This is a genomic window from Paenibacillus sp. JL3B1040 (assembly GCF_057063165.1).
Map to the genome: position 1 here is coordinate 2,536,005 of NZ_CM169317.1, position 57,671 is coordinate 2,593,675.

Genomic DNA, 57,671 nt, shown 5'->3' on the forward strand with positions numbered 1-57,671 from the left:
GGCGTGGAGCTGGCTAAGAAGTATAAAGAACATCCGGTGGTTATCAACAGCATTGCCTCTCATCACGGCGATTGCGAGGCCACCTCTGTCATCGCCATGCTGGTTGGCGCAGCCGATGCTTTGTCGGCGGCAAGACCAGGCGCGCGTCGGGAAACGCTCGAAACCTACATTCGCCGGTTGGAGAAGCTCGAGGAAATTTCCGAGTCGTTCGAGGGCGTCGAGAAATCGTTTGCCATTCAGGCGGGCCGCGAGGTGCGCGTAATGGTGCAGCCGGATAAAATCGACGACGCGGAAGCATTCCGCTTGGCGCGAGACATTACCAAGACGATTGAGAGTGAACTCGATTATCCGGGTCATATCAAAGTGACCGTCATCCGCGAGACGCGGGCGGTTGAATACGCCAAGTAAAGGTTATGCTGAAAAGTGGCCCCTCGCGGGCCGCTTTTTCATTGCCTGAACGACCCTGGCTCCGCAAAGGGCTTAAGGTCAATAGTCAGAGGAGGGAACCAGCATTAAAGTTCTGTTTATTGGAGATATCGTCGGGAATACGGGCCGCAAAGCGCTGAAAGCCACGCTGCCCCATTTAAAATCGAAATACAATCCGCAGATTATTATCGCCAACGGGGAAAATGCGGCTGCGGGGCGGGGGATCAACGCCAATATCGCCAAAGAGTTTTTCGAGCAAGGCATTCATGGCTTAACGATGGGCAATCATACATGGGACAATAAGGAAATCTTCGACTTCATCGATGACGAGCCGCGGATGGTCCGTCCGGCCAATTTTCCGCCGGGCACGCCGGGACTGGGACATACGGTGATCAAAGCAGGCGGCAAGGAGCTGGCCTTGGTCAATTTGATGGGCCGCACTTTCCTGCCGGCGATCGACGATCCCTTCCGGGCGGCCGATGAGATCATTGGCCAACTGTCCAAGAAGCATAAGTGCATCCTGGTGGACTTCCATGCCGAAGCGACATCCGAGAAAATCGCCATGGGCTGGCACTTGGACGGCCGCGCTTCGATCGTAGTGGGGACGCATACCCATGTACAGAGCAACGACGATACGATTCTGCCGCAGGGTACGGCTTATATTACCGACACCGGCATGGTCGGCTCTCGCGAAGGCGTTCTGGGCATGGAGCGGACGGCGGTGCTCCGCAAGTTTACGACCCAGCTTCCCGTGCGCTTTCAAGTCTGTGAAGGAAAATGGCATTTCCACGCGGTGATCGTCGATGTGGACGAGACGACGGGGAAAGCGAATAAAATTCAAAAAATCCGGTTGCTGGAGGACGAGTGGCTGATGGATTAGGGAACCGCAACCGCTCCCGAGTCGATGTCGCAAAACAATCCGAAAAGTCCGTAGGATCAAGGCCTCCCGAAACTTCTCCTCCGGGAAAAAGAAGGAATATCCCGAATTCTCACGAATATCTTCTAAGTAGTGGAATCCAACGAATATTCCCAGGGAGGTACTAACCATGGAAGTATTAAAGGTTTCAGCAAAATCCAACCCCAACTCCGTTGCCGGCGCGTTGGCCGGCGTACTCAGAGAACGTGGCGCTGCTGAACTTCAGGCCATTGGGGCAGGGGCTCTAAACCAAGCCATTAAAGCCGTAGCGATCGCCCGGGGATTCGTCGCGCCAAGCGGCGTCGACTTGATTTGCATTCCAGCCTTTACCGACATCGTAATCGATGGCGAGGATCGTACCGCGATAAAACTGATCGTAGAACCGAGATAACGTTTCAATAGAAATCACGCCTGTTTACCTCTGTAGACAGGCTTTTTTGTTTTTTCGGCAAACCCCCTATACGAAGGAGGATGGCTCATGAAGTTGCCAATTATCGATTTTCATTGCGACGCATTAAGCAAACTGCAACTGGATCCCAAGCTGGACTTTGCCCGGGATCGCCGTTTGGACGTAAATCTTCGCCGTTTGGAGGAAGGCGGAGTGAAGCTGCAGACGTTCGCGATATTTCTGTCGGAGCGGCTGGGTCCCCCGAAAATGGAACATATCCTGGGACAAATCGATTTGTACCGGGAGCGGGTTCAATCGCTTGGCGTACTTCCCGTTCAATCGACGGAAGATCTGGAAGCCCTGGAGCAAGGGAAGGCTATCGGAGGGCTGTTATCGCTGGAAGGGGCGGACGGGCTGGAAGGCAACCTGCACGATGTTCGCATATGCTATGAGAAAGGCGTCCGATTTCTCGGATTGACCTGGAATTATGCCAACTGGGCCGCCGACGGGATTCTGGAGCCCCGAAACGGCGGGTTCACCCCGGCCGGTCTGGAGCTCCTCAAGTTATGCCATGAGCTCGGGATCATTCTGGATGTCTCGCATTTATCGGTCAAAGGATTTTGGGAGCTGCAGGAGCTTGCGGAGGCAGCCGGCAAGCCGTTTATCGCCTCCCATTCCAACGCCTATCAAGTATGCCCGCATGCGCGGAACCTTCGCGACGATCAGATTCAGGCCATCGTCAAGCTCGGCGGACGAATCGGGCTAACCTTCGTACCGTGGTTTGTCAAAGAAGGGCGAAGCGCCTCCAGCCGCGATTTACTGCCGCATATTGAGCGGATTTGTTCATTGGGGGGAGCGGCAAACCTCATGTTCGGATCCGACTTCGATGGGATCGAAACCCATTTAACCGACCTTCGGCATGCGGGACATTACGCGAAGTGGCAGGAGAGCTTACTGAAATATTACCCGGAAGAGCTTGTCCGCGGATGGTTGTACGGCAATGCCGCCGCGTTCCTGCGCGATTGGTTGCCTTCTCATAAGTAAGCGCTTTAATTCATCCAATTGCGAGAACGAATTGATCGAAAACTACTATATGAAAAAAGGCTAGAAAACGCTTGCTTTTTACCAAGTTGAGACATAAAATTGACATGACTCTGAAACAGAATGTTCACAAACAATGGGTCGAAATGTGACCTCTTGCACGTCGACATTCGAACTGTATTATAATTCTATTTTTCCATTGCGATACGATTAAAGGGGTGGGCGATCTTGATTAGTCAATTGTCTTGGAAGATCGGTGGTCAGCAGGGAGAGGGCGTTGAAAGTACCGACCGGATTTTTTCGACGGCTTTAAACCGGCTGGGATATTATTTGTACGGGTACCGGCATTTCTCCTCCCGTATTAAAGGCGGTCATACGAATAACAAAATCCGGATCAGTACCAAGCCGATTCGCGCGATTTCCGACGACTTGGACATTTTAGTCGCTTTTGACCAAGAAAGTATCGATTTGAATGCGCAGGAGCTGCGCAGCGGCGGAGTGATCGTGGCGGATGCCAAGTTTAATCCGACGGTGCCGGAGGGCGTCGATGCCCGTTTGTTTCCGGTCCCGATTACCAGTATCGCCGAAGAGCTCGGGACTTCGCTGATGAAGAACATGGTGGCTTCCGGCGCATCCTGGGCGCTGCTCGGTCTTCCGCTTGAGGTGTTCAATAAAGCGGTGGAAGAGGAGTTCGGCCGCAAAGGGCCTGCAATTGTAGAGAAGAATATCGAAGCGGTCAAACGGGGCGCGGATTTTGTGCTCGAGCTCGCCGGTGGTCCTCTGGACGAATTCAAGCTGGAGCCGGCCGACGGCAAGGAAAAGCTGTTCATGATCGGCAACGATGCCATTGCCTTGGGGGCCGTGGCTGCAGGCTGTCGAATTATGAGCGCATACCCGATTACGCCAGCTTCCGAAATTATGGAATATTTAATAAAGAAATTGCCGAAGTTTGGCGGTACGGTTGTGCAAACCGAAGACGAGATCGCCGCAATTACGATGGCGATCGGCTCGAGTTATGCGGGGGTACGTACAATGACGGCATCGGCAGGGCCCGGCTTGTCCCTGATGATGGAAGCGATCGGCCTAGCTGGCATGACCGAAACGCCGGTTGTGATCGTCGATACGCAGCGCGGCGGTCCAAGTACGGGGTTGCCGACGAAACAGGAACAGAGCGATATCAATGCGCTGATCTACGGAACACATGGAGAAATTCCGAAAATCGTGATCGCGCCAAGCTCGATTGAGGAATGTTTCTATGATACGGTGGAGGCTTTTAATCTGGCCGATAAATATCAGGTGCCGGTGATCATCGCGACGGATTTGCAGTTATCCCTCGGCAAACAGTCCTGCGAAATGCTCGATTACAGCAAAGTATCGATCGATCGGGGCTATCTCGTGAAGGATATTCCGGATCGCGACGATTCGAGCATGTTCAATCGTTATGCCTTTACGGAGAACGGCATCTCCCCGCGGGTGCTGCCGGGCGAGAAGAACGGCATCCACCATGTGACCGGCGTCGAGCATGACGAATCCGGACGTCCGTCGGAAAGTCCGGTCAACCGGAAGAAGATGATGGATAAACGTCTGCGGAAGCTGGCCCAGCTCGAAGTAACCCATCCGATTCACCTGCAAGCGCCGCATGCCGAACCGGACCTGCTTATCATCGGCATGGGTTCGACGGGCGGTACCATTGATCAAGCCCGTGTGCACCTGTCCGAGGATGGGGTAAAGACGAACCACATGACTGTTCGCTTAATGCATCCGTTTCCAACGGAGCAAGTGCTGCCGCAAATCGCGAAGGCGAAAAAGGTGGTCGTTCTGGAGAACAACGCTACCGGCCAATTGGCGAATTTGATCAAACAAAACGTCGGCTACCACGACAAGATTGTGAACGTGTTGAAATATAACGGCAATCCGTTCCTTCCATCGGAAGTCTACGAAGAGTGCAAAAAGGCAGCCGGGAATAAAGCGCAGGAGGAGTTGGTGAAAAATGGCAACGTTTAAAGAGTTCCGTAACAACGTTAAACCTAACTGGTGTCCGGGCTGCGGCGATTTCTCCATTCAAGCCGCTATCCAACGCGCCGCGGCGAATGTCGGTCTTGAACCGGAGCAGCTTGCCGTCATTTCCGGGATCGGCTGCTCCGGCCGGATTTCCGGATACATCAACGCTTACGGACTGCACGGGATTCATGGCCGCGCGTTGCCGATTGCCCAAGGCGTGAAGCTGGCCAACCGCGATCTGACGGTGATCGCATCCGGCGGGGACGGCGACGGTTTCGCGATCGGGATGGGCCACACGGTGCACGCGATTCGCCGCAATATCAACATCACCTACATTGTCATGGATAATCAGATTTACGGGTTGACCAAAGGGCAAACTTCCCCGCGCAGCGGCGAAGGCTTCAAAACGAAGAGCACGCCGGAAGGTTCGGTGGAGTCGACGTTATCCCCGCTTGAAATCGCTTTGGCGTCCGGCGCCACCTTCGTGGCCCAGTCGTTCTCCAGCGATTTGAAGCAACTCACGTCCCTGATCGAGCAAGGGATCCAGCATGAAGGCTTCTCCTTGATTAACGTGTTCAGTCCATGCGTCACCTTCAACAAGGTGAACACGTACGACTGGTTTAAAGAGAATATCATCAATCTGGAGACCGTTCCGGATTACAATCCGAGCAACCGGGCGATGGCCATGGCCAAGCTGATGGAGACGAACAGCATGATTACCGGGCTGATCTACCAGAACAAAGAGAAGAAGAGTTACGAGGATCTTGTGCACGGTTTTAAGCAGGAACCGCTGGCGTATCAACCGTTGGCGTTGTCCGAAAGCGAGTTTGACAATCTTGTAGCAGAATTTAAATAATGGGATCAAAGGCGTCCATTTCCGGTGGACGTCTTTTCCTTTTTTTCATCATTAGGTGTATAATAAATAACGATGTGAATCGTCATCGATATAGAGAATATTCGAGGAGTGTTTGCAAACATGAGTAAATCAGTACCTGTCGGCGTATCCGCGCGTCATATCCATTTGACGCAGGAGCATATCGAAATTTTGTTCGGACAAGGTTATCAATTGACTGAATTCAAGCCGCTGTCGCAACCGGGGCAATTTGCCGCGAATGAACAGGTGGCCGTCATCGGACCGAAAGGCCAGTTTGACAAAGTCCGTATTTTAGGTCCGGCCCGTCCGGCTTCCCAATTGGAGATTTCCCGTACGGATTCTTTCGCCATCGGCGTCAAAGCACCGGTTCGCGAATCGGGCAACATTGAAGGCACGCCAGGGATCACCGTAAAAGGTCCTGCCGGCGAAATCCAACTGGAACAAGGCGTCATCGTTGCAGCGCGCCATATTCACTTCCACACTTCCGATGCCGAGAAATGGGGCATTAAAGACAAGCAGCTGTTGAAGGTCCGCTTGGGCGGAGAACGCGGTTTGGTGCTTGAGAACGTGATAGCTCGCGTATCCGACAACTTTGCGCTCGATATGCATATCGATACGGACGAAGCGAATGCCGCCGGCGCCAAAACGGGCGATACGGCTGAAATCGTCGAATAATTCGCAGGTAGCGGCAATTCTTAAAACAAATAAAGAGAGGGCTTGACCACGGCTGCAATGCCAAAGGGACAAGCCCTTTTTTGCGTTAGCTACCCGCTTCGATGGACACCGCGTGGGCGATGCAGGGAATGCTCTCTCCTTGCTGATAGGAGAGCGGGGAGAGCAGTGCCCCGGTGGCCACGACGAGGATGCGCTGTAATTCTCCGCGTTTCATCCGGTTCAGCAAATGCCCGTAAGTGACGACGGCGGAACAAGCACAGCCGCTGGCGCCGGCCTGTACCTGCTGCTTCTCGTAATCGTAAATCATCATTCCGCAATCCTGATAGGTCGTTTGCTTGATCGGTATGTTGTGGCGCACGAAGAGATCATTGGCGATGGCGTAGCCGACTTTGGACAAGTCGCCGGTGACGATCAGGTCGTAATGGGACGGTTCGATCTGCAGGTCGCGGAAATGGGCCTGGATCGTATCGACGGCCGCCGGAGCCATCGCAGCCCCCATGTTAAACGGGTCGGTGATGCCCATATCAATGACCTTGCCGATCGTGGCCGACGTGACCGATGGACCGTCCCCTTCGGGAGACAATACGGCCGAACCCGATCCGGTGACGGTGAACTGCGCCGTCGGCGGCTTCTGCGATCCGTATTCCGTCGGGTAGCGGAACTGCTTTTCCGCACTTCCGTTGTGGCTGCACGTTCCGGCAACGGCATAGTTGGCACCGCCCGAATTGACGACATAGGCAGCCATCGCCAGCGTCTCCATCGAGGTCGAGCAGGCACCGAACATTCCGATGTAGGGAATGCTTAAGCTTCGGGCGGCAAAGCTGTTGCTGATAATTTGATTCATCAGGTCGCCGCCGAAATAGAACTGGATTTGCTCCTTGGTCAGCCCGGCGTGCCTGATCGCCAGCATGGCCGATTCTTCGAGCAGCGTTTTTTCGGCTTTTTCCCAGCTGTCCTGCCCTAAGTACAAGTCGGCGTGGATAATGTCGAAATCCTCGGCCAACGGTCCTTGCCCCTCGAACGGTCCGACGACGGTGGCGGTGCTGATGATTTTCGGTTTGTTTTCAAATACCCAGCTTTGATGGCCTTTAAGCATATCAGTGACCTCCTCCAACGTATCCCGGGACAAACACGGCGTAGATGATGCCGACGATAAAAGCGGCAACCGTTCCGAAGACGATGACGGAGCCGGCCAACTGGAACATTCCCGCGGCGACGCCAAGCACCAGACCTTCGGGACGATGCTCAATCGCCGTGGAGGCCATCGAGTTGGCGAAGCCCGTCACGGGCACGGCTGTACCCGCTCCGGCCCATTGGGCGATTTTATCGTATACGCCAAAGCACGTCAGAAGCACGGAGAGGATGACGAGAACGGCTACCATTGGATTGGCGGCTTCTTTTTCGCTCATTCCGGCGAAATGAATAAAGGCCTGACGGATACATTCCCCGAGCAGGCATATCAGTCCGCCGACCAGAAAAGCCCGCAGGCAGTTGACGGCAACCGGGCGCTTCGGTTCATGGGAATTTGCCAGCCGCTGATATTGCTGCTGCGTCGGGGTCAACTGCTTATTTTTTTTCTTGGCCATGCTCCCATCCTCCTATTGGATTAATAACGGCTTGATTTGATCGATGACCCGCTGCAGGTTAACCGAGCAATCCCCATACAGCTTTTTCGCGGTTTCTTCCTCTGTCGAGAGGGCGAACATTTCCAGATCCGCTTCGCATTTTTTCAACTGGGCCAGCAAAACGGCTTTTTCCTGGGGTTGCGGAACGGTCAATTGGTCGTCGTACAGGTCGGCATAAAACTGCCCGTAGGCGTCGACTTGTCCCAAATTGACGTTATCCAGCGAAACGCCCAGCTTCTCCAGCTCGGTATTCAGCCACTTCCGGTTGAGTCCCAGCGTCGCCAGCGGCTCGTCCATGATTTTTCCGTCGATAATGACCGTTTGCGGCTCCGGCTCCGGGGCCACCTTCAAACCAAGATGAGACGGCGTGATCGGCTGGTATTCGTTTTTCAGCATGGCGTTGATTTCTCCGTCTGGTTCCATAACCGCGAATTCCACCTCGGCCACTTTGAAGATGCTTTTTTTCCGCAGCTGCTCCATCAGCTCCTCGTTGGTCAGCCTTTCTTTCTTCAGATTATCCTCGAGAATCTTGCCATCCTTGATCAGCACCGTGCTGCTGCTGTCGATCCAATCTCGGGCTTTTTTGCTTTTGATCTGCAGGTATTCAATCCCGAGCGATACGAGAAACCAGACGGTCACGGCGATGAGCCCGAGGTACCAATCTGTGTTCACGTCCAGGGAAATATACGCGGTGATGCTGCCGATCGTAATACCGGTAATATATTCGAAAAAGGAGAGTTGCGAGATTTGCCTTTTTCCGAGCAGCCGGGTAAGGACGAACAAGACAACGACGGCCACCAACGTTCTGACGATGACTTCCAACCACATCGGCATGGAGACTACTCCTTTCGTTGACAATCCAAGGCGAGATAACCCAATTATGCGCGGGGGTACGAAGTTTTACTAATACAAAATATGGAAAACGGAAGGCCGAATGAATCGGCTTGCGGCAGGTGAAATTATGCTTTGTCCGAAGGAACAAGCTATTAGTGCAAGTTCAAAAAGTCGGCTTTTCAGCACCAAGAAGGTTGGATGAAGCAGGGACTGATTAGCGGGGCGTAGACAGATGTACGTGAGCAACTCAAATGTTTCCGGACGAAACATGCATCGGAACCATAGGCTTGGCGCGGCCGAATTCAAGATTCGATGTCGAATCCACTTCTTGAACTGCTTCGTGATCAAAGGATGACTTTTTGAACAACATCTATAACTAAAGGTGGTGAAATCATGACCGTAGCAGCCCAAGTTAAAACAACGTTGGCTTCATTGAAAAGCGCGCAAGCAAACCTGGAACAATTCGCTTTGAACACCCAAAACCAACAAGCGAAAGACCTGTTTACGCAATGCGCGGAGCAAACGCAGCAAATCGTGACTCAAGTGGAAAGCCGCGTATCGCAGTTGGAAAGCGAAGAACCACAATATAAAGGATTCTGATTCGAAATCAAAAATGAGAAAAATGGCGGTGCAGAGGACCTTGCATCGCCATTTCCCGTTCTCGGTCAAAATCAGTCTTTCATTCGAACCCCTAACCGGTCAGGTGCTCCGTCGCCTATCGTGCCTGTCTGGTTGACCGTCCCGGCCTCCAGGATCGCGCGAACAAATTGTTCCGTTACCGAGTGCGGCCGGGTAATCACCGTTCCGACCACGACGGCGAAAGCCCCTATACGTAAGGCTTCCGCGGCTTCCTCGGGAGTGCGGATCCGGCCTTCGGCGACGACCGGAACCCGTACGGCGTTCACCAATTCTGCCAGCAGCCGGAAGTCCGGCGCTTGGCTCCGCGGGCTGTAGGGAGTATAACCGGACAGTGTGGTCGAGATGAAATCGAAGCCTAACGCTTCGGCCGCGATCCCTTCTTCCAAGGTCGAAACATCGGCCATCAGCAACCGTCCGGGCTGCCGCCTCACCCCGGACACCAGCCCCTCCAACGTTTCCCCGCCAGGGCGTAACCGCCCTGTGGCATCTAAGGCGACGATATCGGCGCCGGCTGCAAAAAGCGTCTCCGCATCGGACAGACAGGGGGTAATGTATATGTCCGAGTCGGTGTGGCTCCTCTTCCAGATCCCGATCACCGGCAGGCCGCAACCCTCCTTAATCGCCGCCACGTCTTGCGGTGAATTGGCCCGAATGGCCGCTGCCCCGCCAGCTTTCGCCGCGTTGGCCATGGCCGTCATCAGATGGCTTCCGTACAGCGCTTCTCCCGGGTAAGCCTGACAAGACACGATCAACTGTCCTTTCAACCGCTCCAGTAGTTTCTCCATTCCTTGGCTCCTTTGTGTGGTTGTCGTTCAAAATAAAACGCATACCTGAATCTATTTCTTAGTATAAAATATATAGCTAACATGTAAAGAAAATAATTTTCTAAATTAACGGATATTAAGAAAAAAATAAACAAAATCATTTACAAATCGATTTGGTTCTGTTACTTTAGAACACATGAAACAGCAAACCGAGTTGATGCTTCCGAAGCGAGTTTTGTTCGAAGCCGATTCAGGAAGCAACGCTCACAAAACTAAGCCTATGCTTCCGAAGTGAGTTTTGTTCGAAACTAATTCGGGAAGCAACGCTCACAAAACTTTTACAAGGAGGAGTTGTACAGTTGGAATCGTTTGATGTCATCGTCATGGGCGGCGGTATTTCCGGCACGATGGCCGCGGTAGCGGCGGCCAAGTCGGGGGCGAAGACGCTGATCGTGGAATCGCAAGGTTACTTGGGCGGCACGTTGACCGCCAATGGCGTAGGTCCGATGATGACCTTTCATGCCGGAGAGAAGCAGGCCATTCAGGGGTTGACCGACGAACTGATCGAAAGATTGAAGGGGATCGGCAAGTCACCGGGCCATATTTTTGATACGACCGGATTTACCTATTCGGTTACCCCGTTCGATGCCGAGGCGATGAAAGTCGAGCTGGAATCCATGGTTTTGGAGAACGGAGGGCAAATCCTGTACCATACGATGCTGGCGGAAGTGCATACGGAAGATCAACGGGTCGTCGGGATCACCCTATGCAACAAGTCCGGCTTAAGCAAGCTGTCAGCCAAAGTCTTCATTGATGCGACCGGGGACGGGGACCTGGCCGTTCGTGCGGGAGCCGCTTTCACCAAAGGCCGCGAAAGGGATGGGGCCATGCAGCCGATGACGTTGAAAATGAAGATGACCCATGTCGATATCGCTAAGGTTAAGGCTTATATTCATGCCCATCCGGAGGATTTTCCGTTATATAAGGGCGATACGTCGATTATTGAGAAGGCGCCGAGGCTGTCGACCTCCGGTTTTGTCAGCTTGTTCAAGCAGGCAAAGGCCAGAGGCGAAATTTCCATCCCACGGGAGGATGTCCTCTTCTTCGAAACGAATACGCCGGGCGAGGTGATCTTGAATACAACGCGGATTCTTGGTCATGACGGCACGGATGCATGGAGCATCAGCCGGGCCGAGACGGAGGGGCGGAAGCAATGCAGGGAATTGGAACGCTTCGTGAAAAAATATATCCCCGGTTTTGAAAACGCTGTCGTCGAATCGACCGGTCCTTCGATCGGTGTCCGCGGTTCCCGGCAGATCATCGGCCTTTACACGCTGACGTCGGAAGATATTCTGTCTCAGACCCGATTTGCGGATACCATCGCGCATTCGGGATATCCGATCGATATTCATAACCCTGACGGCGAAGGCACGAAACACGAAAAACTGGAATGGGGAGGCATGTACAGCATTCCGTACCGTTGTCTCGTTACACCGACACTGAAAAACGTCATCGTCAACGGGCGCTGTCTGTCCGCCACCTTTGAGGCACAGGCCGCTGTCAGAACGACACCGACAACCGGCGCTATCGGACACGCGGGCGGGGTTGCCGCTGCGCAGGCCGCTCTGCAAAATCTGGATGTTCGGCAGGTGGATGTCGGTAAGGTTCAGGAGGTACTGAAGGAGCAGGGAGCCTACCTGGAGGTTTAATAAAGGTTGTTCAAAAAGTCAACTTTTGATCACGAAGCAGGTCAGGAAGTGGATTCGGCGTCGAATCTTGAATTCAGCCGGGCCAAGCGGATGCTTCCGAAGCATGTTTCCTGCGGAAACATTTCAGTTGCTCACGTACCCAAAACGTACGCTGCGCTACTCAGCCCCTAGCTTCATCCAACCTTCTCGGTGCTAAAAACCTGACTTTTTGAACTTTCATTGAAAAGGTTGTTCAATAAGTCATCTTCTGATCGCGCTTACTTATAGATTTATTTATTTGAATGATAAAGGAGACTTGAACGATGAGTTCAATGATTTGGGTACAGGCGATTGGTATATTACTCATTTTTCTCTTATTTGCGGCGCTGATGATGACCCGGAAGCTGCCGACGATTTTGGCGCTGCCGAGCATGGCGATTCTGTTCGCGCTGATTGCGGGGGTGCCTTGGTCCTCGGGAAATCCCGAGACGGCCACGATTAGCGGGACGATTCTTGCCCAGGGTTCCATGCGGCTGTCTACGGCGATCGCGGGTTTGATCTTCGGTGCCTGGTTCGGTCAGATCCTGAATAAAGTAGGCGTGACCAAGGCCATCATCCGCAAAGCGGCGGAGATGGCCGGCGATAAGCCGCTATTGATCTCGCTGCTGTTCTTCGCTACGGCTTCGATCATCTTCTCCGCGGCAAGCGGTCTCGGAATGGTTATCCTCGTCGGTACGATCATTATTCCGATTATGCTGACCGCCGGCATCAGCCAGTTTCTGGCTTCGGTTGTTTTGCTGTCTTCCGTTGGCGTCGGGGTGCTGTTTAACGTTTCAAACTGGGCGGTTTATGTGGATGTGATGGGGCTGCCGGTTTCCACCGTGGCCGATTACACGTTAATCGCTGCTTTACCGCTGATTATCATCAGCATGATCATGATCGTATTTTATGCTCGCCGCGACGGGCGCGGGCGCAAAGCATGGGCGATGCCGTCCAATTCGTCCTCCGCGGATGGCCGTAAAGTGCCGACGATTGCTCTGATTAGCCCGTTGGTCCCCGTTCTTATGGTTTTTGTATTCAAGATGGATATCGTGCCTGCCGTAATTATCGGCGCGGTCGCCACGCTGCTGTTGTCCTGGCCGAAGCGTCCGATTCATGTGCTCTCCAGTTCTCTGGTCGAAGGGATCCAAGATGTGGCCGGGGCATTGGGACTCATGATCGGGATCGGCATGCTGGTCAACGCCGTAATGGCGCCGCAGGTGACGGCGATTATCTCCCCCTTGATCGAATCGGTGCTGCCAAGCAATCCGTTGATGTACATCCTTTTCTTCACCCTCTTGTCGCCGCTGGCGATTTATCGCGGTCCGTTGAACGTGTGGGGGCTCGGAAGCGGAATTGCCGCGCTGTTCGTAGGGGCCGGCATGACGCCGATTGCGGCGATGTTGGCATTGCGGGTGGTCAGCAATGTGCAGGCCGTGTCCGATCCGACCAACTCGCATAACGTTTGGGTGGCCGATTTCACGAAGAGTGACATTAACGATATTTTGAAACGGACTTTGCCTTGGATGATAACGGCCGTGCTCATCTCCATGGTATGGGGGGCGTTCGTTGTCTTTTAGGCCGGCGGGGAAAGCGTGGTTATAGAGAGATAGGAGGGAGCTGTCAAATGGGCAGAAAAGTAAGGGTAGGGATCGACGTCGGCGGTACATTTACGGATGCGGTCGTATTGGATAATGAAACGTTTGAAATTATTGAAAAGATGAAAATCCCGACAACCCATCATGATGAAGATGGCGTAGCCAAAGGGATTGTGCAAATTTTGCAGACGATCTTGCAAAGCAAAGGCATCGCGCCGGAAGATGTTGCGTTTATCGCCCACGGGACGACGCAGGCGACCAACGCCCTGTTGGAAGGGGATGTCGCGAGAGTCGGCATTCTCGGGATGGGGACGGGCATGGACGGATTGACCGCACGCAGCGAATCCAATCCGGGCCAAATTGAGCTTGCACCCGGCAAAAATCTGCAAACCTACCATACCTACCTGGACTCCAAAAATCTAAAGGAGGAGGCCGTGGAGCAAGGATTGCGGGAACTGCTTGACCAAGGGGCGGAGGTCATCGTCGCTTCGGAAGCGTACAGCGTGGATGATCCGACGAATGAGCTGCGCATCGTGGAAGCGGCCGGTCGCCTCGGCGTGTTTGCGACCGGCGGGCACGAAATCTCGCAGCTGTACGGTTTGCGAACGCGGACGAGAACTGCAGTCATTAACGCCAGCCTCATTCCGAAAATGATGGAGACGGCGAATATGACCGAGAAATCGGTTAAGAACGCGAACATCACCTCGCAATTGATGATCATGCGTTGCGACGGAGGGGTCATGAGCATTGACGAGGTTCGGAAGCGCCCGATCCTGACGATGTTGTCCGGGCTGGCTGCCGGCGTGGCGGGAGCGCTGATGTACGAGAAAATTTCCGACGGCATCTTCTTTGAAGTCGGCGGCACGAGCGTGGATATCTCGGTCATCAAGAACGGAAAGGTCATGATCCAGAATGCACAGGTCGGCGGACACCGCACTTACCTGCAATCCCTGGATGTCCGGACTTTAGGCATCGCCGGCGGCAGTATGATCCGAGTGGCGGGCGGCAAGATTGTAGACGTTGGCCCGCGGAGCGCCCATATCGCCGGCAAGGCCTATGAATGTTTCGCCGACCCGGCGCAATTGACGGATGCCGAGGTTCTGTTCATCCGCCCGCGCGAAGGAGACGCTGCGGAATACGCCGTTGTCCGGGGCGGTCTTGGAGAGGAGTTTTCGCTTACGCTGGCGGGTGCGGCGAATTTGCTCGGCTATGTGCCGGAAGGAGATTATGCGTATGCCGGGAAAGACAGCGCCCGATTGGCGTGGGATGCCTTGGGCGCGCATCTCGGCATGTCCGGGGAGTCGGCCGCCCGCCAGGTCATGGATATCGCCATCGAAAAAACCATGACTACGGTGAATGAAATGATCGCGGATTATGAGTTGGACCGCTCCTTCGTTACTCTGGTCGGCGGGGGCGGTAGCGGGGCCGTGCTGATCCCGGCCATGGCCGAGAAGGAAGGGATGAAATGGCAGATTGCCAAGAATGCGCCCTATATCTCGACGATCGGAGTCGCCCTGGCCATGGTCAAGGAGCAGATCGAACGGACGGTCATTAACCCTACCGATGCGGATATCAAGCGGATTCGCAGCGACATTATGGATAAAATTGTCCAATCCGGGGCGAGCGAGGAAACCGTGGAAATCATGATTGAGATCGACAATCAGAAAAATATTTTGCGTGCGATCGCGACCGGTTCAACGGAGCTCCGCTCCAAGGATTTGGGCCAGGCCGCGATGACGGAAGCGGAAATGCGGGCTATTGCCGCAAGCTCCGTGGATGTGCCGGCCGAGACCATGGCTCTGGCCGCCCAAACGGGGCGTTGGCATTTGTTTGCCAGTGAAGAAATACGCAAATCGTTTTTCGGCCTCTTCAAAAAGAAACGCACCTGTGTCAGCGTAGTGGATCGGGAAGGCGTGGTCCGGTTTAAGCAGGCCGGAGTGCACTACGGGCAGTTTGCCAAGAAGCAGCGCCACGATGCTTTCGTCGCCTTCCTGGACGATCACACGATTTATTCGGACGCGAACGCAACGATCCCGAAAGTGTTCCTGTTTTTCCGGGAGAAGATGCTCGATCTGACCGGGATGCAGACGAGGGAGCAGTTGTTGTCCATTGTGGACATGGAGACGGAAATGCTGGGCGAGGAGGAAGTTTGGCTCGCGATCGCTTATCAGTAAGAGGTTGCCTATTAAGTTTTGGAAAGCGGAAGGAGGTTGATTCGCATGATGAGCGTGCGGGAAAAAGAGAAGATACTCGATCTGCGAGGCTTGGAGCTTGGTGATGGGGCGCTGGCCTTGGCCGAACTGGAAAGGGATCCGGTTTTTCATAAAATCGATCCCGGCAAATACGAATATTATCTGACCCGTTCCTTGGCCATGGGACGAGAAGCGGCTGAACGGCTGCGCGGGCAGGATATCCGTGTTCTTCTTGAGCAAGCGGGCGTTCATTTCCAACTGGCGGCGTCCGCGGGAACGGGCACCTTCAAGGTTGCGCTGCGGGCACAGTTGGACTGGGGCGGGAAGGTGCCGCAGATCACCGTATACCGGGAATCGTTGCGGCAGCTGCAGGCTGCAGCCGCCGCGACGGTCGGCGCACTCGGCCCCGTTACTTTCGACGGGATCGTGGATATCCATTTGGCGCATGAGTACTACCATTTTCTGGAGTACCGCAGCGGCCGTTTTACCAATGAACTGCTGGATCCGGTGGAGGCCCTGCGAATCGGCCCTTTCCGCAGAAAGGCTACGGTTTTGCAGACGAGCGAGATTGCGGCGCATGCTTTTTGCAAAGAGCTGCTTGGACTCCCCTTTTTGCCCAGCTTGCTGGATCATATTTACCTGATGCAAACGGGCGAGATAATGATGGAGCAATTCGTGGAAAATGTGAAAAAGTGGAAAGCGATTTTAGGCGGGAATGGACTCCGTATGCTATAATAAGTAAATCGTTATTGGCAGAACCGTTTTCAGAGGAACGGTTTTGCGCATATGCAGGAGGACATGTCATGGCTTCGCAAGTACCCGCGGTGATTGCAAAAATCATTTCGCTTAAGCAAAAGTTTACTTACGGTGAAAACCAAATCGCCCAATTTGTGATCGATCATTCCGAATTTATTACTCAACATACGATTACGGCGCTGGCCAATGAGATTGGCGTATCGGAGACGAGCATCAATCGTTTCTGCAAGAAGATCGGCTTCAAAGGCTTCAACGATTTCAAGATCGCCATCGCCCAGGATACGTTCTACCGGGAGATGCAAACGAGGAAGAAAGAACGCCGAGAAATCACGCCGATTGACGGATTGGCTCTCGATTACAACGAACTGGTGATCAACACGTCCGCGATGGTATCGGAGGAGACGCTGCTTGATGTGGCGGAAACACTGAAACGAGCCAGACGCATTCATATTTTTGGTATCTTTGATTCCTTCCTCTCGGCCATGGCCTTGAAGAACCGTCTGTCTCTGATCGGGATCAGCGCGGAGGCCAGCAGCGACAGCCGCGCGATGAAGATTGCGGCGTCCCAGACCACGCCGGAGGACATGGTCATCGCGTTCACCCGTTCCGGCGCGACGCCGGAAATTATCGACGCGGTGTCTACGGCGCAGATGAATCTGGCCAAAACGGTTGCGATCACCTGCTATGACTCTTCTCCGGTCACCGAGGTCGCGGAAACGAATATCATCGTGCCCGACAAAATGTCGGTCAATAACAGCGCGATGATGTCGAATCACATTACTTTCCTGTTCGTAGTGGATGCCGTGATGAGTCTGCTGATCTCCTCGGACAAGTCTTACCTTAAGAAGAAACTGGACAGCGAAGGCATCATCTCCAGCCGTCCTACGGTAACGGAGTATTATTAAGCAAGGAAGCGGCCCGCCATTGCGGCAAGCCGCTTCTTTTTTTGAAATTGGGGAATTTGAAGCCGGAGTCATAACAGGCCGCTGTCTGGATATAAAGGCTGGCCCATGCTATAATTTAGTGTAATGCATTTTTAGGCATGGTTGATTTTTACCCCTAAGGAATGAAGATAGATTGGTAAAAGGAGTGAACGGGCAGCATGGCTAAGGAAACCAAAGATTACGCCAAGTATTTTGACTTTTCGGACGCCCGGGTCATTTCGGAGGACGAGCGTGGGAAGAAGATCCGAATCCGTGGCCGGGACATTCAAATTTTGTCCGAACCGAACCATCGTATAGAGAAACAGCGCGGGAAAGAGGACGTGCAGGTGCTGTACGAAAACGCCGTTCCCGACGAGCTAAAGGGAATCGGAAACGGCAAATATTATATCGTGTACACGTTCGGCTGCCAAATGAATGAGCATGACACGGAAACGATCAAAGGTTTGCTGGAGCAAATGGGTTACCGTGCGACGGAGGATCGCAAAACGGCGGACCTCATTTTGTTGAATACCTGCGCCATCCGTGAGAACGCGGAGGATAAGGTGTTCGGCGAGTTGGGGCATCTCAAAGGATTGAAGACGGAGAAACCGGATTTGCTGCTGGGCGTTTGCGGCTGCATGTCGCAGGAAGAAGGCGTCGTGAAGCGGATCCTGCAGAAGCACGGTTTCGTGGATATGATCTTTGGGACGCACAATATTCACCGTTTGCCTTATCTGATTCAAGAGGCGCTCTTCAGCAAAGAGATGGTCGTCGAGGTCTGGTCCAAGGAAGGCGACATCATTGAGAACCTGCCGAAGAAGCGCGAAGGCATGCGGGCGTGGGTCAACATTATGTACGGATGCGACAAGTTCTGTACCTATTGCATCGTGCCGTTTACCCGCGGCAAGGAGCGCAGCCGCCGTCCCGAGGACGTCATCGCGGAAGTGCGGGAGCTGGCGCGCCAAGGTTATCAAGAGGTTACGCTGCTCGGACAAAACGTCAATGCTTACGGCAAGGACTTCACCGACATGACCTATACATTCGCAAATCTGATGGACGATATCCGTCAAATCGATATTCCGCGCGTCCGCTTTACGACTTCGCATCCGCGCGATTTTGACGATGCGCTGATCGACGTATTGGCCAAGGGCGGCAATCTGGTCGAGCATATTCACCTGCCGGTGCAGTCGGGCAGCAGTGAAGTGCTGAAGAAGATGAGCCGGAAATATTCCCGTGAGCATTATCTCGATCTGGTGCGAAAAATCAAAGCGAAAATTCCGAACGTCGTCCTGACGACCGACATTATCGTCGGATTCCCGGGCGAAACCGAGGAGCAGTTCGAAGAGACGCTGTCGCTCGTACGTGAAGTGGGTTACGATTCGGCTTACACGTTCGTCTATTCTCCGCGTGAAGGCACGCCGGCCGCGGTAATGGAAGACAACGTGCCGCTGGAAGAGAAGAAAGCCAGGCTGGCGCGGCTCAACGATACGGTGAACGAATTCAGCCGCAGCAGCAACGAGGCGTTGCGCGGACAGATCGTCGAGGTGCTGGTCGAAGGCGAAAGCAAAAACAACGCCAATGTGTTGTCCGGCCGTACCCGCAGCAACAAGCTCGTGCATTTCGAGGGCGGAGCCGAGTTGATCGGAACGTTTGTCCAGGTGGAGATTACCGATCCGATGACCTGGTATATCAAAGGCAGACTCGTGGAGCAAACCGCCAAATTGGCGTAAACGCAGGGGAGGTTATACACGTTGGAACAGCATAATGATCATACCGATTGCGGGATTCCGAAATTCGATTCCCGGGAACTGGTGATTCGCGAGGATATAATGAGTAAGGCGAAGGAATTGGCCGAACTGATCGGCACCAGCGAGGAAGTACAGCAGTTTCAAAAGGCCGAGAAGCTGATCCAACAGCACGAACGCATTCAAACGTTGATCAGCGCGATCAAGAAAAAGCAGAAGGAAATCGTCGCGTTCGAAACGTTCCAGAATCAGGCGATGGTGCAGAAGATCGAACGCGAAATCGAGGAGCTGCAAGACGAATTGGACGGAATTCCGCTCGTAACGGAGTTTCAGCAGAGCCAAAGCGATATTAATTATCTGCTTCAGCTGGTCGTTTCCGTGATCCGCGATACGGTAGCCAGCAAAGTGAACGTCGAGTCGGGCAGCGAGCCGGCCGTTTCATCCGGTTACGGAGAGTAAACCAAATCCGTCGGTGCGGAGGCAACCCCTCCGCTTTTTTTCATCCTGTCTGTGAGCCGGTTGATTGAAGCACCGTCACTTCGGAATATTATAATATAAAGAGATGCAAGGATAGGGGGACAGCACGTGGATTGGAACGAAGAAATACTGCGGCGCGACGAGCAATCGTTCTGGGGTCTCTTGGGTCTGCGCCTCCTTTCGGCCGACAAAGCCCGCGTGGAGCTCGGCCTGACGGCACAGGCCTCCCACTTGAATTCCATGGGCATCGTGCATGGCGGCGTACTGTCGTCCATGATGGATCAAGCGATGGGTACGCTGGTAGCGAAGGTGAAAGGCAAGCTCGGGGTGACGACCCATTTGAACGTCAATTTCCTCAGTCCGATGCGTACGGGAGAACTGGTGGTGTCGGCCTTTCCGCTGCATGAGACCCATCGGACCATGACGCTCCGTTCCGAGGTTCGCAACGAAGAAGGAACGCTCGGCTGTATTTCGACGGCTACCTTCCGTTTGCCGAAGTAAGCGGAGGAACCGTCGGCGGGTCAAGATTGCATGAATTCGTAAATGCCGGAATCCCCTCACTCGGCCGGCGTTATCCTAGACGATGTGGTGATACGTGATGAAGGAAGAACAAAAGCAGGTAGTTAATGAGGTTAAAAAATATCGTACGCCGGACGGAATCCCGGCCGATATCGTCATGTTTACGTTGACAAGACAGGAACGAAAGGCATCGACCAAGTCGCTGCCGCGCTTTGATCTGAAGGTCATGCTGATCCGCCGGCGGAGTTGGCCGTTTGCCGGGGCCTGGGCTTTGCCGGGCGGTTTTTCGCAGGAAGACGAATCCCTGTACGAAACCGCGCGCCGTGAACTAAAGGAAGAAACCGGTGTCGACGGCTCCCATTTGGAATATTTGGGTGTGTACAGCAAACCGGGACGGGATCCGCGCGGTTGGATTATCTCCCACGCCTTTTTCGCATTGGTGGAGGAGTGGGTGCTGGAGAAAAGGCAGTCGGCGGACGACGCGCAGGAGGTTGGCTTATTTACCGTACGCGAGGCGCTGGAGGATTTGCAGTTAGCCTTCGATCACCGCGAAATTTTGCAGGATGCCTACAAACGGATCCAGCAGCAAATGCTGCATACGACGATCGCCAAGCAGTTTCTGCCTCCGCACTTTACGCTGGGCGAATTGTATCAAGTGATCCAAACGGTTGTTCCGGATTTCGCCGAGCTGAATTTTATCCGTAAAATTACATCGACGCGCAGCCGTCAGGGGATACTGGAGGAAGTGCGCGACGAGAACGGCAAGCCGATGTTGTCGAATCAGTACTCGCAGCGTCCGGCCCAGTTGTACCGGTTTACCGATTTCACGCCGCAGCTGTCCATTTATACTTAATAACATTAACTACATAAAAAAGCAGCTGCCGAATAGGATTCGAAAGGAGAGACAAAGACTTGAAAGCTCTGATCGTCATCGATTATACGAATGATTTTGTAGACGGCAACCTTCCGGTCGGTCGGCCGGCGATCGATATCGAGCCGGCCGTTTGCCGCTTGACGGACACTTTTGCGGCGCAAGGCGAATTTGTGGTGATGGCCGTGGATCTCCACGAACGGGAAGACGCATGGCATCCGGAGACGAAGCTGTTTCCGCCCCATAATCTCAGAGGGACGGAAGGCCGCGCGTTATACGGCCGGTTGGGCGAGGTATACGAGCGGAACCGGGACCGAATCTATTGGATGGATAAAACGAGGTATAGCGCGTTTTGCGGTACGGACCTGGAGCTGAAGCTGCGGGAACGCGGGATTACCGAGGTGCACCTGATCGGCGTATGCACGGACATCTGCGTGCTGCATACGGCGGTGGACGCTTACAATAAGGGATTTGCCATTACGGTTTACGAGGATGCGGTGGCGAGCTTCAACCCGGACGGGCATGCCTGGGCATTGGGTCATTTCCGCAGCAGTTTGGGTGCGACCGTAACGAACAGCCAGAGAGGATGAACAGGCGATGCCAACCACGAGTTTAGCCCTGCATACCGATAAATATCAGATTAATATGATCTACGCGCATTGGGTGAACGGGACGCATCTGCGGAAGACGGTGTTTGAGGCGTATTTCCGCAAGCTGCCGTTCGGCAACGGGTATGCAGTGTTTGCAGGCTTAGAGAGGATCGTGGACTACATTCGGCAGCTCCGCTTCACGGAACAGGATTTGGCGTATTTGGCCAAGCAGGAAGAGAACTATAAGCCGGAATTTCTTGACTTGTTGCGCGGGTTCGAATTTAAAGGGACGCTGTTGTCGATGGCGGAAGGGGCGCTTTGCTTCCCGAACGAGCCGTTGATCCGGGTGGAAGGCACGATCATGGAGACGCAGTTGGTTGAGACGGCGCTGCTCAACTTCATGAATTTCCAGACTTTAATCGCGACCAAAGCGTCGAGGGTCAAGCGGGTAGCCGAGAATGACGTGCTGCTGGAGTTTGGCACCCGACGGGCGCAGGAGGCCGATGCGGCCATTTGGGGTGCACGAGCCGCCTACGTAGCCGGCTTCGATGCGACGTCCAATCTGCTAGCCGGCGAAAATTTCGGCATTCCGACCAAAGGGACGCATGCCCACTCATGGGTGCAGATTTTCGATTCGGAGCAGGAAGCCTTCGAATTATACTCCAAGGCGTTGCCGGATCAGGTTTCGCTATTGGTCGATACGTTCGATACGTTGAAAAGCGGCGTTCCTCACGCCATCCGTACCGGCAAAATGCTGGAAGCCGCCGGCAAGCGGCTCGGCAGCATCCGCCTGGACAGCGGCGACTTGGCTTATCTGTCGAGCCAGGCCCGCAAAATGCTGGATGACGCCGGCTTGCCTTACGTCAAAATCGTCGCTTCGAACGACCTGGACGAGAATACGATTTTCAATCTGAAGGCACAAGGCGCGAAAATCGATATTTGGGGTGTGGGGACCCAGTTAATTACTGCGGCGGACCAACCGGCTTTGGGGGGCGTCTACAAGCTGGTCGAACGCGAGAAGGACGGCCGAATGGAGCCGACGATCAAAATCTCCGGGAATCCGGAAAAGGTAACGACCCCCGGCAAAAAAGACGTGCTGCGCATCGTCAGCAAGGACAGCGGCAAAGCGATTGCGGATTACGTATGCTTCCCGCACGAGCAGCAGGCGCGTACGGGCGGCAGCCTCCGGTTGTTCGACCCGGTACACCCGTACCTCAAAAAATCGGTGAAAAACTACGAGGCCGTGTCCATGCTTCAGCCGATTTTCGTGGACGGCCGACTCGTGTACGAGCTGCCGACGCTGGATCAAATCCGCCAGTATCACCGGGAGCAGTTGAACTTGTTCTGGCCGGAGTACCTGCGCAAGCTGAACCCGGAAATTTACCGCATCAGCTTAAGCCAGGAAGCATGGGAGTTAAAGCAAAGGATGATCGAGGAATATATGGGGCAGCAGGAGGAGTAAACCCGTCGCTTCGTCCCGAAAGACGAAAAGATCGCTTCTCGCCGTATTCGGCGGAGCGATCTTTTTATGCGCGGAAATAAAAATATTTCTCGGGAAAGCGCAAAAAGCGCTATAAATCGGCGGATCGGCCGCCGGATTCGACAAGTACACCGGAGGACTCATATTGCGTTAGCTCGTTATCATCGCTCCGCCGTTCACGTGAATCGTCTGTCCGGTCACGAAGCTGGAGTCGTCGGAGGCCAGGAACACGTACACCGGAGCTAACTCGAACGGCTGGCCGGCCCGCTTCATCGGCGTTTCCAGGCCAAACGTGGAGACGTATTCCGCGGAATAGCTGGAAGGGATGAGCGGGGTCCAGATCGGTCCGGGCGCTACGGCATTGACGCGAATACCCCGGTCGACGAGCGACAGCGCCAGAGAGCGGGTAAAAGAGACGATTGCGCCTTTGGTGGAGGAATAATCGATCAGCAGCGGTGCTCCGGCGTAAGCGGTAATCGAAGCGGTGCTGATGATCGTGCTGCCGGGCTTCAAATAAGGCAAGGCCGCCCGGGTCATGTAGAAGTGCGGGAAAATGTTGGTGGCATAGGTTTGATGCAACTGCTCGCTGGAAATGGCTTCGATGCCTTGGGATTGGGGAAATTGAACGGCCTGATTCAATACCAAAACATCGAGTTTTCCGAAATAATGCAGCGTATGCTCCACCACCTGTTTGGAGAATGCCTCCTGCCGCAGATCGCCGGGAATCAGCAGGCAGCGCCGGCCGAGTTCCTCGACCCGCCGCTTTGTCGCTTGCGCGTCCTGATGTTCATCGAAATAAACGATGGCCAGATCCGCGCCTTCCTTGGCGAAGGCGATGGCCGCAGCCCGGCCGATACCGCTGTCGCCGCCGGTGATGATCGCGACTTTGTCTTTCAGCTTGCCGCTGCCGACGTAGCCGGGATTTTCCGAGATCGGGGGCGGTACCATCAGCGTCTCCAAACCGGGCTGCCTTGGTTGGTGCTGGGGCGGAAACGTCAGCGGCTGCTCGCGGCATACCGTTTTCGAGCCGTAATAAGGGTACATGGGAATCATGGTTTTTGATCCTCCTGGTTTCTTGTTTTCAAGATATAGTATTCTTTTCCAATCCGGCAGGTGCATTCGCCCAAATCAAGAATGTCTATATGACTTTTGTTACATAAGTCACATCGCATCTATGATAAATTTTAAAATTAAGAAAGATATGCTTTTGTGTGATGTTTTGCACTCATTTACGTCGTGATGAACTCGCATTTGCGAAGAAGGGAGTCAAGCGCGTGGTACAATTACCGAAATTAAACGAGCTGGGATTTTTTGAAATTCGATTGGAATCCATCGGGGGGCTGGGGGCGAACCTGGCGGGAAAAATGCTGGCCGAGGCCGGGGTTGAAGGAGCCGGACTGAATGGGGTCAGCTTTTCTTCTTACGGTTCGGAGAAAAAAGGATCGCCGGTCAAGGCGCATATCCGCTTCTGCGATCTGAACACGCCGATCCGCGATACGTCGCCGGTGGAACGCCCGCATATCGTGGGGATTTTTCAGGAGGCGCTGGCCAAGACGGTCAACGTGATCAGCGGCATTTATGAAGACAGCACCGTGCTGGTCAATTCGCGCAAAACTCCGCAGGAGCTCAAGGAGAAAATGAAGCTGATCGGCGGCACGATTGCGGTTATCGATGCGACCGGCATTGCGCTCGATGAGAAAAACCGGGTGAATATGGCAATGCTCGGTGCGTTGTTCCGGCTATGCCCGTTCCTCGATCCGGAAACGATGAAGGACGTCATCCGCAAATCGCTGGAGAAGAAGTATCCGCAAACCGTGGCCCCGGCCTTGGCGACGTTCGAACGGGGCTACAATGAAGTCGCATTTGAAACGTTTGCGTTGCCGGAGGGCGTCAGCATGCCGGCTTTCGTCCGGGCTGATACGCCGGTGCTTGGCTATGAAACCCAGCCGATCGGCGGGCTCATCGTCAATCCGGGCAACAGCATTCTGAAGGACCTCAGCATTTCCCGTTCCGGGATGATGCCGCATTTCAAGGAAGAATCTTGCATTCACTGCGCTCAGTGCGACAATGTCTGCCCGGACAATTGCTTCGTTTGGGAAGAACGTCCCGACAAGAAGGGCCGGCCGCAAATGTTCCTGACCGGTATCGATTACCAATATTGCAAAGGTTGTTTGAAATGCATCCACGCTTGCCCGACCGACGCGTTGTCCGGGGAGCGGGAAGAAGAAGGGTATGCGGAGGAACATCGCGTGCCGCATCTGTTCGATTTGGCGATTCGCTAATGAAGCGGGAAAGGTGGTATTAAGAACAATGGCGATCGATTTGGAAAAAGAACGCCGCTCGGGCACGGTCGAGCAGCGTGTCGTCTATGAATCAGGGAATGAAATGGCGGCCTACGCGGCCAGCCAGATCAATTATCATATTATGGGGTATTTTCCGATCTCCCCCTCCACCGAGGTGGCGCAATTCCTCGATTTGATGAAAGCGAACGGCCAGCATGACATCAAGCTGATTCCGTCGGACGGCGAGCATAGCTCGGCCGGTATTTGCTACGGCGCATCCACCGCCGGCGGCCGGGTGTTCAACGCGACCAGCGCTCAAGGGTACTTGTACATGCTGGAGCAGATGCCGGTGCAATCGGGGACGCGGTTCCCGATGGTCATGAACCTCGTTTGCCGCTCCATCTCCGGGCCGCTGGACATTCACGGCGATCATTCGGACTTGTATTTTGCGCTCAATACCGGCTGGCCGATCCTGATGTGCCGCGATCCGCAAGCGGTTTACGATATGAACCTGATGGCGATCAAGCTGGCCGAGGACCCGGAAGTCCGGCTTCCCGTCCTGGTGGCCTCCGACGGGTATTTTACGTCCCACCAGAAACGGCGCGTGCACACCTTTGCCAACCAGGAAGACGTCCTGAAGTTTGTCGGCGAACGGCCACCGGGCAATTTCCCGCATACGCTCGACCGCAACCATCCGATTACGGTCGGCCCTTACATGAACGAGCCGGACTACATCAACAACTGCTACCAGCAGTCCGTGGCGATGTATAATGCGGAACGTGTATTTGCACGCATTGCCGGCGAATATGCGGAGTTGACCGGCCGAGAATATCCGATGCTCGACCTCTATCGGATGGAAGACGCCGAGGTCGCGGTCTTCCTGATGAACTCGGCCTCCGAAATCATCAAGGATGTCGTCGACGATCTGCGCCGCCAAGGCATCAAAGCCGGCTCGATCGCGCCGAACATGATCCGCCCGTTCCCGCAGAAGCAAATCGCCGAGGCGTTGAAGAACGTCAAGGCGATTACGGTCGGTGACCGCGGCGATTCCTACGGCGCTTATGGCGGCAACATGGTTAACGAGATTAAGGCTGCGCTGTTTACGCACGGCAACCATACCACGCAGGTGATCAGCCGGATTTATGGGCTCGGCGGCAAGGAGTTTTATGCCGAGGACGGGCATCATTTGTTCCAATTGGCGATCGACGCGGCAAAGGCGGGCCGGGTGGAAGTGCCGTTCGATTACTACGGCCACACGCCGGGCGATCCGGAGAAAACACCGAAGCGGGTTTTGAATCCGCTCAAATTCGAAGATTTGAAGACCGGCTTGATTACGGTCACCAAGAATGAAGAAACCGGGAAGCTGGGCGTGCGCATTCCGCCGCTGCGCGCCTTGACCAAGAAGCCGAAGCGGATTGCACCGGGACACGGCGCTTGTCCGGGCTGCGGGATTTTCTCCGGTCTGGAGCTGTTTTTCAAAGGGATTGAAGGCGATATCGTCGCCCTGTTCCATACAGGCTGCGCAATGGTCGTGACGACCGGTTATCCGTATTCGTCCCATAAAGCGACGTACATCCATAATCTGTTCCAGAACGGAGCGGCTACCTTGTCCGGCGTCGTGGAAATGTTCTGGGAAAGAAAACGCCGCGGCGAGCTTGACGAGCTTGGCCTCCAGGACGATTTCACGTTCGTGATGGTGACCGGCGACGGCGGGATGGACATCGGCATGGGGCCGGCGATTGGCGCCGCGCTGCGGGGTCATAAAATGATCATTATCGAGTACGATAATGAGGGATACATGAACACCGGGGCGCAGTTGTCGTATTCGACCCCTCTGGGTCACCGTACGTCCACGTCGAACATCGGCAAGGTGCAAAAAGGCAAAGCGTTCCAGCACAAAGACACGCCGCAAATCATGGCAGCGACGAACATCCCTTACGTTTTCACGGGCAGTGAGGCTTATCCGCAGGATTTGGTGAAAAAAGCGGCCAAAGCCCAGTGGTACGCGCAAAACGAAGGCCTGGTTTATGGTAAAATATTGATCGCTTGTCCGCTTAACTGGATTTCGCCGGACGATCAGGGCACCAACATCATCGACGCGGCCGTCAACTCCTGCTTCTTCCCGCTGTACGAGGTGGAGCATGGACAAACGACGATTACCTATAATCCGGAAGAGAAGGGCAACCGCATTCCGCTGACGGATTGGCTGAAGACGATGGGCAAGACCCGCCATTTGACGAAGCCGGAAAACGCAGAGGCTTTGGCGGAATTCGAGCAGGAGGTCGAGCGCCGCTGGAAGGTGCTGCAGGCCAAGCATGAAAATCCCTACTTGTAAGGAAGTTCGGTGCTGAAAAGCCGACTTTTTGAACCTTTATTTGAAGCTTTTAATAAAACCGAAGGAAGCGGCATATGGCCGCTTTTTTCGTTAAGTAGAAAATAAGCAAGTGAAGGAGAGTTAGCAGTATGGATCAGTTAATTCGCGCGTTCCGCGTGCATCAGGACGAGTCCGGATTCCGGTCGGGGGTCGAGCGCCTGGACGTTTCGGCGCTTCCTGACGCGGACGTCACCGTCAAGGTGCATTATTCCAGCGTCAATTATAAAGACGGATTGGCGAGCATTCCGGAGGGAAAAATCGTTAAGACCTACCCGTTTATCCCAGGCATTGATTTGGCCGGAGAGGTCACGGCTTCCCGCGACGAACGGTTCCGGCCCGGAGACCGGGTACTGTGCACCGGCTACGGCTTGGGTGTAACGCATGAGGGCGGGTTCGCCGAGGTCGCTCGCGTGCCGGGCGATTGGTTGGTAGCGCTGCCGGAAGGTCTCACGCCCCGGGAAGCGATGGCGATCGGGACGGCCGGGTTTACGGCAGCGCTGTCGGTGCGTCGTCTGCTGGATAACGGACTGGTGCCCGGGCAAGGTCCCGTGCTCGTCCTCGGCGCCACCGGCGGCGTCGGCAGCATGGCTGTCGCGATTCTCAGCCAGCTCGGCTTTGAGGTCACCGCCGTTACCGGGAAGCCGGAGGCGCGGGAGAAGCTGATGGCGTTTGGTGCCGCTGAAGTCCTCTCCCGCGAGGAAGCGGCTTCAGGAGCCAAAGGCGCGCTTGGCATGGAGCGGTGGGCGGCGATCGTCGACCCGGTGGGCGGCGCGATGACCGCCGATCTGCTCAAATCGGTACGGTACGGCGGGTCCGTTGCTTTGTCGGGGTTGACCGGCGGCGGCGGGATCGAGACTTCCGTATATCCGTTTATTTTGCGTGGTGTCAATCTGTTGGGCATCGATTCCGTATTTTGTCCAGGACCGCTTCGGGAGCGGCTTTGGCAGCTTCTGGCCGGCGAATGGAAGCCGGAGCGGGCGCTGAATGCGGGAGTAACCGAGTATCCGCTGGAGCGGCTACCGGAAGCCTTGAATACCGTATTGGCCGGGAAAGCCGTCGGGCGCCAGGTCATCTCGTTGCTCAACTGATCCGTCTGGTATAAATTGGCGAATCTTGAGACAACCTAACACCATCGGCCACATCGGGCTTACAAGCTTAGGTAAAGGATGGGATGCCAATGAAATGGTGGAAGGTTGGATTGGGCGCGGCATTGGCGCTGTCGTTAACAACAGGTTGCGGTAATCTGCAGCGGGTAGCCAAGGATGAGATGAGCAAATACAATATGCAAAGCTACCGGCAGGGGAACGAACGCCAATTGACGAGCGGGACGACGTTGAACACGGCGATGCTGCAAGCGCTGAAAGCGGAATGCGCGCAGCGGGGGATCCGATTGACTCATGAAACCTATGCCGAAGGGCTGGACGGGAATATTAGCTACAGTTATTTTATTAACGGGGATGCGAGACATTTCATTATCGTACACGTGTTTCCCAGCGAGCAGGATCGAGTTCGCGAAATCGCCGAGATTTACGGAACCGGGGACGGCAAACAAGAGATTGCGGCCAACTCGACCGCCGGTCAAGCTTCCGTGATCTCGGTCAAGGACAACACCGCTTTGGTCTATGCTTCGAACGCACAGAAGGACAGCCAATACCGAGAGGAAATGCAGGCGGTATTTGGCCGGTTGCTGGAACAAATGAACGATCGTCCGGAGTAAGGCGCGACCTAGCTTGCCGATAAAAAACCAACCGCTCCCTTTGTTCAAGGACGGGAGCGGTTGGTTTTTTCGCGTTGTTATTTCTTGTAGATTTCGCGCATGACATGACGCAGTTCGGGAAGGATGATCCGCTCCATCGCCAGTTTGACGGCGCCCTGCGAGCCGGGCATGGAGAAAACGGCCATGTTGCTGATCGTCCCGGCGATCGCGCGGCTGAGGATGGCGGCCGAGCCGATATCCTCGGTAAAGCTCAGGTAACGGAAAATTTCCCCGAAACCCGGCATCTCCTTATTGAGCAAGCTTCGGACCGCTTCATAAGTGGTGTCACGCGGTGCGATACCGGTGCCGCCGCTTAACAGGACGACTTCGATCGTACGGTCCGAGGCCGCCTCCCGCAGCAGTTGGCGGATGCCGTCATAATCGTCTTTTACAATAGTATAGCGTGCAACGTGATACCCGTTCTGCCGAAGCAGCTCTTGAATCAGCCGGCCGCTGGTATCGTTCTCTTCCGTTCGGGTATCGGAGACGGTGATTACGAGGCAGGATACCTCGTCCGGCGCTTCCATCCGGTGTTCATCGACGGATCTCATCAGGTTCGCTCCCTTTCTTTGGATGTATATCCATTGTATCATGTTTGACCGACCCGGGCGGTGCGGGAAAATGGGGTTGCATGTGTTGTAAGGTTGGTGTAAACTCGCATTCGTATGCATTATGTTTTAGATCTGTAGGAGATGAGGTGGAAATCGGGATGACGCCTGTTTATATATTGTCCGGTTTTTTGGGAAGCGGGAAAACGACGCTGCTCCAGCGGCTGATTCGTCACTGGCGGGAGCAGGGGCTTCGTCCGGCCGTGATCATGAACGAGATCGGGGAAGTGAACCTCGATGGCTTGCTCGTATCTAGCGAGGTGCCGATGGCCGAAATGCTGGGCGGCTGCATTTGCTGCACGATTCGCGGCGACCTAAGCGTGCAGATGGCAGAACTGATCGAAGGGGAGAAGCCGGATTTGATTGTGATCGAAGCGACGGGCGCGGGCAATCCGATGGAAATTTTCGATGCGGTAACCGAGGTGTCGCTGTATCTCGAATTGGACATCAAGCCGATGGTGACGGTCGTCGATGCCGCCCATCTGGCCGATTTGCACGCGTCGCAGCGGGGAAAGACGTACCGGCTTATGATGGAGCAAATCCGCTGCGGCTCCGTGCTGATCTTGAATAAAATCGACCTGCTCGAACCCGATCGTCAGCGGGAAATGGCGGAGTTCCTACACCGTACGAACCCTTACGCGCGGATGATCCCGGCGGTGAAGTGCGATGTGGATGTATCGGTTCTATGGAAGCCGGCAGCGGAACAATACAGCGAAGCTGTTCATAAGCAAGCTCATGATTCTGATGAGTATAGACATGATCATGAACATCATCACCGTGATATTGGTGATGATCACCACCAGGATCACGGTCACGTTCATGCATTGCATGAGCATGTCACCGTGTACACGCACTATTTCGGCGGGCCGGTAGACAGCGGAGACTTCGAGCGCTTTATCGCTGAATTGCCTCGGGAAGTCTACCGCGGCAAAGGCGTTTTGCGGTTTGCCGATACGGCCAGCCGTTTCCTGTTCCAATACGCCTACCGGGAAGCCGATTATCTGAAAATCACGCCGCAGGGGGACGTTCCTGACGTAGCTGTGTTTATCGGCGAGCATTTCGATAAACGGGAGATCTCCCGGCGACTCGAGGCGCTGGAGAGTAAACAACCGATGTAGAGAAAAAAGATCCACCCCCGGGAAATGTACGTCACCGGCCAGTATCGGGTGGAAATCAAGCGTCTGCCTTAATGCAAAAAAACAACCGTCCTTAACTTAAAGGAACGGTTGTTTTTCTTATCCGGCATTAGCTTGGATTGGCTACCGGCGACACGGCCGGCCCGGCGCCGGGAGCGGCCGGAACGTCAGCGGCCCCCAACTGCAGCCGGTACATCTGATAGTATCGGCCGCCCAGCGCCAGCAGCTCGTCGTGCGTGCCGCGTTCGACGATTTCGCCGCGATGCAGCACGAGGATCTGATCAGCGCTGCGGATCGTAGACAGCCGGTGGGCGATGATAAACGTCGTCCGGCCGCGTTTCAGCACTTCCAGCGCGGACTGAATCAACGCTTCGGTTTCCGTGTCGATGTTGGCTGTCGCCTCATCGAGGATCAGAATCGCCGGGTCGAATGCCAACGCCCGAGCGAAGGAAATCAGCTGACGTTCGCCGGCAGACAACGTGCTGCCCTTTTCCACGACCGGTTCGTCCATGCCTTTCGGCAAATGGGCCAAGATCCGGTCCGCGCCGACGTCGATCAGCGCTTTCTCCGCCGTCTCTCGGGAGATGCGCTCGTCGCCGAGCGTCACGTTCGACAGGATCGTCCCGGTGAACAGGTACGGATCCTGCAGCACGATTCCCATATGCCGGCGGATCCACTGCTTGGGCAGCTCCGTCACCGGTTGGCCGTCGATCGTGATCGTGCCTTTTTGCGGATCGTAGAACCGGAACAGCAGGTTGATGATCGAGCTTTTGCCGGAGCCCGTATGTCCGACCAGCGCAACCGTCTGGCCTTGCTTCGCCTCGAAGGAGATATTTTTCAGCACGTAATCCTTCTTGTAGGCGAACGAGACGTCCTTAAATTCCACATTCCCTTTGTAGCGCGGCATCGAACCGTCAACGACGTCCTCGCCCGGTTCGTCCATGAGCGCGAACACCCGTCCGGCGGATACCATCGAGGAATCGAGGGCCGCCAACTGATTGACCATCCCCGTAATCGGCTGGAACAGCCGGCCAAGCACGTCGACGAAAGCGTATAGCACGCCAAGCGAAATCGCGCTTGTGCCGTCAAGCTGCGCCGAGCCGAAATACCAGAGCACGGCGGCAAACGCCAGATTGCGGATCACATTGACCAGATTGTGCGAGGTGAAAGCGTTCAGGTTCAGCATTTTGTTCTGGTGCTTCATGTAGTCGTTGTTCAGATTCTCGAACTCTTCCTTGGTTTGCGACTCGCGGCGGAAAATCCGGATGATCGACATCCCCTGGATCGATTCGTTGATGATAGCGTTAATCTCGCTTAACCGCGAGCGGATGATCGTGTTGTATTTCGTTGCGAACTTGCGGTAGAGCACGACCCACAGGTAAATGATCGGGACGACGAACAAGCAGATGAGCCCGAGCCGCATGTCAAGGATAAACAAGGCGACGTATACGCCCAGCATATTGATGATCCCGGAGAAGAAGTTCGCCAGCACGGCGATAAACAGCTCCTTGACCGCCTCCGTGTCGTTGGTGACGCGGGAGACGACTTTCCCGGCCGGCAGATTATCGAAAAAATGCACCGGCAGCCGCTGAATATGGGCGTAAACGTCCATGCGCAGCTTGCGGATGACCTGGTTGGCCGAAGACTGCAGCCAATAGGTTTTGCCGAATTCCATCACGATGGACACGGCCAGGAACACGAGATACCAGATGATGAGCGACATAATGCCAGGTACTTCAGGTTTGTAAAAAGCGAACAGATCCGCTGCGCTAAGTTTCTGTGCCGGATATTCGCGGCTTGCGCCGTCCTTTCCGGTGAGGGTCAGGACGCCGTCCGCGAAGCTGCGGTCGCCGGAGACATCCGGGACGGCCGCCTCCACGAATACGAAGCTTTTGCCGACTTGCAGCACGCGGACTTCGGCGCCTTTGGCTTCGCCTTCCGCGAAGCGGTCGCCTCGTTTAAAGTTGCGCCCGTCGTAGGAGGCGGTATATTTGTCTTTCACCGTCGTTTCGTTAAACGGCTGCTCGATCGCGAGCATATGATCGTCGATCATCGAGCGGGCGATAAACGGGCCGGCCAGCTCGGCGGCCACGCCGATCGCCAGCATGACGAGCGCGAGGATAAACGTTTTTTTCGCCGTTAAGGCGTATTTGAAAAGTGCTTTTCCCGTATGGGTGTGCATCGTATTAAGACACCTCCCCGTCGGTCAGGTTCGATTCCACCTGCTGACGTTCGTATTGTTCACGGTACCAGCCGCCTAGCTGCAGCAGCGTTTCATGGGTACCTTCTTCGATGATCCTGCCTTTTTCCAGTACAACGATCCAATCCGCATGTTCAATGGCGGACAGGCGGTGCGTGGAAATCAGCGTCGTTTTGCCGGAGCGCTGGCTGCGGATGTTTTCGATGATCCGCGCCTCGGTCCGGGCGTCGACGGCAGACAAGGCGTCGTCGAGAATCAAGAGTTCCGGGTCGGCGATAAACGCCCGGGCCAGCGAAACCCGCTGCTTCTGGCCGCCGGAAAGGGCGACGCCTCTCTCGCCGACGAGCGTATCCAGTCCGTCGGATAACGTGCCGAGGTCCTGGTCGAAGGCCGCCGTTCGGATCGCCTCGAGAATTTTCTCGTCGGATGCGCCGGGGCAGCCGAATTGAATGTTTTGCCGCACCGTCTTGGAGAACAGGATTTGCTCCTGCGGCACATATCCGATCCAGCCGTGCAGCCGGTCCAGCGCAATTTGCTGAATCGGCACGCCGGAGATGGTCAGCTCGCCGCTTCCCACCGGATATTCGTGCAGCAGCTGCTTTAGCAGGGTGGATTTGCCGCTGCCGGTGCGCCCGACGATCCCCAGCGTTTCGCCGCGTTTAATCGTCAAGTCGATATGCTCGAGATTATGGATGGTCGAAGTCGGATAACGGAACGTAACGTCCTTGAACTCGATCGTCTCCGGCGTTTCGACCGGGATCGGGTTCGGAACGTCTTCGACGTCCGGCTTCTCGTTGAGCGTTTCGTTCACACGGTCCAGCGAAGCGCCGCCGCGCTGCATGATGTTGATCAGCTCGCCGATCGCAAACATCGGCCAAATCATCATCCCCAGGTACATATTGAAAGATACGAGATCGCCCAGGGTAAGTTCATTATGAAAGACGAGATAAATGCCGTAGGTGAGCCCTATCGCATAACTAAGTCCAACGCATAAGCGGATCGTCGGCTCGAAATAAGCGTCGACTTTGGCAACGGCCAGATTTTTCTTATAAACGTCCTCCGTTATATCCGCAAAACGTTGTTCGTCATGGCGTTCTTGGACATAGGCGCGAATGACGCGGATTCCGGCAACCGACTCCAGCACCTGGTCGTTCATATCCCCGAAGGCATCCTGCGCCAGCGTGTAGCGTTCATGAATGATCTTTCCGTATATTTTCATCGCCAGAGCGATAAAAGGGAGCGGGATGATCGCAGCCAGCGTCAGCTTCCAACTGATCAGCGTGCTCATCGCCAGGAAAATCACCGTGAGGTACGCCGTCGAATCGGTCAGCGTCAGCATCCCGAAGCCGGCGGTCTGGGCGACCGACCGCAAATCGTTCGTCGCCCGGGCCATCAGGTCGCCGGTACGGCTCCGCTCGAAGAACGGCGGCGTCATCCGCAGCAGATGACTCATGAACCGGGTCCGCAGCAGCCGCTCGACGAGGTTCGAACCTCCGAACAGGGAATGCATCCATATGTACGTAATGAGGTAGATGAAGATCAATACGCCAATGATCAGCAATATATATTGAGTTAATGAAGCCCAAGTGACCGTGCCGGCCACGATTTCATCGATCGCGCTGCCGAGCAGCCGCGGCGGAGCCAGCTCCACGATACCCACGAAAATGAGCAGGAACAAACCGATGATATAGCGCCTTTTCTCGCGCTTGAAAAACCAGCCCAAATTTTTTAAAACCGAAAACATGATGGGGTTTCCTCCTTTGAATTCCGATTGCGTGGCTTGCCGGAAAACCTCTACAAGTGTGCTAAACCTGCAAAAAACCGCAAAAAAAGCATACCGTCCGAAAACGATATGCCTTGAAACCATAACATATGTCGCGTTCGTTACTTATATAGCAAGCAACCTTCGCGTGTATGATATCGCTTATACCCTTTATAAAGCTAAGGGGGCGGTCAGCGCATAGATTCATCCAAGCCTGCAGGGGTTGCTCCGGTATTCAATTGTTTGATGCGATGCGCATCGTAATGCGTAACCATAAATTTGATTTCCAACACCGTGCTCACCCTTTCTTATGATTTGGTAATTACTTGAAAAGCGATCTCGTATGTTCCCGATTTTAGCACCGCTTTAAAGAGGATGTCAAACGTTATTTTTTTCAGTAGCTATCTAATCCCCCCTTGTCGTATCGAACAAAGGTTTGGCTTTTGGGCCGGTTTCGTCTACAATAAAACTAAAAGTTTAGGCGTAACGGAACGGAAAAACCTTATTTGTCGATTTCCCGCTTATTTCCCATTCTAACGGATTCCAGAGGCCTTAATGAGTCATATGGCAGCGAAATAGCCGCATAAGTTCGATATAAAGTCTTCTAGTTCCGTTAGCGGCTAAAACACCGGAATTGCGGATAAATAAGGTCTCTACGTTCCGTTAGCTCAAGGTTCGCGTAATAAGAGGAGGGAATCCATGATGATTCACGTAAGTAACGAGGCTGCGGATTGGTTCAAGCAGGAGCTCGGACTTGAAGCGGGGCAGGCGGTGCGCTTCTTTGCGCGCTACAGCGCGGGGGGCAAGCTGCATCCGGGATTTTCGCTCGGAATCGATATCGATCAACCCGTGTCGCCGGGCATCAAAGCGGAAGTGGGGGGCATCACGTTCTACATGGAAGACCAAGATATGTGGTATCTTGACGGGTACCACCTCAATGTGTCTTATGATCAGCAACGGGGTGACATCGAATACGAATATGAGGCTGAGGCTCCCAATTGAGCCTAGGCGAGAGGCGTACCGCGACATCGTTACATCGATAGAATCCAAAAAGGCCCGTCATCCTATACGGGCCTTTTCCTTTGTTGGATGGGACGGACGGGCGTGGGCCCGACAACCGTCAAAGGGTCAAATGATGCTGTCTTCCATCGCAAATTCAAAATCGCCGATATCGTAGACCTGCACCGGCACCTCCGCCTCAATGATCCGCCGGATCAGTTCAAGCTGATCGGTCAGGATCGGCACGTTCTCCCGCTGGGCGGTCAGGGCGATTTCCGTTTCGATCGGATCGAGAAACTCGCCGTATTGTTCGTTGTCCACCGCGTTGACCACGGTCCAGGTCACATGATCGCCGAACAGGATCGAAGGGCTCTTGGACCAAGGTACGGTCAACGCCCGTTCCAGTTTTTTGCGGTTCAGCGGTTCTTCGAGATAAGCGATCAATTCGCTGATTTTCTGCTTCACGTGCATATCGTCGACGGGGTCGTTCATGAGCGGCTCCGGACTGTTCTGAAATTCATAAAGCTCCATGACGGTGGTGTAAGGTACAATATATTCTACGGGCGCACCCGGCACCAGCAATTCACCATATATCGCCACCATCACGGCTTCGATCACAAATCGGCGTGACATGGTCATCCTCCTAAAACGGCCAGTTACTCGTAGCTGTCCCAAAGCATATGACAACTCAATTTATTAAGGAGTATACCACAACCGATGGATAAATTCAGCTTTACCGCACGAAAATCGGCGTTTATCTACGGAAAGGGGGACGGACGGGAAATGAATAATAGGCGCATGGAGAACAATTATGCCGGACTCTCGCATGAAACGCTGCGCTGGGTCGAAACACGGGAGGAACAAGACGCCGAGGTTGTCTCGGCGGTGTCCCTGAAAGGCGGCATCTCATCGGCGGTTTACGGGTTAAAAATAAAACAGGGGGATACCTGCCACGAAGCGGTGCTCAGACAATTTACCAATACGGAGTGGCTGCGGGAAGAGCCGGAGCTCGCTTGGCACGAGACGGCGGCGCTGCAGGCGGCCGGCGCGGCGGGACTGCCGTCGCCGCGCTGGCTCGCCTGCGATCCGGACGGCAGCGCCTGCGGCTTGCCGTCCGTGCTGATGTCCCGGCTTCCCGGCCGGGTCGTGCTGGATCCGGCGGATCTGCCGGGTTGGCTGAACGGGCTCGCCCGGACGCTGGCGGAGCTTCACGCGGCTGAAGTTCCGCCGATCGGGTGGAGCTATTTTACCTATAACGAGGTATCCCGATTGACCGTGCCGGAGTGGACCTGCGTTCCCGAAGCGTGGCGGAGAATCATCGACCGCGTTCAAGGACCGCCTCCCCCCTTCCGGCCGCAGTTCATTCACCGCGATTATCATCCGACGAACGTGCTATGGCGGGACGGGCAAGTCAGCGGCGTAGTGGATTGGGTGAACGCCTGCATGGGCCCGGCCGGAATCGATACCGGCCATTGCCGGTTGAATCTCGCGCAGATGTACGGCGTGGCGGCGGCGGATGCCTTTTTGGACGGCTATCTGTCTGTTGCCCGGCAGGGCGGAAGCGATGCGAACGCTCCTTATTGGGATATGCTATGCCTGATCGAAATGCTGCCGGGGCCGCCGGAAGTGTACCAGGGGTGGCCGGATTTGGGGCTTGACGCTCTAACGCCGGAGTTGATCGCCCGCCGCTTGGACGAATATGCCGAGAGTTTGGCCCGAAAGCTGGACTGATCCGAGCGGACGGGGAAGAAACAATTAGAGGATGTGCTCGCGACTTGAAACATTGGAAAGCCTATTTGACGTTCGTTCGGCCTTATACGAAATGGATTCTGCTTACTTTATTGATCGGGATGCTGAAATTCGGCATACCGTCTCTGCTGCCGCTGGTGCAGAAATACGTGGTGGACGATATCTTGCTGAACGGCGGGATGGAGCTGGAACAAAAGGTTTCGCAGCTCATGATCGTACTCGGGGCCACGTTGTTTCTGTTCGTGATCGTTCGGGGGCCCGTGGAATATGCGCGGCAGTATTTCGCCCAACGGATCACAGCGCGGATTTTGTTCGATTTGCGCAACAAGCTGTATGGCCACCTGCAGCGGTTGTCGCTACGGTATTACCAAAACACGAAGGTGGGGGAGATCATTTCCCGCTTCATTAATGATGCCGAACAAACGAAGAACATCGTCGAGGTCGGCATGATGAACGTCTGGCTGGACATGTTTACACTGGTGTTTGTGCTGGGCTTTATGTTTTATTTGAATCCTTGGTTGACGCTCGTGTCGATCGCGATTTTCCCTTTGTATGCGATCGCGGTGAAAGTGCTGTACAAGCGCTTGAAGAAGCTGACCAAAGACCGCTCGGCGGCGCTCGCCGGCATTCAGGCTTATTTGCATGAACGCATTCAGGGCATCTCGGTCATCCGCAGCTTTGCCTTGGAGCGGCACGACCGGAAGAAGTTCGAAGGCACCAACGGCCGATTTTTGCAAAAAGCGCTGGCCCACAGCCGCTGGAACGCGTGGACGTTTGCGATCATCAACACGCTGACTGACATTGCGCCGCTGCTCGTGATCGGGTACGGCGGTTACCAGGTGATTTACGGGGATTTGACCCTGGGGACGTTTGTAGCCTTCTTCGGCTATCTCGACCGGTTATACGCCCCGTTGCGCCGGTTGATTAACTCATCGACGACGTTGACGCAGGCTTCGGCTTCCTGGGAGCGGGTGCTGGAGCTGCTGGAGGAGCCGTACGACATGACCGATAAGCCGGATGCGGCCGTGCTGCCGCAGGGTAGCCACGGGGTGGCGTTCCGGGACGTGTGGTTCAAGTATCGGGAAGACGGCGACTGGGTGCTCAGAAACATCTCGCTCGAGGTAAATCCCGGCCAAACGGTCGCGTTCGTCGGTATGAGCGGCGGCGGGAAGTCATCGCTGGTCGGGCTGATTCCGCGGTTCTACGACGTTCAGCGGGGAACGTTGACGGTGGGCGGCCGGGACGTCCGCGAGTGGACGATGGAAAGCTTGCGCAGCCGGATCGGTATGGTGCTGCAGGACAATTTCCTGTTTAGCGGCAGCGTGCGCGACAACATTCTGTTCGGCCGGCCGGACGCGGACGAGGCGGCGGTGATCGAGGCGGCCCGCGCGGCGAATGCGCATGATTTCATCATGCGGCTGCCGCAGGGCTACGACACCGAGGTCGGGGAGCGCGGCGTCAAGCTGTCCGGCGGGCAGAAGCAGCGGATCGCCATCGCCCGCGTCTTCTTGAAGGACCCGCCGATCCTCGTGCTCGACGAGGCGACGTCCGCGCTCGACCTGGAGTCGGAGCACCTGATCCAGCAGTCGCTGCAGCAACTGGCGCGCGCCCGCACGACGCTGATCGTGGCGCACCGCCTGTCGACGATCACCCACGCCGACCAGATCATCGTTCTGAAGAACGGCGAAATCGCCGAGCGCGGCACGCACGATGAGCTGATGGCGATCCCGGACGGCGTGTACGCGCAGCTGTACAGCATCCAGCACTTAGGCCCGGCGGAGAGCGGGGAGCCGAGAGAGGTCGAATGATCCATGCCAATGATCCCGCAGCCAGCCTAAATAACGTGATTAAATCACCTTATTTTGCTGATTTCAGCCCTCTAGGGGGCTAATTAAGGTAAACAAGTAACGCTATTGCTCGGAGGTGGAGGGAAATGCGGGCAGTTGGAGTAACATAAGGTGATAAATTCACTCTATTTCGCTCAAATCCGGCGATGGAGAGGAAATAAGGTGAAAAAGTAACGCTATTGCTCGGAGATTGGGCGAAATGCGGGTAGTTGGAGTAACATAAGGTGATAGAATCACTCTACTTCGCTCAAATTCGGCGAAGGTGAGGGAATAAGGTGAAAAAGTAACGCTATTGCTCGGTGATTGGGCGAAATGCGGGCATTTGGAGTAACATAAGGTGATAGAATCACTCTATTTCGCTCAAATTCGGCGAAGGAGAGGAAATAAGGTGAAAAAGTAACGCTATTGCTCGGAGAATGGGCGAAATGCGGGCATTTGGAGTAACATAAGGTGATAGAATCACTCTATTTCGCTCAAATTCGGCGAAGGAGAGGAAATAAGGTGAAAAAGTAACGCTATTGCTCGGAGAATGGGCGAAATGCGGGCAGTTAGAGTAACATAAGGTGATGGATTCACTCTATTTCGCTCAAATCCGGCGAAGGAGAGGAAATAAGGTGAAAAAGTAACGCTATTGCTCGGAGAATGGGCGAAATGCGGGCAGTTAGAGTAACATAAGGTGATGGATTCACTCTATTTCGCTCAAATCCGGCGATGGAGAGGAAATAAGGTGAAAAAGTAACACTATTGCTCGGAGAATGGGCGAAATGCGGGTAGTTGGAGTAACATAAGGTGATGGATTCACTCTATTTCGCTCAAATCCGGCGATGGAGAGGAAATAAGGTGAAAAAGTAACACTATTGCTCGGAGAATGGGCGAAATGCGGGTAGTTAGAGTAACATAAGGTGATAAATTCACTCTATTTCGCTCAAATCCGGCGATGGAGAGGAAATAAGGTGAAAAAGTAACGCTATTGAGCAGGGCAGGACAGAGCAGGGCAGAGCAGGGAAAAGTGAAGGCTGCGTCCGGGACCAGCTCACCATCAAAAAGGTTGTTCTCCCCGGCAAACCTTGTCGGCAGATCAAAAAAAGGTTGTTCACACCGGCAAACTTTTGCCGGCAGAACAACCTTTTTTTGCCGCTACAGCTTCCCGATCACCAGCGACAAAATGCCGGCGGCGATCAGCGGGCCGACGGGGACGCCGCGGAAGAAGGCGACGCCCAGCACCGTCCCGATCAAAAGACCGGCGACGATGGTCGGCTGGTTGCCCATCAGGGTCGCGCCGCGGCCGCCCAGCCAGGCAACGAGCATACCGACGCCGATGGCGAGCAGGGACTTCCAGTGGAAAAAGGAAGCCCATAACGTCTGGATGGAGATTTTTCCGCTGGCGACGGGCGTCATCACCCCGATGGTGAGAATGATGATGCCAAGTGTCAGGCCGTATTTCTCCAGCCAGGGGAAGGTCGTGTGCAGATGCAGCACGCGAAGCAGCAGCAACACGATCATCGCCACCGTAATCGGCATGTTATTGCTAAAGATGCCAAGCGCAGCCAGCAGCAGAAGCAGCAGGGCCGTCACGTCAATTTGATTCATGATCCACCTCCTGCGGTGAAATCCGTTAGCGTTAGATTGTTATTCTTTGCGAGTAGCCCTCGAGCCTAGAATATGCTCGGCAATCAGCTTGCCGTGGCCGCGCCCGGTTTCGATGAAAACCTCGTTGGCGTTGCGTCCGGACGCGATCACCCCCGCGACATACAGCCCGGGCACGTTCGTCTCCATCGTCTCCGGATTGAACACCGGCTTCTCCATATCGCCGGCCATTTCGACCCCGGCGGAGAACAGCAGCTTGCGGTCGGGACGGAACCCGGTCAACGCCAGGACGAAATCGTTGGCCAGCTCCGACGTTTCTCCGCCAGCCGCTTCAATCACCACGCGGGCGGGCAGGATTTCGACCACCCGCGAGTTTAGGCGCAGGGCAATTTTGCCTTTGCTCACCGCGCTTTCGAACAACGGCCGCACCCATGGCTTGATGTTCCCGGACAGATCCTCGCCGCGATACACGACGGTGACCTCGGCGTTCACGCGCACCAGTTCCAGCGCCGCATCCACCGCGGAGTTGCTGCCCCCGATGATCGCGACCTTCGTTCCGGTATACGGATGGGCCTCCTGAAAATAATGCGTCACCTTGTCGGTATTTTCTCCCGGAATTCCTAAAATATTGGGGTGATCGAAATACCCCGTCGAGATGATGACATGTCTGGCCTGGTATGACGCCGGCTCGCCGCCGCGCTTCACCGAGCGAACGACAAACGTGCCGTCCGGCTGCGGCGCAACTTCGTTCGCTTCCTCATAGGCCGACACGGGGACGCCATAATGATCGCTGACTTTGCGGTAATAGGCCAGTGCCTCATGGCGGTAAGGCTTATCGTTTGCCGACGCAAACGGCACATCCCCGATTTCCAGCAGCTCTGCCGTACTGAAAAACTGCATATAAGTCGGGTAGGAATAGATGGAATGAACAAGGCAATGTTTCTCCAGAACGAGCACCTGCAGTCCGCGACGCTGGCATTCGATGGCTGCCGACAGACCGCATGGCCCTGCTCCGATGATGATGACATCCAGCATGGGAACCTCCTAAATGACATAGAATTCAAACGATTTTTCAAAACACTTCCATCCTACCGCAAATGACCGGGAATTGCCAACCATCCGCTAACGTAAGCCGGGGACGAAGGTTGTGGCAATCCTATGACAACTTCGTTTTCGAAGGTTCAAACCCGGATTTTTAGAGTACACTAGTAGTGTAAGCGGTTACCTAAAATTTGAAGGAAATAGGGGAGGTGCCGAACATGCTATCTTGGTTTAAAAAACGCAAGCCTGCCCGTGCCTTTGTCCCCGCTGCCATCCAGGTTACATTGGACGAAGTTCGACGCGCCGTGCTGCGTTACGAGGCCGACATGCCCGACGGCATTAACCGGCTATCGCTGCTTCTGCCGGACGGAAGCCTGGATATGAAACGCCTGTCGCGGTATTTGGGCGGGATTACCGATCAACGCTTTTTCTTGTCGAGGGAGACCTATGAAATATTTGCGGAAGAAGAACGCGAAATCCCGTACTATCTGGATCTGGTGCAAGCCGCCGTGGATAACTATGTCGAGGAGCAAGGCAAGCTTCCGGTGCTGAATGACTCGCGCCAGATGGAGGTCGATTGCCGCTTGTTGATGCGGGAGCATTATTTGAAGGAGCTGCCGCCGTTTCCGCTGTACATGACCGATCAAGAGATGATGCTGACCCATCGTCCCAAACAAGTGATCTAATGCATAATCTGACGCAAGAAGCGCATTTCCGGGGAGCCGGGGGTGCGTTTTTCATTTGACAGGTTGTTTTACAATAGAGAGAGACAACTGGGGAAAGTGGGGAAACCGGATTGCAACTGAAAGCCGTATTGTTTGACCTGGATAACACATTGATGGATCGCGACCACACGTTTCGCAGTTTCGCATCGCAATTGGTGCGGGAGTGCCTGGTGCCGATGGAAGAGACGCGCCGGGAAGCGCTGGTTGCCGAAATGATCGAACGCGATCGGGATGGGTACCGGCCGAAGGAAGGCTTCTTTCAGGAGCTGATCGATTGGCTGCCTTGGGAGAAGGAGACGACGCTGGAGGAACTGAAGGCATATTATGACCGACATTATATGACTCATGCGAAAGCGATGGATTATGCGGAGGATACCCTGCAGGCCTGCCGTGAGAAGGGACTTCGGCTCGGGATCATCACGAACGGGTACAGCCGTTTGCAGCATGCCAAAATCGATTTGCTGGGCCTGCGCCGGTTTTTCGATGCGATCGTCGTGTCCGGAGACGTGGAGATCCGCAAGCCGGATCCGCGGATTTACGATCTGGCGCTGGATCGGCTCGGCGCCTTGCCGGAAGAGGCGTTAATCGTCGGCGATCATCCCCGCAACGATATCTGGGGAGCGGCGCAGTCCGGGATGCGCGGCATTTGGCTGCGGCGCAAGCATGACTGGGACGAAACGCTGGAAGGCGGCAGACCCTGGCGGACGATTTCCGAGCTGAATGAAATCCCGGCGCTGCTGGAACAATACGAATTGGAGCCGTGCGGGACAGGAAAGGATTGACAAAGTCCGCCGTCATCCATTATGATGTGTACAAATTCTTATGAAGGAGGCTGTTATTTATGGTGAAGGTATTTGAAGTGCGCGTAAATACGGTCTCCTTGGCGGGAAAATAAAGCGCTGCATCTCACTCGAATCGCGGAAGTGGATTCGATTCATGAGCAAGCAGCGCGAAGCCGTGGGACCGTTATCACGCCCCGCGGCTTTTTTTGCGTCCGCCGTTCCCTTGAGGGGACGGCGGGAATCCGGGCACGGGTATGAAACGGCAGGGCGTCTTTAGACAAGGAGACGCCGGATTAAAGCCGATTCATACCCGATGCCCTGCTTTGAAGCCGTGGGACCGTCATCACGTCCCGCGGCTTTTTTGCGGCTGCGTGCAAGGCGCAGCAGCCGCAAGCCCAAAGACCGCCAAGGAGACGGAAGTCAAAATGTCGGAAGGTCACGTACCCATTTATTTAAGGGCATCACGCCCAAGGAGGAAACTGGCATTGAATTTACAGGAATTAGGATGGAACCCGGAGCGGGAGAAGGCGTTTCGCGAATCGGGTTTGGAGCAAGTCCGGCCGGGGCGAATTATCGCCGATCACGGTCACAAGTATCGGGTCGCCACGGAGCGGGGAGAAGGTTGGGCGGAAATGAGCGGCCGCTTGCAGTTTGACCTGGGCGAACGAAGCGAGTTCCCGGCGGTTGGAGACTGGGTCGCGCTGCGCTTCCTTGGCGAAACCGGCGGGGATGCCGTCATTCACGGTTTGCTTCCGCGCAGCAGTCGAATATCGCGGCGTGCAGCCGGCTCGGTGCCGACCGAACAAGTCGTAGCGGCCAATGTCGATCTGCTGTTTCTCGTCGCCGCGCTGAACCTGGATTTTAATCTTCGCCGGTTGGAGCGTTATCTGATCATGGCCTGGAACAGCGGAGCTTCGCCGGTTATCGTGCTGAGCAAGGCCGACCTGTGCGACGAGCCGGAGCGTTACGTCGCCGAAGCGGAATCGGTCGCCCCCGGCGTACCCGTGATTGCGGTCAGCGCTCTGGAGGATCTCGGCCGGGAGCAAGTGGACGCCTTGTTGAAGCCGGGGGTTACCGTCGCGCTGACCGGCTCCTCGGGGGCCGGAAAGTCGACGATTCTAAACTGGATGGCCGGGGAAGACGTGCAGAAGACCCAGGCTATCCGCGAGGACGACAGCCGGGGGCGGCATACGACGACGCACCGCGAGCTGTTCGTGTTGCCGCAAGGCGCGGTCATGATCGATACGCCGGGGATGCGCGAGCTGCAATTGTGGGATGACGACGGCGGCTGGTCCGAGGCGTTTGGCGACATCGAGGAGCTGGCGAAGGGATGCCGCTTCGGCGATTGCCGGCACCAGCGCGAGGCGGGCTGCGCCGTGAGGGAGGCGCTCCAAAACGGCCAGCTTGAGCGCAGGCGGTTCGAGAACTATCTGAAAACGCAGCGGGAGCTGAAGTTTCAGGCGGCCAAAGAGCAAACCCGCCAGCGCTCCGCGCGCGCCGCAACGTCGGGCAAAGCCGGTCGTCACGAGCCGCGGGGCAAAGGCGAACAGCGCAGGCGGTATGCCAGCGACTGGGAATAACGCCCGCCCCCACAAAAATAGCCGGTCAGGAGTTTCTCCTGGCCGGCTATTTTCACTGCTTTACTTCGGCTGCAGCGGCAGCCACTTCAACACATCTTGGATTTTTGCATCCCAGTAGCCCCACTCGTGCGAGCCCGGACCTTCTTCATAGGTGAGGGACAGGCCGGCACGGGCGCACGCTTTGCGGAACGTCTGATTGTCCTCGTACAGGAAATCCTCCGTGCCGCAGCATTGGTACAACCGGGGAACCGGCTTGCCTTCCTGCATGTCCTTGGCGAGCGGATCCAGCAGCGTCAGCAGATCGTTATCCGTGCCCTGCGGTCCGGATTCGCCGAAAATGCGCTGGAACAGCGGCAACAACTCTTGCTGTCTGCTCGCGATGTCGAGCGCGCCCGACAAGCTGGCGGCGGCGGCGAACATTTCCGGCTTGCGCAGCGCCAGCTTGAAGGCGCCGTAACCGCCCATCGACAACCCGGCGACGAACGTGTCCTCACGCCGCTCGGATAACGGGAAGAACGAGCGGCAAAGCAGCGGCAGCTCCTCGCTGACGAACGTCCAGTACCGGTTGCCGTGAGCCATATCCGCATAGAAGCTTAGATCGACCTGCGGCATCACCACGGCCAGTCCCATGCCCGAGACATACCGTTCGATGGAGGTGCGGCGCAGCCAGATGGAGTCGTCGTCCGACATGCCGTGCAGCAGATAGAGGGTTGGATACGGCCCGGCCACCCCAGGGGCGGACATGCCGATTTGCGATTGCGCGGGTTCCGGCAAAATGACGGTCATCGAGGTGCTCAGCCCCAACACTTCAGAGAAAAAACGACATTGAAACAGTGCCATAATGCTCATGCTCCTTTACTTCATGACGCTTCAGTCGAGCTTAAATGAAAGCGTTTGCCGAAGCGTTCACAGGAATGGATAAACAAAGCTTTTTACACTGACCATTATATCGCGAAAACCCGGAAATTAGGAATTCCCTGCAAACGCTTGACAAGAAATCGTGCTAAAATAGAAAGAACGGGTTAGTTCCAGGGCTGGAAAGTAACAACGCTGGGGGTGGATCAAGTGAATTTCCCCTGGAAAAGAAATCTGTACGTGCTGTGGCTTGGCGTGTTTTTTTGCAGCACCGCGTATTCCATGGTCATCCCGTTCATGTCCTTGTTTATCGCTCATGATCTCGGTGTGACCGAGCACTTGACCCTTTGGTCGGGGATTGCATTTGGCATCACTTTTTTGGCCGGCGCCTTAATCTCTCCCTACTGGGGATCGCTGTCGGACAAGTATGGCCGGAAGCCGATGCTGCTTCGTTCCGGGTTCGCCTTAAGCGCGGTGTATCTCCTTTACTTCTTCGTCAAAGATCCTTATCAGCTGATCGCCGTCCGTATTTTATCCGGTCTCTTGGCCGGTTATGTGCCTTCGGCCATCGCGCTGGTCGCGACCAATACGCCGGAGAAGCATGTCGGCTACTCGCTCGGGATCATGTCGACGGCCGGAGCGGCTGGAGGCATCATCGGGCCGCTGGTCGGCGGCTCGCTCAGCAAGTTTATCGGCTACCGCGAGTCGTTTTTGGCGTCGGGTTGCGTTGTGCTGATCTCGGCGCTGATCGCCTTGATCTTCGTGAAGGAGCAGAACTTCGACCGCAATCGCGAGCGTTCGCATGTGCTGGACGATCTCAAAGAAGCGTCGGCCAACCGGCCGCTGATGGGCAAGCTGTATGTCGTGCTTATCGTAACGGCATCGGTGATGGTGCTGGAACCGCTGCTGTCGCTGTATGTGCTCGACCTCGGCGCTTCGGCTTCCGACGCATCGTTCAGCTCGGGTATTATTTTCTCGGCGGTCGGGATCTCCACAGTGATCGCCGCGCCGTTCTGGGGCAAGATCGGAGAGCGGATCGGCTACCGCAATACGCTGATGATCGGGTTGATCGGCGGCGGGGTTGGCAATATTCTGCAGCATTTCTTTCATTCCCTGGTTGGCTTCGGGATGCTGCGCTTCGTTTACGGCTTGTTCTTCGCCGCCGTGTTCCCGGCTTTGAACGCCCTGATCGTGCAGTCCACCAAGCCGGAGTTTCGCGGGCGCGCGTTCAGCTTGAACCAGTCCGCCAGCCAGCTCGGCAATATGGTCGGACCAATCGCCGGCGGGGCGCTGGGCGGCTGGATATCCATCCCGGTGGTGTTTGTCCTCAACGGGGTGCTGCTGGCTTTAACGGCGGCGACGCTCCGGTTCAAACCGCTGTTCGGAAACGGCCGTTCGAAGGAACACGAACTTTCCGATTCGAAATGACAGATGAAATGAAAAAAGCTCCGTGCTTTCAGCGATAAGCTGGAGCACGGAGCTTTTTCTATTAACAGACGCGAGTAAATTAGTAGAGAGAAAGCGCAAGGGAGTCAAACTCGCTTTTGCTGTGCAAGATCGCTTCGGAACCCTCGATTTCAATGCTAATCAGGGAGTCAAGGCACTTCTTCAAGGCTTGCTTGCCGTTATAGAATTTGTACTCGAGCGCGCTCGTCAGCAATTTCAAAGTGCGCTGTACAGGCTGTTTGCTATCGACGTTGAAATAAACCGGGACCAGATTATCTTGGAAGTTGATCAAGATTTTCATAGGAATCACCTCTATACAGTGGTTTCATAGTACACATTGTAGAATAGAAAACTTAAAAAAAGATTAAGAAAACATTATGTTTAGATAAATGTTTGATGACATTGGGCAAAAACGGGACGGAAGTCGCGTTTGCCCATCTTTTACAACTAATACGGACCTCCGGATTAAAAAGTTTCATCCTCTATGAAAAATTGTGCTTCACCTCCTATTTTTATGGGTACAATGTAATAGATTGGCAAAAATTTCCGAGCATCGAGGAAACGAATAGTGGTATGATTACTGCATCGGAAGCGGGATATGGAATCGCCGGAACTAGTACAGGCCGTTAGGTCAAACTGCGGAAGCAAGACCCAATCTGAGGAGGTGGACGGATGTTGATATCGGATTCCCCCCGCAAGGAAAAAGTGGTGCTTCAAGCGAGCGAATGGCTGTATTTGGCGGAGCGGCTGGGTATAAATCGATGGCTGGATCCTCGCCATCCCTTTCATGTTTTTCTGCGGGAGATGCCGAACCCGGAAACCGGAGATGCAAGAGAGACGTTGAGAAGCAAGGGGTATATGGCGGAGACGGGACTAGGGGATCGGCTAAGCCTGCCGCTGCACGTCATGGACGATCTAGCTGCGGCATCCGCTGCAGGCAAAGCTTGCCGGTTGACCTATGCTTGCGGGAAGCGGACCTTCGAGGAGTATCTGCATATCACCGGCAATCAGATCATCCGCTTGGAGCGGTTGCCCGGGAAGGCGCACGGGTTGTCGATTGAACGGACAACCGGAGGAAGACTGCTAAGCGGGGCGCTGGCCGGCCGGATGAAATGGAACTCACGGACGCCTGGAGATCTCCCTGCTTTGATGATGTCCAAGAAGCAGTTTGACGCGGTCAAGAACCGATCGCGCGACTTGGATCCGCATCGTCTGGCCGCTCTTCTCGCCGGCATGACGGACGATGAGGAAGGCGGCATCGCCTTGGCCAGATGTATGAAGTCCCCGCTCGCGCAAGGGGAAATCCGGTTTTATGCGAACCGGGAAAAACGCTGGGAAATGCAGCAGATGGAGTTCATGAACAACACGCACATGAATTGGCTGATCCGATTTAGCGCAAAGGACGAGGAGGACTGGATGATCGCAACCCCCACGCCCCGTCAGCAATTTCAAGAGATCCTGCTGAAATGGTTCCGGCAACCGGCCGAAACCGAGTGAAACCAAAATTTAAATTTAAGGTGAACAGCTGTCTTATTAGGGGCAGCTGTTTTTGGTTTTGATGGATTGATTTTACCGTTAATAATGTGTATATTGTATATATACATTGATTACAAAACAATCAAGAAGGTGGAGCATGGATATTTTGCTTTCCCATTCCTCGGGCGAACCGATTTATTTGCAGATCGTTAGGCAAATCCGCGATGCGATCCTGCAAGGAAGACTGGCGCCGGGGACGGCGTTGCCTTCCATCCGCCAGTTGGCCAAGGATTTGCAGATCAGCGTCATCACGACGAAACGGGCTTACAACGAATTGGAGCAGGAAGGCTTGATCGATTCGGTCGTCGGCAAGGGTTCGTTCGTTTCCGGAGGGAATCAGGAGTTTATCCGGGAGCAGCGGCTCAGGGCGCTGGAAAGCAAGCTTCGGGAAATCCTGGAGGAATCCCGCAGCATCCCGTTGTCAACCGATGAGTTGATCGAGTGGATCAAACTGTTGGATCACGAAGAAGGAGGAGCATGAGGATGAATGCTTTGGAAGTGGAAGGTCTCGTTAAGCGTTACGGGGACTTTGCTTTGTCGGGATTAAGTTTTGCCGTGCCGCAAGGGTACATTACCGGGCTGATCGGTCCAAACGGAGCCGGAAAAAGTACGGTGATCAAGGCGATCATGGGCATGGTTTTGCCGGAGGAGGGGCGGATGACCGTACTGGGTCAGGCCGTCACGGGGAACGAAGGCGGCTACAAGCAGCAGATCGGGTACATTTCCGACGAGAATTTTTATTATGAGTATCTGACGATGGAACAAATGAAGCGGATCGTCGCTCCTTTTTACGATCGTTGGGACGAAGCTTTGTTCACCAAATACATGGAATTGTTCGAGCTGCCGAGACGCAAAAAAATCAAGGATTGCTCCAAAGGGATGAAGATGAAGTTTGCCATCGCCATGGCGCTGGCGCATCATCCGAAGCTGCTGATTATGGACGAGCCGACGGCGGGATTGGATCCGGTGTTTCGCCGCGAACTCCTCGATTTGCTGGCCGATTATATTTTGGATGAAAATAATACGATCCTGTTCTCCACCCATTTGACCACGGATCTCGATCGGGTCGCGGACTACGTGACGTTTCTGAACAAGGGGAAGCTGGTTTTTTCGGACGGGAAGGACGAGGTGCTGGAGCGTTATGTCCTCGTTAAGGGGAGCGGCGAACTCCTGGATCCGGACGTGCGCAGGGAACTGATCGGCGTTAGGGAAACGGCGGTCGGATTCGAAGCGCTGGCGAAGGACCGGGAGCGGGTTCGCGCCTTGTTTGGCGACAACGTGCTGCTGGAACGTCCTTCCCTGGAAGAGATCATGTATTATACGGCAAAAGGAGGAAGGGTCGCTCATGTCTAGTCTGATTCATTTGGTGCGCAAGGATATGTTGCTGATGCAGCGATATATTTGGTTGTTGGTCATTTATTCGATCGTGTTCTCCGGATTCGTGCAAACGGACAGTTCCCCTTTATACGGCATGCTGCCGGGCATGGTGCTGATTCTGGCACTGAATGCCGACATGCGGTTGTCCAGCCAACAATTTCTGGTTAACTTGCCGGTACGCCGCAGCTTCCTTGTTCTGTCCAAATACGCCTCCGCCTTGATGATGATGCTGCTCGCTTTCGTATTCTGCATGCTGGTAAACGCCGGAGCCAGCGCGTTTCATGGCCAGCCGGTCGCGATCAACCCGGGGCAAATGCTCGGCATCTTCTTCGCGCAGATTTTGTTTATGGCGATTTATATTCCGATCTACTACTGGCTTGGTTTGAACGGCGCGCAATATCTGAACGTGGCGATGATCATCGTCATCATGATCGGCAGCCAACTGGCCTCCGGTCTGCTGAGCGGGGAAGATACGCTGCTGCTGTCGTCGGCCGTCAAGGCGCATCCGGCAGCGGCCGGTTTTCTGGGCGTCGGGGTCGTCGGCTTGGCCGTCGTCGTTTCGTTTGCGGTGTCGCGAACGATCTTTGCCCGCCGGGATTTATAAACCGTGTTTGACTAAAAAGCACTCCAAAATGGGTAATCTGGATAGAGGCAGGATGAGATTTCGCCCAAGAACCCATTTTCATCTCAGGAGTGTGAAGCCATGACAAGCAATCAGACGACGAACCGCGAACGGTTCCGGGGGAAAACGGCGATCATCACCGGAGCCGGCTCCGGCATCGGCAAGGCGGCGGCGGTGAAACTGGCCGGCGAGGGGGCGCAAGTTGCGCTGTTCGATCTGCTGGACGAGCGCACGGAGCAGGCGGCGCGGGAAATCAACGCCATCCGTGAGGGTGCAGCCCGGGCGTTTGACGTCGATGTGGCGAACCCGGAGCGGGTCGAGCAGGCGGTTCGCGAAGCGGCCGAGCATTTCGGCGGCATCGACGTCGTGTTCGCCAATGCGGGCATCAACGGCAAGCTGGCGCCGGTCGAGGACTTAAGCTTCGAGGATTGGGAGAAGACGCTGAGCATCAATCTGACGGGGACGTTCCTGACCGTAAAATATACGGTTCCCTATCTAAAACAACGGGGCGGCGGGAGCATCATCATTACCAGCTCCATCAATGGCAACGATAAGTTTTCCGGCTTCGGGATGTCGGCTTACAGCACGACCAAAGCGGGGCAGGTGGCTTTTGCCAAAATGCTGGCCTTAGAGCTCGCTCAATTCAAAATCCGCGTAAACGCCATTAGTCCGGGCGCAATCTCCACCAACATCGACGCGTCGACGGAGAAATCCAAGGAGCTGCAGGAAATCGTCATTCCGGTCAAATATCCGGAGGGCTCGCAGCCTTTGGCGGACGGACCGGGGCAGCCGCAGAACGTCGCGGATCTCGTCGCATTTCTGGCCTCGGAGGAAGCGATCCACATCACCGGCGCCCGAATTGTCATCGACGGGGCAGAGTCGCTGTTATAACGGTTTTTTGCCTCGGGAGGAAGCATGATAAGACTATGAACGCTTTCGCAATTTGCGGAGGCGTTTTGTTTCTTTTGGCGGGTTTGGATTTGCGAATGCCGAGGAGGAATAAGCTGGCGGCTGTGGTATGATAGAGACAGAAAAAGGAGTGGAGGAGGGAGCCGGATGCTGTCATGGCTGGCGGAACAAAAAATTGCGGAAGCGATGGCGCGCGGGGAGTTCGATCATTTGCCCGGGAAGGGCAAGCCGCTGCACATAGAGGATTTGTCCGGGGTTCCCGAGGATTTGCGGATGGCTTATAAGCTGATGAAAAACGCCGGATACGTCCCGGAAGAAATCCAACTGCAGCAAGAGATGGTCCGGCTTAGCGACCTGCTTGCCGCCTGCGAGGACGGCCCGGAGAAGCAGGCTTTGAAGAAGCAACTGTCGGAGCAGCAGCTGCGGCTGAACCTGTTGGCCGACGAGCGCGGCCTGCGGACGAATCCGGCATTCTGTCAGTATGAAGAGGCGATCCGCCGGAAGCTGGAGTAGGGGCGATTCCGCCCGCCGGATGATTGCGACCGTCAGGTGTCGGGGAGGAGCCGCCGCACCATCGCTTCGGTCAAAATAAACGGCTCCCGCGAAATCCGGTCCAGCCGGAAGCCGGGGATCAGCGCTTTGGCCGACAGGGCTTCCGGACGGTCCAGCAGGCCGCTGATATAGGCGAGCCAGCCGATGACCGTCTCCGGCTTCGTGCCGGCGGCGCGCAGCGCGGAGATGCCGAGGTCGCCGTGGCGTTTGGCGAGCCGCCGCCCGTCCTCGCCGAGGATCAGCGGGGCATGGGCGAATGCCGGCGGCGTCAAGCCTAGCGCGGCGTAAAGGTGGAGCTGGCGGGGCGTGGAGTCGAGCAGATCGTCGCCGCGCAGCACATCGGTGATGCCCATCAGCGCATCGTCAACGGTGACCGCCAGTTGATACGAGTACATCCGGTCGGCCCGGCGCACCACAAAATCGCCGCCGCTTCCCGGCGGGAATGCCTGCGGCCCGGCGATGCCGTCGACGAAGCGGACGGCATCCGGCCCGATCGCAAACCGGAGCGACGGCTCTTTGTGCCGGGCTCGGCGCTCCCGCTCCTCCGGGCTTAAGCTGCGGCAGGTACCGGGATAAGCCGCCCCTTCCGAGGACAAGCCGTGCGGCGCACCGGCCACGGCCAACAGCTCCGCCCGGCTGCAGAAGCACGGGTACAGCCGTCCGTCCGCAGCAAGCTTCGCCAGCGCTTCTTCGTAGAATCCGGTACGCCGGCTCTGCAGATACGGCCCGGAAGCTTCCGAGGCGCCCGGCCCTTCGTCCCAATCCAGCCCCAACCAGCGAAGATCGGCGAGGATGCGTTCCGCGATCTCCGGCTTGGAGCGCTGGGTGTCGATATCTTCGATGCGCAGCACGAAGACCCCTCCGGCCGCGCGCATTTGCAGCCAGGACAGCAGCGCGATTTTGGCGTTGCCCAAATGCATGTCACCGGATGGCGTAGGCGCAAAACGTCCGCGTTTCATGAGGCTTCACTTCCTTGGATGATCGATTTCTTTTCTGCTGCAAAATGCGTGTTTATTTCAGGGATAGCTTACGGTTAACTTAAGCTTCTCATGACGCTTCGGACCGCGATCCTCTCTTTACAAGCGGGTTTCTTCGGGCTCTGAGGGGGCATTGCCGTCGTCTGTTGGGAGGGCACTGCCGATAGAGGGCGGCTGCCGCTTTTCGATTTCGATTTTGCGGATGCGGCTGTCTTCACGCTCCAGTACGGTAAACCGCAAATCCCCATGCCACAGCCGCGTTCCTTCTTGAATATCTAGGTCCTGCCCGTAAATCCAGCCGCCGATCGTATCCGCGTCCGCTTCCTCCAAATCGGCACCCAGCAAGTCGTTGATTAGCGAAATCGAAACTTTGCCGTCGACTATGAGGTGATTCGCCGCGATCTCCGTAATTTCCTGCTCTTCCTCGCTATCAAATTCATCCCGGATGTCCCCGACGATTTCCTCCAGAATGTCCTCGATCGTAACCATCCCGCTCGTTCCACCGTATTCGTCGATCAGTACGGCAATATGCGAACGTTCCGCCTGCATCTTGGTCAGCAGAGCCGGCAGGGGGATATTCTCCGAGACGGTCATTACGGGCCGGACCAGCGAAGTCAAAGGAACGTCCGCTTGATGCCCGGGGGCGAGAAATAACGACTTCGTATTGATGACGCCGATAATGTCGTCTTTATTTTGGCGGATGACAGGGAATCTCGTATATTGCTCCCGGCGAATGATCCGCAAATTTTCCTCGTACGACTTGGCCGCATCCAAACAGACCATATCGGTCCTCGGGACCATGATGTCTTTGGCCAACAGCTCATCGAAGGCGAAGATCCGGTTGACGAAGCTGTATTCGTTTTTGTTGATCTGGCCGCTTTCCAGGCTTTCGCTCAGCAGAAGCCGCAATTCCTCTTCGCTGCGCGCATCGCTCCAGTCCGCCGCAGGTTGAAGGCCAAGCAGCGAGACGATTCGCCGGGTGGAACGGTTGAGCAGCCAGAGGATCGGGGACAGCAAGACGGTAAATCCCAACAGCGGCCGGGCAACGGCCAAAACGACGGCTTCGCCGCGTTGGGCGGCCAGCACTTGCGGAACCAATCCGGCGAGCACGACATGCAGATAGGTAATTGACACGAAGGCGATCAGAAAGGAGAAGAAGGTTTCCACGGATGCGGATAAGGGCAGCCGGACGAACAGGGGCGCAAGCAGGCTGCGTACGGCCGGTTGGCCCAGCCAGCCGAGCATCAGCGAGTTGGCCGTAATCGCCAACTGGCAGGCCGACAACGCCGGATCGATCCGTTCCGACAAGGCGGCGAGGGCGGACGCGCCGCGGCGGCCTTCCCGCTGCCAAACTTGGATAGTCCACGGGTGCAGGGTTCGCAGCGAAGCTTCGATGACCACGAACAACGCGGTCAAGGCGATAAGCAGCAAAATGACGAACAGTTTGATCATAGCGTTTTTCCTCCAATCCCTTGCGTCTAGGTAACCGCTCCAACAGCCGTCATTGTCGACGATGAAAGGCCCACGCGCTCCACCCAGCTCATGTTGGCCGTCCTATCGACTGGGCTCGCGGGACTTGCTCCCTATGGTAAAATGTTTTCATAGTGTAACCCGTAAGGAGAGAATCATGACAAAGCTTCCTTTACCTATCGATGAAGTCATACCTGAACTGAAAACCGTGCTCGGCAGGGCGGGAACCGCCGTACTGCTGGCGGAGCCCGGGGCGGGCAAAACGACGCGGGTTCCGCTGTCGCTGCTCGGTGAGCGTTGGCTGGAGGGCCAGCGGATTTTGCTGCTGGAGCCGCGTCGTTTAGCGGCTCGCGCCGCCGCCGCGTATATGGCCTCCCAGCTTGGGGAACCGGTCGGCGAGACGGTCGGTTATCGAATGCGGGGCGACAGCCGGGTGTCGGCGAAGACGCGGATCACGGTGGTGACCGAAGGGATCTTAACGCGGATGCTGCAGCAGGACCCGGCGCTGCTCGGAACGGGTCTGGTCATTTTCGACGAATTTCATGAGCGCAGCCTGCATGCCGATCTTGGACTAGCTTTGGCTTGGCAAAGCCGCCAGCTGCTCCGCGACGATTTGCGGCTGCTGGTGATGTCGGCGACGCTGGATGCCGGACCGATCGCCGATTTGCTGGACGGTGCGCCGGTTGTCCAAAGCCGGGGAAGGATGTTCCCGGTGGAGACGGTGTATGCGCCGGGAGCGCCGAAGGAGCTGTTGGAGCGTACGGTCGAACGTGCGGTGTTCCGCGCACTTTCGGCGCACGAGGGCAGCGTGCTCGTGTTCTTGCCCGGCGCGCGGGAAATCCGCCGGGTCGAATCGCTGCTGGCGGGCGCGCTGCCGGCCGGCGTCATGTTGGCGCCGCTGTACGGCGCGCTGCCGCAAGCGGAGCAGCGGCGGGCGATCGAACCCGCGCCGGCGGGGCGGCGCAAAGTCGTGCTGGCGACGTCGATCGCCGAGTCGAGCCTGACCGTGGACGGCGTGGCGGTGGTGATCGACAGCGGCCTCCGCCGCACGTCGTTGTTTTCGCCGCGCACCGGCATGAGCCGGCTCGTGACGGTGCACGCGGCCCGCGACTCCGCCGACCAGCGGCGGGGGCGCGCCGGGCGGACGGCGCCCGGCGTGTGCTACCGTCTCTGGAGCGAGGCGGAGGACCGCCATCTTGCGGCGCGGACGCCGCCGGAGATGCTCGAGGCGGACCTCGCGCCGCTCGCGCTGGAGCTGGCGGCGTGGGGCGCCGCCGCGCCGGAAGAGCTGGCGTGGCTCGATGCGCCGCCACCGGCGCCGTACGCGCGCGCTGTCCAGCTGCTGCGCCAGCTGGACGCGCTGGATGCGGCCGGGCGCATCACCGCCCACGGCCGCCGCATGGCCGCGCTCGGGCTGCACCCGCGCCTGGCGCATATGCTCCTGCGGGCGCGCGAGCTTGGGCTCGGCGCGCCGGCCTGCGCGCTGGCCGCGCTGCTCGAAGAGCGCGACCTGCTGCGCTGGCCGGCCGGCCGCGACGCGGACCTGCGCGGCCGGCTGGCGCTGGTGCTGGCCGCGTCCGGCCGCGCGGCCGGGGCCCCGGGCTCCCGTGGCGGGAGCGGCCTGGCGGCCGCCGCGGCGCAGGAGCCCGGGGCCGACGGGCTGCGGCGCGTCGCCGCGCTCGCCCGCCAGTGGGAGCAGCGGCTCGCCGAGCTGGAGCGGCTCGCATCGGCGGAGCCGGCCAGCGATGCCTCGCCCGGCTCGCCCGATTCGTCCGCCGCGCTCGGCGGACCGGTCGTCCCCGGGGCCGAGGACGACCCCGATTTCGAGCCGCCGGCCAGCGAAGAGGAGGCCGGCGACGGGCTCGCCGATCAGGCGCCGCCTTCCGCGGCGATTCGTACCAACTCAACTCCATCCATCCGCGCGGCCTCCGCCTCCGTTCAGCCGGAACTTGACCGCTGCTGCGGTTTGCTCGTTTCGTTCGCCTATCCCGATCGGATCGCCATTCGCCGCCCGGACGGTCGGTATCTAATGCGGAACGGTCGGGGCGCCCAACTGCTCCTTAAGGACTCGCTGGGCTTCTCGCCGTTCCTGGCGATCGCCGAGGTCGACGACGAGGGGACGGAAGGGCGCATTCTGCTGGCGGCGCCGCTCGACGAAGAGGAGGTATACCGCCATCACGGGGCGGACATCGCCGAGGAGCGAAGCGCGGAATGGGATGACGCTTCCGGTACGGTGCGGGCGAGAATCCGCCGGACACTCGGCGCGATCGTGTTGCGGGAGCAGCCGGATCCCTCCCCCGGACCCGAGCAGATGACGCAGGCGCTGCTCAATGCGGTCGCCGCCAAAGGCGTTGCCATCCTGCCGTGGACGGAGAAGGCCCGCAAGCTGCAGGAGCGGCTGATGTTCTTGCACCGCCTGAACCGGGAGTGGCCGGATG

53 protein-coding genes (2 of these 53 cut by a window edge) are annotated in these 57,671 nt (G+C 56.0%); 38 read left to right on the plus strand and 15 right to left on the minus strand.

All coding sequences use genetic code 11. From position 1 onward, the window contains the following. From rny to pduL, 7 genes are all read left to right on the plus strand, one after another. A protein-coding gene (rny, locus tag ACZF99_RS11330; RefSeq protein ID WP_483611808.1) for a ribonuclease Y crosses the window boundary here: on the plus strand, positions 1–408 show its 3' end. 1,134 nt of this gene lie to the left of the window's left edge; only the last 408 of its 1,542 coding nucleotides appear in the window; its start codon lies beyond the left edge, outside the window; it ends in the stop codon at positions 406–408. Between the two features lie 103 nt (positions 409–511). Further along, positions 512–1,306 carry a TIGR00282 family metallophosphoesterase gene (locus ACZF99_RS11335; RefSeq protein ID WP_483612665.1) on the plus strand — a complete coding sequence of 265 codons (795 nt, stop codon included), beginning with the start codon at positions 512–514 and terminating at the stop codon, positions 1,304–1,306. A gap of 166 nt (positions 1,307–1,472) precedes the next feature. Next, positions 1,473–1,733, plus strand: a complete 261-nt coding sequence (locus ACZF99_RS11340) for a stage V sporulation protein S (RefSeq protein ID WP_006286829.1) — start codon at positions 1,473–1,475, stop codon at positions 1,731–1,733. Positions 1,734–1,820: 87 nt separating this feature from the next. Beyond that, complete coding sequence (locus ACZF99_RS11345) at positions 1,821–2,774, plus strand: dipeptidase (protein WP_483611814.1); 954 nt, start codon at positions 1,821–1,823, stop codon at positions 2,772–2,774. A 225-nt stretch (positions 2,775–2,999) separates the two neighbouring features. After that, on the plus strand, positions 3,000–4,775 hold the full coding sequence (locus ACZF99_RS11350) for a 2-oxoacid:acceptor oxidoreductase subunit alpha (protein WP_483611816.1): 1,776 nt from the start codon (positions 3,000–3,002) through the stop codon (positions 4,773–4,775). Next, complete coding sequence (locus ACZF99_RS11355; protein ID WP_483611818.1) at positions 4,762–5,628, plus strand: 2-oxoacid:ferredoxin oxidoreductase subunit beta; 867 nt, start codon at positions 4,762–4,764, stop codon at positions 5,626–5,628. The genes ACZF99_RS11350 and ACZF99_RS11355 overlap by 14 nt, the downstream gene beginning before the upstream one ends. 120 nt (positions 5,629–5,748) lie before the next feature. Next, entirely contained in the window at positions 5,749–6,321 is a 573-nt protein-coding gene (pduL, locus tag ACZF99_RS11360; protein WP_483611820.1) for a phosphate propanoyltransferase, read from the plus strand. Between the two features lie 85 nt (positions 6,322–6,406). Here the strand turns inward: pduL and spoVAD are convergent, their stop codons facing one another. From spoVAD to ACZF99_RS11375, 3 genes are read right to left on the minus strand one after another with little or no spacing between them, the layout of a single operon-like run. After that, entirely contained in the window at positions 6,407–7,417 is a 1,011-nt protein-coding gene (gene spoVAD, locus ACZF99_RS11365; RefSeq protein WP_483611822.1) for a stage V sporulation protein AD, read from the minus strand. Position 7,418: 1 nt separating this feature from the next. Beyond that, complete coding sequence (spoVAC, locus tag ACZF99_RS11370) at positions 7,419–7,907, minus strand: stage V sporulation protein AC (RefSeq protein WP_483611824.1); 489 nt, start codon at positions 7,905–7,907, stop codon at positions 7,419–7,421. A gap of 12 nt (positions 7,908–7,919) precedes the next feature. Further along, a complete protein-coding gene (locus tag ACZF99_RS11375; RefSeq protein ID WP_483611826.1) occupies positions 7,920–8,780 on the minus strand; it encodes a DUF421 domain-containing protein in 861 nt (286 codons plus the stop codon). Positions 8,781–9,173: 393 nt separating this feature from the next. Here ACZF99_RS11375 and ACZF99_RS11380 point away from each other — a divergent pair, with 393 nt between their 5' ends. Next, positions 9,174–9,380 (plus strand): DUF1657 domain-containing protein, encoded by a 207-nt coding sequence (locus tag ACZF99_RS11380; RefSeq protein ID WP_155607982.1) that lies wholly within the window; start codon positions 9,174–9,176, stop codon positions 9,378–9,380. Between the two features lie 71 nt (positions 9,381–9,451). Here ACZF99_RS11380 and ACZF99_RS11385 read toward each other — a convergent pair whose 3' ends face one another. Next, positions 9,452–10,204 carry an N-acetylmannosamine-6-phosphate 2-epimerase gene (locus ACZF99_RS11385; RefSeq protein WP_483611828.1) on the minus strand — a complete coding sequence of 251 codons (753 nt, stop codon included), beginning with the start codon at positions 10,202–10,204 and terminating at the stop codon, positions 9,452–9,454. A 338-nt stretch (positions 10,205–10,542) separates the two neighbouring features. Between ACZF99_RS11385 and ACZF99_RS11390 the strand changes: the two genes are divergently transcribed. The 11 genes from ACZF99_RS11390 to ACZF99_RS11440 all read left to right on the plus strand — a co-directional run bounded on the left by ACZF99_RS11390 (position 10,543) and on the right by ACZF99_RS11440 (position 23,043). Next, entirely contained in the window at positions 10,543–11,892 is a 1,350-nt protein-coding gene (locus ACZF99_RS11390) for an FAD-dependent oxidoreductase (protein ID WP_483611830.1), read from the plus strand. Positions 11,893–12,194: 302 nt separating this feature from the next. Then, on the plus strand, positions 12,195–13,490 hold the full coding sequence (locus ACZF99_RS11395) for a transporter permease (RefSeq protein WP_483611832.1): 1,296 nt from the start codon (positions 12,195–12,197) through the stop codon (positions 13,488–13,490). A 47-nt stretch (positions 13,491–13,537) separates the two neighbouring features. Continuing rightward, positions 13,538–15,682, plus strand: a complete 2,145-nt coding sequence (locus ACZF99_RS11400; RefSeq protein ID WP_483611834.1) for a hydantoinase/oxoprolinase family protein — start codon at positions 13,538–13,540, stop codon at positions 15,680–15,682. Positions 15,683–15,727: 45 nt separating this feature from the next. Then, positions 15,728–16,435 (plus strand): hypothetical protein, encoded by a 708-nt coding sequence (locus tag ACZF99_RS11405; RefSeq protein ID WP_483611836.1) that lies wholly within the window; start codon positions 15,728–15,730, stop codon positions 16,433–16,435. A gap of 68 nt (positions 16,436–16,503) precedes the next feature. Continuing rightward, positions 16,504–17,361: a MurR/RpiR family transcriptional regulator gene (locus tag ACZF99_RS11410; RefSeq protein ID WP_483611837.1), complete on the plus strand. Its 858-nt coding sequence runs from the start codon at positions 16,504–16,506 to the stop codon at positions 17,359–17,361. 197 nt (positions 17,362–17,558) lie between these two features. Then, positions 17,559–19,109: a tRNA (N6-isopentenyl adenosine(37)-C2)-methylthiotransferase MiaB gene (miaB, locus tag ACZF99_RS11415; RefSeq protein ID WP_483611839.1), complete on the plus strand. Its 1,551-nt coding sequence runs from the start codon at positions 17,559–17,561 to the stop codon at positions 19,107–19,109. Positions 19,110–19,130: 21 nt separating this feature from the next. Next, positions 19,131–19,583, plus strand: coding sequence for a YlbF/YmcA family competence regulator (locus ACZF99_RS11420; protein WP_483611841.1), 453 nt, complete (start codon positions 19,131–19,133; stop codon positions 19,581–19,583). A gap of 126 nt (positions 19,584–19,709) precedes the next feature. Continuing rightward, positions 19,710–20,102 (plus strand): PaaI family thioesterase, encoded by a 393-nt coding sequence (locus ACZF99_RS11425; RefSeq protein WP_483611843.1) that lies wholly within the window; start codon positions 19,710–19,712, stop codon positions 20,100–20,102. Positions 20,103–20,199: 97 nt separating this feature from the next. After that, on the plus strand, positions 20,200–20,973 hold the full coding sequence (locus ACZF99_RS11430) for an NUDIX domain-containing protein (RefSeq protein WP_483611845.1): 774 nt from the start codon (positions 20,200–20,202) through the stop codon (positions 20,971–20,973). 59 nt (positions 20,974–21,032) lie between these two features. Further along, positions 21,033–21,581 carry a cysteine hydrolase family protein gene (locus tag ACZF99_RS11435; RefSeq protein ID WP_483611847.1) on the plus strand — a complete coding sequence of 183 codons (549 nt, stop codon included), beginning with the start codon at positions 21,033–21,035 and terminating at the stop codon, positions 21,579–21,581. Positions 21,582–21,588: 7 nt separating this feature from the next. Further along, complete coding sequence (locus tag ACZF99_RS11440; protein ID WP_483611849.1) at positions 21,589–23,043, plus strand: nicotinate phosphoribosyltransferase; 1,455 nt, start codon at positions 21,589–21,591, stop codon at positions 23,041–23,043. A gap of 168 nt (positions 23,044–23,211) precedes the next feature. On the opposite strand, the gene ACZF99_RS11445 is transcribed toward ACZF99_RS11440, so the two are convergent. Next, entirely contained in the window at positions 23,212–24,114 is a 903-nt protein-coding gene (locus ACZF99_RS11445; protein WP_483611851.1) for an SDR family oxidoreductase, read from the minus strand. Between the two features lie 221 nt (positions 24,115–24,335). Here ACZF99_RS11445 and ACZF99_RS11450 point away from each other — a divergent pair, with 221 nt between their 5' ends. The 4 genes from ACZF99_RS11450 (at position 24,336) to ACZF99_RS11465 (ending at position 29,434) form a co-directional block, all read left to right on the plus strand. Then, positions 24,336–25,343 carry a 2-oxoacid:acceptor oxidoreductase family protein gene (locus ACZF99_RS11450; RefSeq protein ID WP_483611853.1) on the plus strand — a complete coding sequence of 336 codons (1,008 nt, stop codon included), beginning with the start codon at positions 24,336–24,338 and terminating at the stop codon, positions 25,341–25,343. Between the two features lie 28 nt (positions 25,344–25,371). Next, positions 25,372–27,678: a thiamine pyrophosphate-dependent enzyme gene (locus tag ACZF99_RS11455; RefSeq protein ID WP_483611855.1), complete on the plus strand. Its 2,307-nt coding sequence runs from the start codon at positions 25,372–25,374 to the stop codon at positions 27,676–27,678. A gap of 128 nt (positions 27,679–27,806) precedes the next feature. Then, complete coding sequence (locus ACZF99_RS11460; protein ID WP_483611857.1) at positions 27,807–28,805, plus strand: acrylyl-CoA reductase family protein; 999 nt, start codon at positions 27,807–27,809, stop codon at positions 28,803–28,805. Positions 28,806–28,894: 89 nt separating this feature from the next. Further along, on the plus strand, positions 28,895–29,434 hold the full coding sequence (locus ACZF99_RS11465; protein WP_483611859.1) for a hypothetical protein: 540 nt from the start codon (positions 28,895–28,897) through the stop codon (positions 29,432–29,434). A 77-nt stretch (positions 29,435–29,511) separates the two neighbouring features. On the opposite strand, the gene ACZF99_RS11470 is transcribed toward ACZF99_RS11465, so the two are convergent. Further along, the gene (locus ACZF99_RS11470; protein WP_483611861.1) at positions 29,512–30,024 is read right to left on the minus strand and encodes a MogA/MoaB family molybdenum cofactor biosynthesis protein; all 513 of its coding nucleotides are present in this window, start codon (positions 30,022–30,024) and stop codon (positions 29,512–29,514) included. A 158-nt stretch (positions 30,025–30,182) separates the two neighbouring features. On the opposite strand from ACZF99_RS11470, the gene ACZF99_RS11475 reads away from it, so the two are divergent. Next, positions 30,183–31,199, plus strand: coding sequence for a CobW family GTP-binding protein (locus ACZF99_RS11475; RefSeq protein WP_483611863.1), 1,017 nt, complete (start codon positions 30,183–30,185; stop codon positions 31,197–31,199). A gap of 127 nt (positions 31,200–31,326) precedes the next feature. On the opposite strand, the gene ACZF99_RS11480 is transcribed toward ACZF99_RS11475, so the two are convergent. After that, positions 31,327–33,399 carry an ABC transporter ATP-binding protein gene (locus tag ACZF99_RS11480; RefSeq protein ID WP_483611865.1) on the minus strand — a complete coding sequence of 691 codons (2,073 nt, stop codon included), beginning with the start codon at positions 33,397–33,399 and terminating at the stop codon, positions 31,327–31,329. Between the two features lie 4 nt (positions 33,400–33,403). Continuing rightward, a complete protein-coding gene (locus ACZF99_RS11485; RefSeq protein WP_483611867.1) occupies positions 33,404–35,161 on the minus strand; it encodes an ABC transporter ATP-binding protein in 1,758 nt (585 codons plus the stop codon). A gap of 717 nt (positions 35,162–35,878) precedes the next feature. Here ACZF99_RS11485 and ACZF99_RS11490 point away from each other — a divergent pair. Continuing rightward, complete coding sequence (locus ACZF99_RS11490; RefSeq protein WP_483611869.1) at positions 35,879–36,181, plus strand: HesB/YadR/YfhF family protein; 303 nt, start codon at positions 35,879–35,881, stop codon at positions 36,179–36,181. A 126-nt stretch (positions 36,182–36,307) separates the two neighbouring features. Here ACZF99_RS11490 and ACZF99_RS11495 read toward each other — a convergent pair whose 3' ends face one another. Next, complete coding sequence (locus ACZF99_RS11495) at positions 36,308–36,811, minus strand: ADP-heptose synthase (RefSeq protein WP_483611871.1); 504 nt, start codon at positions 36,809–36,811, stop codon at positions 36,308–36,310. Between the two features lie 84 nt (positions 36,812–36,895). Between ACZF99_RS11495 and ACZF99_RS11500 the strand changes: the two genes are divergently transcribed. Together ACZF99_RS11500 and ACZF99_RS11505 are read left to right on the plus strand one after the other, a co-directional pair. Continuing rightward, complete coding sequence (locus ACZF99_RS11500) at positions 36,896–37,909, plus strand: phosphotransferase family protein (RefSeq protein WP_483611873.1); 1,014 nt, start codon at positions 36,896–36,898, stop codon at positions 37,907–37,909. Between the two features lie 44 nt (positions 37,910–37,953). Beyond that, positions 37,954–39,735, plus strand: coding sequence for an ABC transporter ATP-binding protein (locus tag ACZF99_RS11505; RefSeq protein ID WP_483611875.1), 1,782 nt, complete (start codon positions 37,954–37,956; stop codon positions 39,733–39,735). 1,176 nt (positions 39,736–40,911) lie between these two features. Here ACZF99_RS11505 and ACZF99_RS11510 read toward each other — a convergent pair. Together ACZF99_RS11510 and ACZF99_RS11515 are read right to left on the minus strand one after the other, a co-directional pair. Next, positions 40,912–41,364 (minus strand): DUF441 domain-containing protein, encoded by a 453-nt coding sequence (locus ACZF99_RS11510; RefSeq protein ID WP_483611877.1) that lies wholly within the window; start codon positions 41,362–41,364, stop codon positions 40,912–40,914. 39 nt (positions 41,365–41,403) lie between these two features. Continuing rightward, positions 41,404–42,396, minus strand: coding sequence for a YpdA family putative bacillithiol disulfide reductase (locus ACZF99_RS11515; protein ID WP_483611879.1), 993 nt, complete (start codon positions 42,394–42,396; stop codon positions 41,404–41,406). A gap of 224 nt (positions 42,397–42,620) precedes the next feature. Between ACZF99_RS11515 and ACZF99_RS11520 the strand changes: the two genes are divergently transcribed. The 3 genes from ACZF99_RS11520 to rsgA all read left to right on the plus strand — a co-directional run bounded on the left by ACZF99_RS11520 (position 42,621) and on the right by rsgA (position 45,489). Beyond that, entirely contained in the window at positions 42,621–43,088 is a 468-nt protein-coding gene (locus ACZF99_RS11520) for a DUF3939 domain-containing protein (RefSeq protein ID WP_483611880.1), read from the plus strand. Positions 43,089–43,198: 110 nt separating this feature from the next. Further along, positions 43,199–43,909, plus strand: coding sequence for an HAD family hydrolase (locus tag ACZF99_RS11525; protein ID WP_483611882.1), 711 nt, complete (start codon positions 43,199–43,201; stop codon positions 43,907–43,909). A gap of 485 nt (positions 43,910–44,394) precedes the next feature. Beyond that, positions 44,395–45,489: a ribosome small subunit-dependent GTPase A gene (gene rsgA, locus ACZF99_RS11530; protein ID WP_483611884.1), complete on the plus strand. Its 1,095-nt coding sequence runs from the start codon at positions 44,395–44,397 to the stop codon at positions 45,487–45,489. Between the two features lie 60 nt (positions 45,490–45,549). Here rsgA and ACZF99_RS11535 read toward each other — a convergent pair whose 3' ends face one another. Then, the gene (locus ACZF99_RS11535; RefSeq protein WP_483611886.1) at positions 45,550–46,329 is read right to left on the minus strand and encodes an alpha/beta hydrolase; all 780 of its coding nucleotides are present in this window, start codon (positions 46,327–46,329) and stop codon (positions 45,550–45,552) included. Positions 46,330–46,554: 225 nt separating this feature from the next. Here ACZF99_RS11535 and ACZF99_RS11540 point away from each other — a divergent pair, with 225 nt between their 5' ends. Continuing rightward, the gene (locus ACZF99_RS11540; protein ID WP_483611888.1) at positions 46,555–47,772 is read left to right on the plus strand and encodes an MFS transporter; all 1,218 of its coding nucleotides are present in this window, start codon (positions 46,555–46,557) and stop codon (positions 47,770–47,772) included. Between the two features lie 79 nt (positions 47,773–47,851). Here ACZF99_RS11540 and ACZF99_RS11545 read toward each other — a convergent pair whose 3' ends face one another. Further along, complete coding sequence (locus ACZF99_RS11545; protein WP_483611890.1) at positions 47,852–48,091, minus strand: hypothetical protein; 240 nt, start codon at positions 48,089–48,091, stop codon at positions 47,852–47,854. A gap of 371 nt (positions 48,092–48,462) precedes the next feature. Between ACZF99_RS11545 and ACZF99_RS11550 the strand changes: the two genes are divergently transcribed. The 6 genes from ACZF99_RS11550 to ACZF99_RS11575 all read left to right on the plus strand — a co-directional run bounded on the left by ACZF99_RS11550 (position 48,463) and on the right by ACZF99_RS11575 (position 52,747). Continuing rightward, entirely contained in the window at positions 48,463–49,287 is an 825-nt protein-coding gene (locus ACZF99_RS11550) for a hypothetical protein (protein WP_483611892.1), read from the plus strand. Positions 49,288–49,423: 136 nt separating this feature from the next. Then, positions 49,424–49,807 carry a GntR family transcriptional regulator gene (locus ACZF99_RS11555; protein ID WP_483611894.1) on the plus strand — a complete coding sequence of 128 codons (384 nt, stop codon included), beginning with the start codon at positions 49,424–49,426 and terminating at the stop codon, positions 49,805–49,807. Positions 49,808–49,809: 2 nt separating this feature from the next. After that, positions 49,810–50,679: an ABC transporter ATP-binding protein gene (locus ACZF99_RS11560; protein ID WP_483611896.1), complete on the plus strand. Its 870-nt coding sequence runs from the start codon at positions 49,810–49,812 to the stop codon at positions 50,677–50,679. Then, entirely contained in the window at positions 50,672–51,307 is a 636-nt protein-coding gene (locus ACZF99_RS11565) for an ABC-2 transporter permease (protein ID WP_483611898.1), read from the plus strand. The genes ACZF99_RS11560 and ACZF99_RS11565 overlap by 8 nt, the downstream gene beginning before the upstream one ends. 99 nt (positions 51,308–51,406) lie before the next feature. Further along, positions 51,407–52,216: an SDR family oxidoreductase gene (locus ACZF99_RS11570; RefSeq protein WP_483611900.1), complete on the plus strand. Its 810-nt coding sequence runs from the start codon at positions 51,407–51,409 to the stop codon at positions 52,214–52,216. Positions 52,217–52,381: 165 nt separating this feature from the next. Beyond that, positions 52,382–52,747 (plus strand): DnaJ family domain-containing protein, encoded by a 366-nt coding sequence (locus ACZF99_RS11575; protein WP_483611902.1) that lies wholly within the window; start codon positions 52,382–52,384, stop codon positions 52,745–52,747. 32 nt (positions 52,748–52,779) lie between these two features. On the opposite strand, the gene gluQRS is transcribed toward ACZF99_RS11575, so the two are convergent. Next, on the minus strand, positions 52,780–53,745 hold the full coding sequence (gene gluQRS / locus ACZF99_RS11580) for a tRNA glutamyl-Q(34) synthetase GluQRS (RefSeq protein WP_483611904.1): 966 nt from the start codon (positions 53,743–53,745) through the stop codon (positions 52,780–52,782). Between the two features lie 117 nt (positions 53,746–53,862). Next, on the minus strand, positions 53,863–55,215 hold the full coding sequence (locus ACZF99_RS11585) for a hemolysin family protein (RefSeq protein WP_483611906.1): 1,353 nt from the start codon (positions 55,213–55,215) through the stop codon (positions 53,863–53,865). A 175-nt stretch (positions 55,216–55,390) separates the two neighbouring features. On the opposite strand from ACZF99_RS11585, the gene hrpB reads away from it, so the two are divergent. Continuing rightward, positions 55,391–57,671, plus strand: partial view of an ATP-dependent helicase HrpB gene (gene hrpB, locus ACZF99_RS11590; protein WP_483611908.1) — the 5' portion only. Its footprint extends 482 nt past the window's final position; only the first 2,281 of its 2,763 coding nucleotides appear in the window; the start codon lies at positions 55,391–55,393; its stop codon lies off the right edge, out of view.

Excerpts from the sequence above, each read along its gene's own strand:
- ACZF99_RS11340 (WP_006286829.1), top strand. The coding sequence starts at position 1,473 with ATGGAAGTATTAAAGGTTTCAGCAAAATCCAACCCCAACTCCGTTGCC.
- ACZF99_RS11345 (WP_483611814.1), top strand. The coding sequence starts at position 1,821 with ATGAAGTTGCCAATTATCGATTTTCATTGCGACGCATTAAGCAAACTG.
- ACZF99_RS11355 (WP_483611818.1), top strand. The coding sequence starts at position 4,762 with ATGGCAACGTTTAAAGAGTTCCGTAACAACGTTAAACCTAACTGGTGT.
- pduL (WP_483611820.1), top strand. The coding sequence starts at position 5,749 with ATGAGTAAATCAGTACCTGTCGGCGTATCCGCGCGTCATATCCATTTG.
- spoVAD (WP_483611822.1), bottom strand. The coding sequence starts at position 7,417 with ATGCTTAAAGGCCATCAAAGCTGGGTATTTGAAAACAAACCGAAAATC.
- spoVAC (WP_483611824.1), bottom strand. The coding sequence starts at position 7,907 with ATGGCCAAGAAAAAAAATAAGCAGTTGACCCCGACGCAGCAGCAATAT.
- ACZF99_RS11375 (WP_483611826.1), bottom strand. The coding sequence starts at position 8,780 with ATGCCGATGTGGTTGGAAGTCATCGTCAGAACGTTGGTGGCCGTCGTT.
- ACZF99_RS11380 (WP_155607982.1), top strand. The coding sequence starts at position 9,174 with ATGACCGTAGCAGCCCAAGTTAAAACAACGTTGGCTTCATTGAAAAGC.
- ACZF99_RS11385 (WP_483611828.1), bottom strand. The coding sequence starts at position 10,204 with ATGGAGAAACTACTGGAGCGGTTGAAAGGACAGTTGATCGTGTCTTGT.
- ACZF99_RS11395 (WP_483611832.1), top strand. The coding sequence starts at position 12,195 with ATGAGTTCAATGATTTGGGTACAGGCGATTGGTATATTACTCATTTTT.
- ACZF99_RS11400 (WP_483611834.1), top strand. The coding sequence starts at position 13,538 with ATGGGCAGAAAAGTAAGGGTAGGGATCGACGTCGGCGGTACATTTACG.
- ACZF99_RS11405 (WP_483611836.1), top strand. The coding sequence starts at position 15,728 with ATGATGAGCGTGCGGGAAAAAGAGAAGATACTCGATCTGCGAGGCTTG.
- ACZF99_RS11410 (WP_483611837.1), top strand. The coding sequence starts at position 16,504 with ATGGCTTCGCAAGTACCCGCGGTGATTGCAAAAATCATTTCGCTTAAG.
- miaB (WP_483611839.1), top strand. The coding sequence starts at position 17,559 with ATGGCTAAGGAAACCAAAGATTACGCCAAGTATTTTGACTTTTCGGAC.
- ACZF99_RS11430 (WP_483611845.1), top strand. The coding sequence starts at position 20,200 with ATGAAGGAAGAACAAAAGCAGGTAGTTAATGAGGTTAAAAAATATCGT.
- ACZF99_RS11440 (WP_483611849.1), top strand. The coding sequence starts at position 21,589 with ATGCCAACCACGAGTTTAGCCCTGCATACCGATAAATATCAGATTAAT.
- ACZF99_RS11445 (WP_483611851.1), bottom strand. The coding sequence starts at position 24,114 with ATGATTCCCATGTACCCTTATTACGGCTCGAAAACGGTATGCCGCGAG.
- ACZF99_RS11455 (WP_483611855.1), top strand. The coding sequence starts at position 25,372 with ATGGCGATCGATTTGGAAAAAGAACGCCGCTCGGGCACGGTCGAGCAG.
- ACZF99_RS11460 (WP_483611857.1), top strand. The coding sequence starts at position 27,807 with ATGGATCAGTTAATTCGCGCGTTCCGCGTGCATCAGGACGAGTCCGGA.
- ACZF99_RS11465 (WP_483611859.1), top strand. The coding sequence starts at position 28,895 with ATGAAATGGTGGAAGGTTGGATTGGGCGCGGCATTGGCGCTGTCGTTA.
- ACZF99_RS11470 (WP_483611861.1), bottom strand. The coding sequence starts at position 30,024 with ATGAGATCCGTCGATGAACACCGGATGGAAGCGCCGGACGAGGTATCC.
- ACZF99_RS11475 (WP_483611863.1), top strand. The coding sequence starts at position 30,183 with ATGACGCCTGTTTATATATTGTCCGGTTTTTTGGGAAGCGGGAAAACG.
- ACZF99_RS11480 (WP_483611865.1), bottom strand. The coding sequence starts at position 33,399 with ATGCACACCCATACGGGAAAAGCACTTTTCAAATACGCCTTAACGGCG.
- ACZF99_RS11485 (WP_483611867.1), bottom strand. The coding sequence starts at position 35,161 with ATGTTTTCGGTTTTAAAAAATTTGGGCTGGTTTTTCAAGCGCGAGAAA.
- ACZF99_RS11490 (WP_483611869.1), top strand. The coding sequence starts at position 35,879 with ATGATGATTCACGTAAGTAACGAGGCTGCGGATTGGTTCAAGCAGGAG.
- ACZF99_RS11495 (WP_483611871.1), bottom strand. The coding sequence starts at position 36,811 with ATGTCACGCCGATTTGTGATCGAAGCCGTGATGGTGGCGATATATGGT.
- ACZF99_RS11500 (WP_483611873.1), top strand. The coding sequence starts at position 36,896 with ATGGATAAATTCAGCTTTACCGCACGAAAATCGGCGTTTATCTACGGA.
- ACZF99_RS11510 (WP_483611877.1), bottom strand. The coding sequence starts at position 41,364 with ATGAATCAAATTGACGTGACGGCCCTGCTGCTTCTGCTGCTGGCTGCG.
- ACZF99_RS11515 (WP_483611879.1), bottom strand. The coding sequence starts at position 42,396 with ATGCTGGATGTCATCATCATCGGAGCAGGGCCATGCGGTCTGTCGGCA.
- ACZF99_RS11520 (WP_483611880.1), top strand. The coding sequence starts at position 42,621 with ATGCTATCTTGGTTTAAAAAACGCAAGCCTGCCCGTGCCTTTGTCCCC.
- ACZF99_RS11535 (WP_483611886.1), bottom strand. The coding sequence starts at position 46,329 with ATGGCACTGTTTCAATGTCGTTTTTTCTCTGAAGTGTTGGGGCTGAGC.
- ACZF99_RS11545 (WP_483611890.1), bottom strand. The coding sequence starts at position 48,091 with ATGAAAATCTTGATCAACTTCCAAGATAATCTGGTCCCGGTTTATTTC.
- ACZF99_RS11550 (WP_483611892.1), top strand. The coding sequence starts at position 48,463 with ATGTTGATATCGGATTCCCCCCGCAAGGAAAAAGTGGTGCTTCAAGCG.
- ACZF99_RS11555 (WP_483611894.1), top strand. The coding sequence starts at position 49,424 with ATGGATATTTTGCTTTCCCATTCCTCGGGCGAACCGATTTATTTGCAG.
- ACZF99_RS11560 (WP_483611896.1), top strand. The coding sequence starts at position 49,810 with ATGAATGCTTTGGAAGTGGAAGGTCTCGTTAAGCGTTACGGGGACTTT.
- ACZF99_RS11565 (WP_483611898.1), top strand. The coding sequence starts at position 50,672 with ATGTCTAGTCTGATTCATTTGGTGCGCAAGGATATGTTGCTGATGCAG.
- ACZF99_RS11570 (WP_483611900.1), top strand. The coding sequence starts at position 51,407 with ATGACAAGCAATCAGACGACGAACCGCGAACGGTTCCGGGGGAAAACG.
- ACZF99_RS11575 (WP_483611902.1), top strand. The coding sequence starts at position 52,382 with ATGCTGTCATGGCTGGCGGAACAAAAAATTGCGGAAGCGATGGCGCGC.
- gluQRS (WP_483611904.1), bottom strand. The coding sequence starts at position 53,745 with ATGAAACGCGGACGTTTTGCGCCTACGCCATCCGGTGACATGCATTTG.
- ACZF99_RS11585 (WP_483611906.1), bottom strand. The coding sequence starts at position 55,215 with ATGATCAAACTGTTCGTCATTTTGCTGCTTATCGCCTTGACCGCGTTG.